General features: G+C 42.2%; 39 protein-coding genes (1 of these 39 running past the window's edge). 12 read left to right on the top strand and 27 right to left on the bottom strand.

Features of this window, described 5'->3' with window-relative positions; genetic code table 11:
• From GPM24_RS20350 to GPM24_RS20310, 9 genes are all read right to left on the bottom strand, one after another.
• A protein-coding gene (locus GPM24_RS20350) for a glycoside hydrolase family 30 protein (RefSeq protein ID WP_158829257.1) crosses the window boundary here: on the bottom strand, positions 1–921 show its 5' portion. It extends 549 nt beyond the left edge of the window; 921 of the gene's 1,470 nt are visible here — the first part of the coding sequence; its start codon is at positions 919–921; its stop codon lies off the left edge, out of view.
• Positions 922–945: 24 nt separating this feature from the next.
• Entirely contained in the window at positions 946–1,794 is an 849-nt protein-coding gene (locus GPM24_RS20345) for a glycoside hydrolase family 16 protein (RefSeq protein WP_158829255.1), read from the bottom strand.
• A gap of 73 nt (positions 1,795–1,867) precedes the next feature.
• A complete protein-coding gene (locus GPM24_RS20340) occupies positions 1,868–2,734 on the bottom strand; it encodes a PKD domain-containing protein (protein WP_158829253.1) in 867 nt (288 codons plus the stop codon).
• Positions 2,735–2,746: 12 nt separating this feature from the next.
• A complete protein-coding gene (locus GPM24_RS20335) occupies positions 2,747–4,282 on the bottom strand; it encodes a RagB/SusD family nutrient uptake outer membrane protein (protein WP_158829251.1) in 1,536 nt (511 codons plus the stop codon).
• A 16-nt stretch (positions 4,283–4,298) separates the two neighbouring features.
• Entirely contained in the window at positions 4,299–7,400 is a 3,102-nt protein-coding gene (locus GPM24_RS20330) for a SusC/RagA family TonB-linked outer membrane protein (RefSeq protein ID WP_158829249.1), read from the bottom strand.
• 460 nt (positions 7,401–7,860) lie between these two features.
• Positions 7,861–10,776 carry a triple tyrosine motif-containing protein gene (locus tag GPM24_RS20325; RefSeq protein WP_158829247.1) on the bottom strand — a complete coding sequence of 972 codons (2,916 nt, stop codon included), beginning with the start codon at positions 10,774–10,776 and terminating at the stop codon, positions 7,861–7,863.
• 196 nt (positions 10,777–10,972) lie between these two features.
• Positions 10,973–12,886: a SusD/RagB family nutrient-binding outer membrane lipoprotein gene (locus GPM24_RS20320; RefSeq protein ID WP_158829245.1), complete on the bottom strand. Its 1,914-nt coding sequence runs from the start codon at positions 12,884–12,886 to the stop codon at positions 10,973–10,975.
• Positions 12,887–12,911: 25 nt separating this feature from the next.
• Positions 12,912–16,061: a SusC/RagA family TonB-linked outer membrane protein gene (locus GPM24_RS20315; protein ID WP_158829243.1), complete on the bottom strand. Its 3,150-nt coding sequence runs from the start codon at positions 16,059–16,061 to the stop codon at positions 12,912–12,914.
• A gap of 36 nt (positions 16,062–16,097) precedes the next feature.
• Entirely contained in the window at positions 16,098–17,309 is a 1,212-nt protein-coding gene (locus GPM24_RS20310) for an ROK family protein (protein WP_158829241.1), read from the bottom strand.
• Positions 17,310–17,752: 443 nt separating this feature from the next.
• Between GPM24_RS20310 and GPM24_RS20305 the strand changes: the two genes are divergently transcribed.
• The 4 genes from GPM24_RS20305 to GPM24_RS20290 are packed head-to-tail and all read left to right on the top strand — an operon-like array spanning position 17,753 to position 22,083.
• Positions 17,753–18,505 carry a 3-keto-disaccharide hydrolase gene (locus GPM24_RS20305; RefSeq protein ID WP_158829239.1) on the top strand — a complete coding sequence of 251 codons (753 nt, stop codon included), beginning with the start codon at positions 17,753–17,755 and terminating at the stop codon, positions 18,503–18,505.
• 8 nt (positions 18,506–18,513) lie between these two features.
• On the top strand, positions 18,514–19,866 hold the full coding sequence (locus tag GPM24_RS20300; RefSeq protein WP_158829237.1) for a Gfo/Idh/MocA family protein: 1,353 nt from the start codon (positions 18,514–18,516) through the stop codon (positions 19,864–19,866).
• A gap of 2 nt (positions 19,867–19,868) precedes the next feature.
• Positions 19,869–20,873: an FAD:protein FMN transferase gene (locus GPM24_RS20295; RefSeq protein ID WP_158829235.1), complete on the top strand. Its 1,005-nt coding sequence runs from the start codon at positions 19,869–19,871 to the stop codon at positions 20,871–20,873.
• Between the two features lie 4 nt (positions 20,874–20,877).
• Positions 20,878–22,083, top strand: a complete 1,206-nt coding sequence (locus tag GPM24_RS20290; RefSeq protein WP_158829233.1) for a Gfo/Idh/MocA family protein — start codon at positions 20,878–20,880, stop codon at positions 22,081–22,083.
• Positions 22,084–22,127: 44 nt separating this feature from the next.
• Here GPM24_RS20290 and GPM24_RS20285 read toward each other — a convergent pair whose 3' ends face one another.
• From GPM24_RS20285 to GPM24_RS20260, 6 genes are all read right to left on the bottom strand, one after another.
• The gene (locus tag GPM24_RS20285; RefSeq protein ID WP_158829231.1) at positions 22,128–23,567 is read right to left on the bottom strand and encodes a TolC family protein; all 1,440 of its coding nucleotides are present in this window, start codon (positions 23,565–23,567) and stop codon (positions 22,128–22,130) included.
• Positions 23,560–26,727 carry an efflux RND transporter permease subunit gene (locus GPM24_RS20280; RefSeq protein ID WP_158829229.1) on the bottom strand — a complete coding sequence of 1,056 codons (3,168 nt, stop codon included), beginning with the start codon at positions 26,725–26,727 and terminating at the stop codon, positions 23,560–23,562. Before GPM24_RS20280 ends, GPM24_RS20285 begins: the two co-directional genes overlap by 8 nt.
• A 27-nt stretch (positions 26,728–26,754) precedes the next feature.
• Positions 26,755–27,840, bottom strand: a complete 1,086-nt coding sequence (locus GPM24_RS20275) for an efflux RND transporter periplasmic adaptor subunit (protein ID WP_158829227.1) — start codon at positions 27,838–27,840, stop codon at positions 26,755–26,757.
• Positions 27,841–28,013: 173 nt separating this feature from the next.
• Positions 28,014–28,418 (bottom strand): hypothetical protein, encoded by a 405-nt coding sequence (locus tag GPM24_RS20270; RefSeq protein ID WP_158829225.1) that lies wholly within the window; start codon positions 28,416–28,418, stop codon positions 28,014–28,016.
• A 208-nt stretch (positions 28,419–28,626) separates the two neighbouring features.
• A complete protein-coding gene (locus GPM24_RS22165; protein WP_199269817.1) occupies positions 28,627–29,025 on the bottom strand; it encodes a hypothetical protein in 399 nt (132 codons plus the stop codon).
• A 118-nt stretch (positions 29,026–29,143) separates the two neighbouring features.
• A complete protein-coding gene (locus GPM24_RS20260) occupies positions 29,144–31,864 on the bottom strand; it encodes an outer membrane beta-barrel protein (protein WP_158829223.1) in 2,721 nt (906 codons plus the stop codon).
• 251 nt (positions 31,865–32,115) lie between these two features.
• Here GPM24_RS20260 and GPM24_RS20255 point away from each other — a divergent pair, with 251 nt between their 5' ends.
• Positions 32,116–32,877, top strand: a complete 762-nt coding sequence (locus GPM24_RS20255; protein ID WP_158829221.1) for an oxygenase MpaB family protein — start codon at positions 32,116–32,118, stop codon at positions 32,875–32,877.
• Positions 32,878–32,910: 33 nt separating this feature from the next.
• Positions 32,911–33,690, top strand: a complete 780-nt coding sequence (locus GPM24_RS20250) for a DUF817 domain-containing protein (protein WP_158829219.1) — start codon at positions 32,911–32,913, stop codon at positions 33,688–33,690.
• A gap of 184 nt (positions 33,691–33,874) precedes the next feature.
• Here the strand turns inward: GPM24_RS20250 and GPM24_RS20245 are convergent, their stop codons facing one another.
• From GPM24_RS20245 to GPM24_RS20235, 3 genes are all read right to left on the bottom strand, one after another.
• Positions 33,875–35,083, bottom strand: coding sequence for a glycoside hydrolase family protein (locus GPM24_RS20245; protein ID WP_158829217.1), 1,209 nt, complete (start codon positions 35,081–35,083; stop codon positions 33,875–33,877).
• A 621-nt stretch (positions 35,084–35,704) separates the two neighbouring features.
• On the bottom strand, positions 35,705–36,229 hold the full coding sequence (locus tag GPM24_RS20240; RefSeq protein WP_158829215.1) for a hypothetical protein: 525 nt from the start codon (positions 36,227–36,229) through the stop codon (positions 35,705–35,707).
• Positions 36,229–37,206: a hypothetical protein gene (locus GPM24_RS20235; RefSeq protein ID WP_158829213.1), complete on the bottom strand. Its 978-nt coding sequence runs from the start codon at positions 37,204–37,206 to the stop codon at positions 36,229–36,231. The genes GPM24_RS20240 and GPM24_RS20235 overlap by 1 nt, the downstream gene beginning before the upstream one ends.
• Positions 37,207–37,646: 440 nt before the next feature.
• On the opposite strand from GPM24_RS20235, the gene pta reads away from it, so the two are divergent.
• Together pta and GPM24_RS20225 are read left to right on the top strand one after the other, a co-directional pair.
• Complete coding sequence (gene pta / locus GPM24_RS20230; RefSeq protein WP_158829211.1) at positions 37,647–39,743, top strand: phosphate acetyltransferase; 2,097 nt, start codon at positions 37,647–37,649, stop codon at positions 39,741–39,743.
• 86 nt (positions 39,744–39,829) lie between these two features.
• Complete coding sequence (locus GPM24_RS20225; RefSeq protein ID WP_158829209.1) at positions 39,830–41,029, top strand: acetate/propionate family kinase; 1,200 nt, start codon at positions 39,830–39,832, stop codon at positions 41,027–41,029.
• 192 nt (positions 41,030–41,221) lie between these two features.
• Here the strand turns inward: GPM24_RS20225 and GPM24_RS20220 are convergent, their stop codons facing one another.
• Together GPM24_RS20220 and GPM24_RS20215 are read right to left on the bottom strand one after the other, a co-directional pair.
• Positions 41,222–41,968: a tyrosine-protein phosphatase gene (locus GPM24_RS20220; RefSeq protein ID WP_158829207.1), complete on the bottom strand. Its 747-nt coding sequence runs from the start codon at positions 41,966–41,968 to the stop codon at positions 41,222–41,224.
• Between the two features lie 171 nt (positions 41,969–42,139).
• Positions 42,140–43,693 carry an alpha-N-arabinofuranosidase gene (locus tag GPM24_RS20215; protein WP_158829205.1) on the bottom strand — a complete coding sequence of 518 codons (1,554 nt, stop codon included), beginning with the start codon at positions 43,691–43,693 and terminating at the stop codon, positions 42,140–42,142.
• A 339-nt stretch (positions 43,694–44,032) separates the two neighbouring features.
• Here GPM24_RS20215 and GPM24_RS20210 point away from each other — a divergent pair, with 339 nt between their 5' ends.
• From GPM24_RS20210 to araA, 3 genes are read left to right on the top strand one after another with little or no spacing between them, the layout of a single operon-like run.
• Positions 44,033–45,727, top strand: a complete 1,695-nt coding sequence (locus GPM24_RS20210) for a ribulokinase (protein ID WP_233268917.1) — start codon at positions 44,033–44,035, stop codon at positions 45,725–45,727.
• Between the two features lie 55 nt (positions 45,728–45,782).
• The gene (locus GPM24_RS20205) at positions 45,783–46,484 is read left to right on the top strand and encodes an L-ribulose-5-phosphate 4-epimerase (RefSeq protein WP_158829203.1); all 702 of its coding nucleotides are present in this window, start codon (positions 45,783–45,785) and stop codon (positions 46,482–46,484) included.
• Positions 46,485–46,536: 52 nt separating this feature from the next.
• Positions 46,537–48,036, top strand: a complete 1,500-nt coding sequence (gene araA, locus GPM24_RS20200) for an L-arabinose isomerase (RefSeq protein ID WP_158829201.1) — start codon at positions 46,537–46,539, stop codon at positions 48,034–48,036.
• A gap of 62 nt (positions 48,037–48,098) precedes the next feature.
• Here araA and GPM24_RS20195 read toward each other — a convergent pair whose 3' ends face one another.
• From GPM24_RS20195 to GPM24_RS20170, 6 genes are all read right to left on the bottom strand, one after another.
• Positions 48,099–48,953, bottom strand: a complete 855-nt coding sequence (locus GPM24_RS20195; RefSeq protein WP_158829199.1) for a fumarylacetoacetate hydrolase family protein — start codon at positions 48,951–48,953, stop codon at positions 48,099–48,101.
• Positions 48,954–48,962: 9 nt separating this feature from the next.
• The gene (gene kduI / locus GPM24_RS20190; protein ID WP_158829197.1) at positions 48,963–49,793 is read right to left on the bottom strand and encodes a 5-dehydro-4-deoxy-D-glucuronate isomerase; all 831 of its coding nucleotides are present in this window, start codon (positions 49,791–49,793) and stop codon (positions 48,963–48,965) included.
• Positions 49,794–49,909: 116 nt separating this feature from the next.
• Positions 49,910–50,677: an SDR family oxidoreductase gene (locus GPM24_RS20185; protein ID WP_158829195.1), complete on the bottom strand. Its 768-nt coding sequence runs from the start codon at positions 50,675–50,677 to the stop codon at positions 49,910–49,912.
• Positions 50,678–50,701: 24 nt separating this feature from the next.
• Positions 50,702–51,169, bottom strand: coding sequence for a nuclear transport factor 2 family protein (locus GPM24_RS20180; protein ID WP_158829193.1), 468 nt, complete (start codon positions 51,167–51,169; stop codon positions 50,702–50,704).
• A 36-nt stretch (positions 51,170–51,205) separates the two neighbouring features.
• Positions 51,206–53,614 (bottom strand): glycoside hydrolase family 3 N-terminal domain-containing protein, encoded by a 2,409-nt coding sequence (locus tag GPM24_RS20175; protein WP_233268916.1) that lies wholly within the window; start codon positions 53,612–53,614, stop codon positions 51,206–51,208.
• Between the two features lie 470 nt (positions 53,615–54,084).
• Positions 54,085–55,533, bottom strand: coding sequence for a glycoside hydrolase family 43 protein (locus GPM24_RS20170; RefSeq protein WP_158829191.1), 1,449 nt, complete (start codon positions 55,531–55,533; stop codon positions 54,085–54,087).
• Positions 55,534–55,927: 394 nt separating this feature from the next.
• Here GPM24_RS20170 and GPM24_RS20165 point away from each other — a divergent pair, with 394 nt between their 5' ends.
• Complete coding sequence (locus GPM24_RS20165; RefSeq protein WP_158829189.1) at positions 55,928–56,629, top strand: Crp/Fnr family transcriptional regulator; 702 nt, start codon at positions 55,928–55,930, stop codon at positions 56,627–56,629.
• Between the two features lie 172 nt (positions 56,630–56,801).
• Here GPM24_RS20165 and idi read toward each other — a convergent pair whose 3' ends face one another.
• A complete protein-coding gene (idi, locus tag GPM24_RS20160) occupies positions 56,802–57,338 on the bottom strand; it encodes an isopentenyl-diphosphate Delta-isomerase (RefSeq protein WP_158829187.1) in 537 nt (178 codons plus the stop codon).
• Positions 57,339–57,671 lie beyond the last annotated feature (333 nt).

Here is a 57,671-nt window from a genome sequence, read left to right as displayed (position 1 = left end):
TGCATCATTCAGTACTTCAATAGGATACTCGGGACGATCGGCATTGTGGTCGTAAGTAATAATCTTGGTATTAACATTAGCCGACCTAAATGCCGGACCAAGATTATCGCGAATAAAAACGGCTTGCTCACCGGCCTGCATCACCATGCTTGGGTTATTGTCGCCATTCAATGGTTCGTTTTGCGGGGTGATAGCGTCAATGTTAATACCTTCGGCTTTCATGGCCTGAATATATTTGACCAGGTAGTTGGCATATACAGCGTAATACTCGGGCTTCAAACTTCCGCCTTTAAAGCTTCGGTTTGTTTTCATCCAGGTAGGTGCTGTCCAGGGCGAACCTAAAATTTTGATGTTAGGCGCAATACTGATTATCTTTTTTAAGATAGGAATCAGGTCCGTCTTTTCTCTATTGATGCTAAAACTGTTCAGGCTGGCATCCGTTTGTCCGTCTGCAACTTCATCATACGTAAATGTGGCATCGCTAAGGTCAGAAGCACCGATACTGATACGCAGATAGCTGACACCAATATGCGTACTGTCTGACTTAAACAGTTCCTGCAATAATGCATCTTTTTGATCGGCTGGCAGCCCGTTAATTAATGTGGCGCTACCACCTGTTAAGGTATACCCGAAGCCGTCTATAGTTTGATAAGCGGTTGTGGTATCCACCTCAATGGTTGCATACTGGGCATTAGGTGTGGTAAATACTAAACTGGCATTTTGCTTTTTGAACAGTACAGATTTATCAGCATTGGTAAGCCAAAATGCCACATCAGCTTTTACCGGAGTGTTATTTGTTGGAGGAGGTGCAGGTGCAGGATTACTGCTATCTGCCTTTTCACTTTTTGAGCATCCAGCTACGCCGCCCAGAAATGAGGCAGCTGCTAAAACACTCAAAAGAATTCGTTTTGTATAAATCATTTTCAAAATATTAATAATGAACAACTACTTTTCAATCATTTTATATACCCTTACATAATCTACTTCCATTGCATTCGGAAAAGAATTATTGTCGATGCCCTGCGCACCACCCAAGTCACCACCAACGGCCACATTGAGCAGCAAGTGAAACCGTTTATCAAATGGCCATACACGGTAGCCGGAGCCTTCGTTGGTAAATTCAAATACTTTTTGATTGTCAATATACCCTCGTATAGCAAAGGGGGTCCAATCTAAACGGTACAAATGAAAATCGGCAGTGGCTCCTTGTATTTTTTGGGTAGCGGTTTTTTGGGTATTTAACTTGAAATAATATGCCTCAGAATGGGTACTAATGTGGATAACATCAGGGTCGTATCCTACATGTTCCATAATGTCAATTTCTCCAGATTTTGGCCATTCACCGTAGCTCCAGTCTGTAGGCAACATCCATATAGCAGGCCAAGTTCCTTTACCAGCTGGCAGTTTTGCTCTTATTTCGAACCGGCCGTATAAAAAGTCTCCTTTGTTTCGGGTAACTAAACGTGCCGAGGTATACTCCTTTCCGCCAAGGGTTTCTTTTTTGGCTGTTATGGTTAGTTTGCCGTTGGCAATGCTGGCATTATTAATACTGTTTGTATAATATTCCAGCTCGTTGTTGCCCCATCCGCTTCCGCCTATATCGTAGTCCCATTTGCCAGCATTGGGCAGACCGGTATAATCAAACTCATCTGCCCAAACGGGCGTTGTTTCAAACGCCCAGTTTTTATCCTCGAGCTTTGGTATCTGGAAATATGGAATGGCTTCTTGCTTTTTTTTGGAGCAGGATAAGAGAAAAATACTTCCAAGTAATATTAAAGCTTTTTGATATTTCATTGAATTAGCTGTTTAGCACAGGAGATAAAAAAAGCTCTGCCTTTAAGTGGCAGAGCTTAAAACCCTTTTAAAATTACTCTACCGGGCGCAATTCCAAGTTGGTGACAGAGATGCCGGTTGCACCTAAGTTGCTACCGCCTGTTCTGATCACAACGTAAGCCGTACCAGCAGTTGGGAAAGACACCACACCACCACCTGAACCACCGCAGGAGATAGCAGAAAGCTTACCACTAAAGGCCGTTTTGCCGCAACCATTCCAGGTATTTAAAGCTAGTCTGGTACCGCCATCATTATAATCCTGGCCTTGCACCGGAACGGCCTGACCTACATATACCTCGAACCAGGTATCGGTGGCACCGCTGCCGGAAACAGCCATATCAACCTTATACTTTTTATTAGCCTGAACCTGCACAGCCTGGTAAATACCAGTATGGCTGCTTGCACCACCGCTAAATGTAAGCTTGTTGTTAGCATAAGTAAGGGTTAACGGTACAGCGCTTAAGTTTAAGGTGGTCCACTTTGCCTCATCGCCCGGAGCCATTTTGGCACCTTGCAGTAAATTACCGCGAACCGGATCAGATGTAGCCACAGTCAGGTCTTGCGTTGCAGTTTTTTCCACTCCTCCAATACCTACAGCTTTAAGGGTTATGGTGTATTTACCGGCATCAGGGTAAAATACAGTGTCTACTGTTTTACCTGGCGCCAAGCCACTGCCATCGCCTATATCCCATTTTACGTTGATTACTCCGGTTTCTTGTGCTTTTAACGCATACGTATTGGTTTTACCGGCAACAGGCGTTATAGTAAAACCTGCTGTCAAATTATTGGCATCTAAACCGTTATTGCCACTTCTTTCTTTGGTACAGCCAATATAACCTATGATGGTAGAAGCCATTGCTACTATAGCAATTTTGCGCTTCTGATTAAAATTTAATGTCATGTTACAATGATGTTATTTCGTTCCTCCCCATTCTTTGCTCTGCTTAATTTGAGTATTACTTAACTCATTAAGCGGAATTGGCAGTATTTCATTCTTACCCGCTACAAAGCCTTGCGAGCCTAATACAACTGGTGCATCACCCCAACGAACCAAGTCAAACCAACGCTGACCTTCGCCAGCCAGTTCCAAACGTCTTTCGCGTTTGATGTTATCCATTGTAGCAGCTACCGCACCTAAACCTACACGGGCCCTTACGGCAGTAATCAGTTCGGCCGCACGGCCTAAGTCGGCGTTACCCATTACCAAAGCTTCTGCTTCCATCAGGTAAGTATCAGCCAAACGGATGTCATACATATTCTGGCCCCAGTTCAGGTCACGGTCGCCGGCACCTGTGGGTAAATTGGCATTGCGTCCAACCCATTTTGCCATAAAGTAACCTGTGTTTTGAGCGCCCGGCGTATAGTCGGCTATGCCGTTTTGCTTTAAGCTATCCAAGTTGGCAATTGTATACTTGTAACGCGGATCGTAATGAATGGCGTCAAACAAGCTTTGTGTAACCGGGAAGTAGCTCCAACCACTATAATAATCAGGCGCGTTTGCGGTTTTTGGAGAGTAGCCACGCGGACCACTCATCACGTTCAGAATATTACCTTCGGTAGCTGCAACACCAGAACCCCAGTTACCAGCAGAAAGGGTGGTATGAACAATTTCCAATATAGATTCTGAATTGAACTTGTAAATATTACCTCCATTGAAAAGATCCCCAAAGTTTGCCATTAATTTGTAACCATACTTTGCATTCAACTGGCCAGGAGTGCCATTTACTTCTTTCAGTTCTGTAGCTGCATCTGCCCATTTCTTTTCCCACAGGTAAACCTTACCCAGCAGTGCATGAACAGTACCTTTGGTGAACCTTCCACCCTCTGAAGCTGCAGGCACAGTGTTTGGTAAGTTTGTTTCAGCAGCGGCATCCTTCAAATCAGCCTCAATTTGCTTGAACACATCAGCCGGATCGGCCTGGGTAACGTTATACATTTCGCTGGCTGTGATATTGGTAGTGTATAAAGGAATATTTTTAAACCAACGTACCAAATCGAAGTAGAAATAAGCCCTTAACGCTTTGGTTTCGGCTATATATCTCTTTTTAAGATTCTCGTCCATTTGGGTATTCGGCAGTTTCTCGAGCAATATGTTTGCACGGAATACGCCCGAATAGCCTCTTCTCCATAAATCTTCTTGCGGACCAGTGGCGGGTGTTAGTGTAAACCTGTCCATATTTACGAAGGTTAAGTCGCCAGCACCTTCACCACCACCAAAATGATCATCAGAAGCGGCCATGGCCACATTTTCTTTAGTTGTCAGCAAACCACCTTGCCAGGCAACCACATCATATACGGAAACCAACCCCTTGAATGCCTGGTCTTGGTTCTGGTAATAATTCGATTCCAGATCTGTTCCTTTAGGCTGTACTTCAAGAAACTTTTTGCAAGAGCTGAATAGCAGAGAGCTTACAGCTAATGCTGCTATACAATTGATATATCTTTTCATTTTTCTATTTCGAAAATTATAATCCAACATTAACACCTAACATAAATGAGCGGGCCAGCGGGTATACACCACGGTCGATACTGAACACGCCGCCACCAATTTCAGGGTTGTAGCCTGTGTAGCCAGTCAGTGTAAACAAGTTTTCGCTGGTTACATATATCCTCAATCTTGAAAGGTGAGCTTTTGAGATCAGGAGTTTAGGTAAAGAATAACCTATCTGCAACGTCCTTAAACGCAGGTAATCACCTTTTTGCAGGAAGAAGTCAGACGGGTTGATAAAGTTTTTATTAGGATCTGAGTCACTTAGGCGTGGATAAGTATTTGACGTACCGGCACCGGTCCAACGCCCTAAAGCCTCAGTTTGCCAGTTAGCAGCAGTAAGTGAAGATCTGCGCAATCCGCTAAACACTTGGAAACCAGCAGCACCCTGGGCAAATGCCGACAAGTCGAAACCTTTCCAGGCAACGTTGATGTTAAAGCCGAAAGTATATTTAGGTATAGGGCTACCTAACACCTCACGATCGTTTTCATCAATATCTCCGTCACCATCTACGTCTTTCCATTTAAAGTCGCCAGGTTTTGCGTTAGGCTGTATTCTGCCTTTTGCACCTCTGTATGAGTCGATCTCTTGCTGGGTTTGGAAAATGCCTTCAGTGCGGAAACCGTAATAAGAGTTATAAGGCTGGCCTACTATGGTACGGGTAACACCGTATGACATGTTTTGGAAACCAACAGAACCTTCAATAAAATCAAGGTTGTTGCCTAAGTAGGTTACTCTGTTTCTAAGCGTTGAAAAGTTTCCGCTTAAATCCAATCTTACGTCACCCAACTTTTTATTCCATCCCAGTTCAAATTCAAAACCCATATTCTCCATATCTGCAACGTTAGATGCAGGATTTGAGATTGCACCTACATAACCCGGAATGCGTGGGTTTTGTAAAATACCTGATGTTTTTTTGTTATACCAATCAAAAGTAAAACGCAAATCATTGACTAATGTAGCCTCGAAACCTAAGTTTGCAGAACGGGTTTCTTCCCAGCGCAAATCTGGGTTGGCAGGCGCGTTAGGGCTATAACCGGTATAGTAAGATCCGGTACCAATAGCGGCATTACGTCCGCTGCCAATGGTTGATACAAATTGGAACTCTCCGATATTATCGCTACCCACAACACCATACGAACCTCGAACTTTCAGGAAATTAACTACATCATTTTTTGGCCAGAATTTTTCTTGTGTAGGTACCCAGCCTAAACCAAATGATGGGAATATACCATACTGATGATTTTCACCGAACCGGCTTGATCCGTCACGACGCAATACACCTTCTATCAAATATTTTTCTTGGTAGTTATAATTTACACGGGTAAATAATGAAACCACGCGGTGTATTTGGCCATCACCAGCTCCGCTTGTTCTTTGTGTGGTAGGCACCGAGTAATTAAAAGAAGCCTGCTCAAATGTAGTTGCCGGAATACCGTCATAACGTACGTTGTTCGAAACCTCACTTCCATCCTGATAAGCTTCCTGTCCTAACAAGATAGAGAAGTTATGGTCTTTGATGCTTTTGGTATAAGAGATAGTATTAGAAAGGTTATAATCTATACGATGTCTGCTGTCTCTGTACAGCTGGGTCATGGTATTGATGTTAGATGAGTTCAGGTAAAACTCGGGCGTAAAGCTTTCTGTACCCCAGAATGCCATTTTACCACCAAATGATGACCTTACTTTTAAGCCTTTAATAATTTCTAATTCAGCAAATACATTTCCTAACAGGTTATGCGCCCAGCTATAATTACCTAAACGGGTTGAAATGTAGGCAAGTGGGTTTGTCATTTCCTGGCCCACAATTGGAGATATGCCATACGGAAAACCATTTGCATCCCTACGGGCTCTTGGGTCATATGTTGCTGCTCTTGCGGGATCAGTTTCCACTAACGGCGTAATTGGGTCCAGGTGAATGGCTGATGCTAATGGTCCGCCAAACTCACTGTTGGTATTGCCTAAACCTTGTGTCTTTTCATAAGAGTAGCCCAGGTTCTGACCGATAGTAAAGTTTTTAAATACTTTATGCGTAGAGTTAATACGGTAATTAATTCTTTTGTATTTCGAGATATCAGTAGCTACAATACCCTCTTGGGTTAAATAACCAAAAGAAGTGTAGAACGTAGATCGCTCGTTACCACCCTCCAGGCTTATTTCGTGGTTTTGTCTCTTTGCGCTGTTATTGAATATTGCATCCTGCCAGTTTGTACCGGTACCAAAAGAAGCCGGGTTGGCATATGGTAAAGCTTTTCCGTCAGCAGCAGCAGCTTCATTACGTAAAGTAGCGTACTGGGTTGCATCCAGCATGTTTAGTTTTTTGGCAGCGGCCGATGTTCCATAATAACCATTATAGTTTAAACGAATGCCACCAGCCTTACCTTTTTTAGTAGTAATTAAGATAACACCTGCAGATGCACGTGTACCATAGATGGCTTGAGAAGCAGCATCTTTAAGCACCTCCATTGATTCAATATCTGATGTATTAAGGGTACCTATACCACCATTATCTACTACAACGCCATCCACAACCCATAAAGGATTGGTAGCATTGAAACTAGTGATGCCGCGAACGCGTACAGAGGCTGCCTCTCCTGGCTGCCCGTTATTGGCGGCAACGGTTACACCAGAGGTTCTGCCTTGCAGGGCTTGTTCTACGCGGGTGATGGGTTGGTTTTCGATATCTGCTGCTTTAACGCTGGAAATAGCGCCGGTTACTACCTTCTTTTTCTGAACACCGTAACCAACCACTACAACGTCGTTAAGTGAGGCAGTCGTAGAACCTAAAGTAACAGTTAAGGGTTGTGTGCCGGTTACGACAACCGTTTCGGTAGTAAGGCCGATTTGGCTAAACTCGAGCGTACTACCCAATTTAGGAACAGAAATTCTAAAATTTCCGTTAACGTCGGTGCTTGCACCACGGGTAGTACCTCTAACAATAACCGTAACGCCGGGGATGGGTTGGTTATCATCTTTGGATATCACTTTGCCCGTAACCTGTACATCTTGTGCGAACAAAGAGAACGGCACAAGAAACAGACAAGTGATGAAAAAAAAGAACGTAAAGCTTCTTTTCATAATCATTGAATTAAGTTAAAATTGGTTAATTGAATCTGTTGGAGATAGTCTCCATTTGGATAGCCAAAACTACTGTTCCGAAAAATGATTTGATGAAAATAGCGGGCCTACTTAGTTTCTACTTTATTGTATTTTTGCACTCTTAACCCTCTACAAAAGGCCTACAATAGCTCAAAAAAAACCTCATTTTCAAATAGTTATACAGTAAAACCCCTCTTTTGAATGAAGCTCTATATTTAAACGAAAATGCAGAATTATAGAGCAGTATAGCTTAAAGAATTATGCTATTTATTTTGAAGATTATCAAATGAAAGACTGAATGAGCACCATCATATAATAACATGAGGCTTATTTGCAAACGATAATATAACGGCTTTAACAAGCTGTAATCATTAAAGCATAGTGTCTATTAAATACAAAAGAAGAAAGCTTAAAGTTTGACTATGAATGCAAATATTAACTACACCTCTGCATGGCTGGAAGCCTCTTCAAACCGGCCCAAAAATGCATATAAATTGGTATCGGGTTGTAGCATTAGTTTTTTCCGTAGGCGGTATCGTGCAATCTCAACCGCTTTTACGGTAATGTTCATCATCTGCGCAATTTCTTTAGTAGATAAGTTCATCTTGGTATAAGCACACAGCTTCAGTTCATTTAAAGTGATGTCAGGAAATGAACTTTGAAGCTTTTTAAAAAAGTGCGCGTGTACAGTATTAAAATGCTGATTAAACTGTTCCCAATCCTTTTCGCCTTTTTCTACCTCATTAATGAGTCGAAGCAAACGTTTAAAATGAGTTGAATTAGATGCCCCCTCATTTTTGCCCAGCATAGTACTTAATTCTTCTTTTATCTTATCAATAACTTTTCCTCGTTGCACCAGGTGCATCACCATGTTGGCCAGTTCACGGTTTTTATAATCAATCTCCGACTCCAGCTTTTCATTCTGTAGGCGAATGATCTCCCGTTCGTTTTTATCAAGCTCTAACTGGTTGAGATATTGCAGCTTCTCTTTTTCTTTAATATGCTGTTTACGCTGCCACCTCAACAACCAGTAAATGGCTAATACTATTAGGCCAATATATAAAACATAGCTCCACATGCTTTTATACCATACCGGCGCAATGATGAAAGTATAAGCAATAACATTAGATTCATTGCCAGTATGGCTTCTGGCCTTTATCTTGAAAGTATAGGTTCCGGCCGGTAAAGCAGTATAATCTCTGTCGCTTTTTCCACTCCAGGCAGACCATCCCCTGTCTAATCCTTCTAAATAACAGCTGTATTCAATGGTATTTTGCTCGTTGTAAAGTGTGGAAGCAAACTCAAAATGCAGGTAATTCTCATCATACTTTAATTGCGGTACAGTTTGCGATGCCTGAATCTGACTTACCTTTCCATCTTTTAAAAAATATCCGCCGTAAATAAGTTTTTCTTTTTCACCTATAACGCTTACTTTTCCCAGTACAACGTCCAGCTTTCTAGTATTTTCTTTAAAGCGCTTGTAATTAATCTGCACAATGCCCCTGGTGGAACCGATGAATATATTTTGACTATTGTAGGGATAGATAGATTCAAAACCACCTACTATCTTGCCTTTTATTTCAGGGAAATAAGTAACCTGCCCTTTTTTTTCGTCGCGCATCTCTACCACGCCAACCTCTTTCCGGTCGGTTACAAACCAGATATTGCCATCATTATCCTCTTTTAAATAGATAACCGGGATGTGGTGAAAGTAAGGCTCAAAAAATGAAGAGAATTTAAATGTACCCGCACTTTCATCATATTCATAAATACCGTTATGCGTTGCAACCACTGTTCGGTTATGCACGTGATACACATAGTTGTACAACGTTGAAGGCAGCCCCTGTTTTTGTGTGTACAAGCCTTTTTTAACTACCTGCGTCATATCTACCGACAGCTCTAGCTTATATACGCCATGATAAGGATGCGAAGCCCAAACAGTATTACGGCTATGGTCATAAACAAAAAATCGCAACGATTCATCAATCCCTTTTACAGTGCTTAGGTTTAACAACTTTCCATCTGTATCGCCAATTAGCTGTAGGCCATTATAGGTACCTGCTAAAATGCGAGCTGACGGATAAATGTTAGAAACCGGCTGAAACAACCAAGTACCGGGTTGTGCATATAACTGCCGACCCTCATCGTTAATAATTTCATACAAACCGTCTTCGTGCCCTATTACCAGATGGTTATTTAACTGCCCCAAATTCCAAACCTGTCCATCGGTATTTTTAACCTTTTTAAAAGTACCTTTACTTAAGGCAAGGTCTTTCTGTGCAACATCAAGCGGGGTATAAAACAATCCGTTTGATGTACCCATGTATAATTTATGGTCGTAAACCCGCATGCTATAAGTGATAGGATTGCTTTTATCAGGATAGATGTAGCGCACTGCGCTGTTTATGGCAATCATGTCTAACCCATTATCCTGAGCCAGCCATAAAGAACCATTTTCATCATTAAAAACAGCATGAACGCTTTCCGATTGTAATCCTTCGGCTCCGGCATATTGCTGAACAATTTGCCACCTTTTGTCTATAATAACCAGTCCGGCTCCTAACGTACCAATGGCAATACCCCCGTTATTTAACCTTACACCACTCACCAACCGGCTATCGGCCAACATTTGGTCAATTCCCGTTTTTTGCTTGATAAGTTTGCCCCCGGCTATTAAAAACAAGCCTTTTTTCAATGTGCCGGCTATAATAGTATCCTTATGATAAGGAAGCACAAAGGATATAGCTGTATTTCTTAAAACAGAATCATCAGCAAAAGGCACCCATGTACCTTTATCAAATGCAAGCAATCCCTTATTTCTGGACTGAGCCAGTATCTTGTTATTTACGCAACCTAAAAAATCCCAGGAAACATCGGGCTTATACACATTTACAGCACCGTCATCAAAATGGATTATACTACCCCACGAACGAAAGAATGCGCCATCTTTATTGACAGCAATATTCCATATATCGGCCATTTTGCGCTCATTAGGCGGCAATTTGCTTAGCAGGGAGTGATATTTTAAAACGCCTACTTCATCCGGAAAAAAGTAGCCCAGTTCATCTTGTCCGCCTACAAATACCCTGTTCTGCTCATCTACTTTTACTGAACGAACAACCGTGTAATTAGGCAAAGCGTAATGGCTCCAAAACTTGCCATTAAAAGAAAGCAGACCCTCTTTATTGCCAAAATACAGCAGTCCTCTTTTATCCTGAGCTACATCCCAGTTTTGCACGCCCCCTTTATATTGCTCTGCTTTATAATTAAAAATCAAGGGCGTGCCAATTTGCCTTTGACCAAAAGAAAGCTTAGCCAGAAGAATAAAAAGCAAAACTATTGCAATACGCTTCATCAAATCAGTATGTGGGTAACTCAAAACAACACTATTTATCAGCTGATTTAATTTCAGGTGGTTTATAACAGGGTAAAGGTAGCTAACTTGTTACAATCCTTCCAAATAATTCTAAAAACCGGGCTATCAGGCACAAAAAAAGCCGTTTCATAAATGAAACGGCTTTAGATAGATTATCGATTGTTCTAAATCTATATTAGTGTTTTGCCCACCAAAGCGGTGTTAAAACGGCGTCAGTACCACCTAATAAAGATACTGCATTATTATAGCTTTGAACACTACTGTTTCTGAAGCTGGACGGGTATCTTACACGCTGTGGTTGAAACTGAATATTACTTGTCATGTAATTGCCACTATTTAATGCTGGTAAATCTGGCATTACATCTTCAACTGCAGGATTTTCGAAGAATGGCAGGCCTGTGCGGCGATGATCGCTCCAGGTTTCTAACGGTAACCAAGGTAATTGCGCCAAGTATTTCTGCGTCATGATTTTTGTCATATGATCATTGCGTACAGAACCTGATTTATAAAAATTATTTTTGGGGTAAGCAACATCAACAGTACCTTTTGCACCTGTAATTCCATCTTCGTAATTCATGGTGCGAGTTGCAGATGGTTCAGTTGTATGATCCCAACTAACAGATGTACCTACACGGTTATAGTCAGTTGAAGCAACATAAGCAGCTAAGTTAGCTGATGTTCCAAAATACTCAAAACTTTTAGCTATACCAGTTTCATAAGCATCTTTTGCACCTATACTGGTTGACCAATTACGCTCGGCGGCTTCGGCAAGCAAAAAGTAGGTTTCCCACGGACCAAAGAATACTCTTCTGTTTGCACCACTACGATAAGTTAAGTTTAACAAAGGCTTGCAACCATTGGTTGTAATGGCTTGGTTTCTTGAAGCTTTCTCACCCCAATTACCATCAACTTTAGCGTTCCAGGTATATTTTGCATCAAGCGTTTTTACTACTGCACCTGCTGCATTTTTAAGTTGCCCTTGTGAGGTTGTATATGAACCGCCAATACCAGGATAAGTAGGATTGGTAATATCGCCCGGTATGCTAAATACTTTATATGCACGTGGATCTATTGAAAAAGGCAAGCCGTTTAACCAATAACCTGCCATAGGATCGTTAGTTTTAACTGCAAACTGATCTGTATAACGCTGGCCTAACCAATCGGCAGGTTTGATTGCCGACTGATAGCCTGCTGATAATTGCGACGCAGAAGTGATGCTACCTAAACCAACAACAAGATTGTTATAGGTGGTTGATATTGGTAAACCCATCCATGATGATTCGCGGCGGAACACACTTGCAAGCGGATCCCAACCTCTTGACTCTTGCACGCTAAACATATCAGCAGCGCTGGTGATATAATCGTTTGTTGCTACTGCTGCTTCAAACTCTGCTTTAGCTTTTGAGCCATCAACCTCTGATAATCTCATTGCCAAGCGCATACGCATGGAGTTGGCATACTTGCGCCATTTTGCATAATCATAGCCATAAGCCGGGTCTTCCCTTCTAACCTGATCGGGGTTGGTGACGGTCAAATCAAGTTTCGATACTGCATCTTTTAATTCGTCGAGTGCATAATAATAAACTGCTTTTACATCTTTAAATTCTGGATTTGTACCCTGAAAGGCATCTATAGGCATAGGCCCAAAAGTATCAGCAAACTCGCTCATTAAGTATGCTCTCCAAATTCTGGCTACCTGTATCAGGTTTTTAGTATAAGGTTTTGATGTACCTTTTGCAATTTGGTCATTTCCTATCTGAATGGCTGTTGTAACGTTATTTTGCCATTGAGAAGACTGGCCGTAGTAGGCACTAGCCCAATCATCTACAAATGAACCTTGTGAAAAGGTTTCACCATCTTCGTCCTGCAAAGCGTGTCCGGCAGGCACCCAGTACAAAATAAACATACGTTCAGACAAGCCGGGATCTTGCTGTGCGCCTATAATAGCGTTATTGATAAAGTATTCGGTTTGCACCTGATCGCCGTTGGCCGCGAACGGATTATTGTTTTTTTCATCGAACTTTTTGCATGATGCCATCATCATTGTGGCTGCAAGTACCAAGCTCGATTTTGTTAAAATTGATTTCATATCTAATGAATTTTCTTTTAATATCTTAAAAACCAAGGGTTAAATTAAATAATATAGTGCGTGTGGTTGGAGCACTACCGCTTTCAAAGCCTGTAGCATTACTGCCTGTAGCAAAAACAGACTCAGGGTCCATGCCATTCATATGGCTCTTAATCAACCATACATTGTTAGCAGATAGGCCAACCCTTGCTCTTTGTATACCAATAGTAGAAAGAACCTTTTTAGGAATATCGTAGCTTAACTGCACGTTGCGTACACGAATATTAGATGCATCATAAATATTTGCTTCAGTAATACCCAGGTTACCTCGTCCAGCTATGGCTGTCCAGTAATTTTGTGGGGATACTGCTACGGTGCTCTTCTCATATTGGTTGGTTGTAGCATTTAATACAACCCCATCAACTACAAAATTGTCGCGGTTACCATTTACTACAGTATTGCTTGATGTACCTACTGCCTGCATCCGCTGAAGTGTTCCGGAGAAAATTTTACCCCCAAATCGTGCATCAACCAAGAAAGAAAAATTGAATCCTTTGAAAGAGAATGTATTGGTAACGCCTAAAAGACTTGATGCTTGCTGCGTACCCAAGTTTGATTTCACAGCATCATCAGTTTGAGGCAAGCCAGCAGCAGTTAAAATTAACTGTCCGTTATAAGGGCTGTTTGGATCATTAACTCTTTTAAAGGTGGTACCATAAATAGCACCATAAAGCTGACCTGTTTCAGCCACAATAGCTACGTTATCGTATCCACCCAATGGGTATTGCGTAACATTAGCTGCAAGATCTTTAACTAAGTTACGGTTTATCGAGAAGTTTACAGTAGTATTCCAGTTAAATCCTCCGTTATTTCTAAATATTTTTCCATCTACCATCAGTTCCAAACCTTTGTTCTGGATATTTCCTGCGTTAATTTTTCTTGCAGTGTAACCACTCAAAGGGTCCATTGGCAAATCAAGCAATTGTCTGGTTGAATTAGATTTGTAAACCGAAAAATCAAAACCTAAACGGCTATCAAAAAAACGCATCTCTAAACCAGCTTCGTATGATTTAATTAACTCACTACGAACATTTGGGTCAAACAATACGTCGTTACGTCCGGCGTTGGTATTACCAAGCGGGTCTTTACTGATATTGTAAGTATTATAAAGTTGATATGGGCCCATATCATTACCTACTGCGGCATATGAACCTCTCAATTTACCATAAGTTATCCAAGATGGTAGTGCACCGCTCCTGTTAAGCACCTCAGAAAATACAAACGATGTACTTATGGATGGATAGAAAAAGGATCTATTTTCTTTGCTCAAGGTTGAGCTCCAGTCGTTTCTAAACGTACCATCAAAAAACAATACCTGATCATAATTAATACCCGCTGATCCGTAGACTGAGTTTATATCATGTAAGAAAAGCCCTTGGTCAAGACTTGGATTACCTACTGTGTTATTAATCGAGAATAAATTAGGCACGTTTAAAGTACCAGCATTGCCACTAAAAAAAGAAGTTTGCTGGCTCATTAGGTTGCCACCTAATGTTGCAGTACCACCCCATTTTCCAAATAGGTTATCTTTTTTAGCAGTAAATAAGGCACTGTAGTTGGTTTCAGTAAATGTAGTTCTTCTTAAACCGTATCCGCCTCCAGGATTACCTGGTGCGCCGGCGTATTGTCTGCTGTCTGAATTAGTACTGTAGGTATCTGCCCCTCCCCTGCCTTCAACACTTAACCAATTATTAATTTTGTATTTAACCGAAGCATTTAACAAAAATCTATTTCTGGTGTCTTGGTTCAGGTTATACTTTGATGCCCAATATGGGTTTAGTTCTGAACCTGCATGCCACCAACGCATATTTCCGCTCGCATCAACTGGATTACTATAATCAGTTACATCAATTGAATTAGGCAGCGTTGATAAATAGTAGAAATAGTTATTAGGATTGTAACCAGATTGAGGCCGGTTTTTTGCAGTTGAGTTAATGTACTGAACTTTAGTGTCAACTGTCCAGCGGTCATCTTTTCCAAATTTACTTACTGTACGCCCCATTAAGTTGTTACGAATCAGTTTAGCGCCTGGAATGTAGCTTTTATCATCAAGACGGTTGTATGAGGTGTACACCGAGGTTGACTTATATTGCTGTTGCAATGATATACCTTGATTTGATTGCAAGCCTGTTTCAAAGTAGTTGCTGATGTTATCATGATACATTTGCGGAAAAGTTGACCCATCAATCCTGGTTTGATTTTGCCCTTGATTTCTTTCGCCCCAGCTTAAGGTAGAGTTGTTTACAAAGCCACCACTTTGTCCCTGACCAAAATCTTTTTGCATCTTCGGTCTGGCAAATATATTTTCGATACCAATAGAAGATGTAACGGTGATGCCTAATCCATTCTGACTTTTACCTGTTTTAGTAGTAATTAATATAGCACCATTACCCGCGCGTGAACCATAAAGCGCAGCAGCTGATGGACCTTTAAGTACGCTAACGCTTTCAATGTCTTCCGCGTTGATATCCGCTAAACCGTTACCCATATCTCTGCTTGGGTTATAATAATCATTATTAGGGCGACCACTACCGTTAACTTCATTACCAATAAAGTTATCCATCGGAACACCGTCAACAACAATAAGCGGTTGGTTATTACCAGTAAGTGAGTTATTACCCCGAAGTGTAATTCTTGAAGATGCACCCGGGCCGTTGGCTGAGCGGGTAATTTGCAAACCAGCTACCTGTCCAGAAAGAGAATTAACAATGTTCGGCTCTTTTCTGTCAGATAGCGTTTCACCTTTTACTTCCTGTACAGCGTACCCCAATGATTTTTTTTCGCGGCGTATGCCCAATGCAGTTACCACAACCTCGCCTAGCGCACGGTTATCTGCTAACATGGTCACGTTAACTGTATTTTCGGAGCCAACAGTTACCTCTTGGGTTTTGTAGCCAACAAAGCTAAATACCAACACAGGATTAACGCCTTCAACCGATACCGAAAAATGTCCGTTCACATCAGTGGCACCACCGGCACCTGTAGCTTTCAATTTATATGCAGCACCAATAACAGGCTGCCCTTCTTCGTCCTTTACCGTACCGGTAATGACTCTTTTTTGTTGGGCTAACGATATAGCCGTCCAAAAGCTCAGCAAAATGCAAAGCCATAGTTGTTTAGTAAAAAAGTCCCTCATGTTTTAATTGATTTTATTGTGTGTTTTAAATTAGGGTTAGTTTAAATTCGGTTTTCTTAACTGTTTGATGTGATGATCAATACCATCATAATGTTCCATTACCAGTGCAGCTGCACCGTATAATTCAGCTTGGTAACCTAATGGCGATATCATAATTTGGGCGTGTTCGGCAATTTTTGGAATACAGTGTTCATTGATGGCTTGCTGAACAGGTGGCAACCACAACCTGCCGGCTGCTGCACCTCGGCCACTTAAAACAATTAGTTTAGGATTAAGCAAATGAATTAATATTGCAGCACCACGGCCAATATTATAACCTGCCTCAGAAAAAAGGCTTACAGCAAAACTATCTCCTTTTAAGGCTGCATCCATAATAGCATTAGCCGCCTCTTCAATAGTATCAAGCTTGTAATCTGCCAATACGGAAATACGGCCTTCTTTTAATTCACGCAGTGCTTTATCAATAATCAGAGATAAAGAAGCCTCCGTTTCCAGGCAGCCTGTTTTACCGCAGCTGCAAAGCTTATTGTTAAAAAATACAGGTATATGGCTAAACTCACCGGCTAAACCGTTATCGCCCCTAAACAGCTTACCGTTTATAAGCATGCCCAGCCCTATACCCCAACCAATGTTAATTACCATTACATTGTTGTGATTGCGTGCAAGCCCAAACTTTTGTTCGGCCAATGCAATCAAACTAGAATCATTATCAATAAATGCCGGAAAACCAACGGCGTCACTTATATATTTGGTAATACTTTTACCATCAGAATTTAAAAATGAATAGTTGACTCCCGCAGATATGTCAACAAAGCCTGGCATGCCGATACCTATACCTACAATCCGGCTTTTGTCAACGCCCGAACCGGCTATTAAATCGTTAATTGCCTGAACTAACGTTAATAATCCATTTTCATCTTGTTTTAGCGCAAGATCAATTTGTTTAACTTCAGTTAAATAATTGTTCTGACTATCCATAATAGCCATTCTGGTTACCAACTGATCCATTGCTACAGATACAACATATAATACACCGGCTTTCAAAGAATACATTTGCGGACGTCGCCCGCCTGTTGAGGGTGCATAACCTGTTTCGTATATAAAACCTTCATCAATACTGTCGCTTAAAAGCTTGGTAATAACCGGCAAACTTTTACCGGTTTTTTCGCTAAGCTCAGCACATGTTAGTGTTTGTCCGAAATAGAGTTCTTTAATAATGTTTTTAAGATAGCCCTCAATTTTATCCATTTAAAACCTTATTGTAAATTTCACGAAAGTTATCAATACTTTTATGAAAATTAAAAAAAGTATTTAAATAATTTAATATGTACTTTACATTTAATGAACTTTGCTAAAAAAGGTTGATTTTTCTTAATTCGAAAATGATATACATTTTAGGCAAGTAATTACATTTTACATTAAATACATTTCCGTTAAGTAACCCTAACATCCTTAATACGATAAAAACTGCTATTCGTACCAGCCAAGCAACTGGATTTTTGCGCAGATACCTTTACCGCTTCCCATTTAACCTGACAGATAAACAACAAGATTTCCAATACATCATCTGCTTCCACAATTACGCCTACTAAAGAACAGCTTACCGCGTAACAATAAAGAGATACTTGCTTACATATTGGATATTAACATATATTAGATACTTCTTTACCAACAGACCAATTTTAACCTTTATGAAAAATAACAAGTTAGTACTTATTACCCTGTTGCAAGTAGGATGCCTTACCATCATCACGCCTGCATTTGCACAAAAACTAAATGAACTCAATAAAAAAGAAAAAGCTGAAGGATTTGCTATGCTATGGGATGGCAAAACAAGTAATGGCTGGCGGGCTCTTTTTAAAAATAGTTTTCCTGAAAAAGGCTGGGTGATGGAAAATGGCATACTCACTATTCAAGCCTCAAACGGTAAAGAAGAAGGCTTGGGAGGTGACATTGTTACTGATAAAGAATACTCTGCCTTTATCTTGAAATTTGATTTTAAACTTACAGAAGGCGCCAACAGTGGTGTTAAATATTTTGTAACCGAAAAAGAAAAAACAGAGATGTCTGGCATCGGCTTAGAATACCAGGTACTGGATGACGAGCGGCATCCCGATGCCAAGCTTGGCCGCGATGGCGACCGTACGCTTTCGTCTCTTTATGATTTGATTACCGCTAAAAAACCCACTGCTGCTATAAAACCTATAGGTGAATGGAACAGTGGTGAAGTTAGGGTATATCCTAATAACCATGTAGAACACTGGTTGAATGGCTACAAAGTGCTGGAATACCAGCGCGGCTCAAAAGAGTTTGAAGATTTGGTAGCCATTAGTAAATACAAAAAGTGGGATAAATTTGGTGAAGCGCCTAAAGGTCATATCCTTTTACAGGATCATGGTAACACGGTATCTTATCGCAACATTAAGATTAAAGAACTTAAATAAGCAGCGCCATGGAAACCAGAAGAAACTTTGTTAAAAAAACTGCTATTGCCGCAGCAGGCACCTATTTGGGCACGATGGGCTTAACGGCAAAAAGCTACGGCAACATTATTGGCGCCAACGATAGGGTACGTGTTGCCGCCGTAGGTTTTTCTGACCGTTTTAGAGACACCCTGTTTCCTTGCTTTTTGAATCATTACAAGGATATGAATTTTGACTTGGTGGCTTTGTCGGACTTGTGGAATTACCGGCGCGACTTAGGCACAGCTCATATTAAAAGTAAAATTGGCCATGATATCACCGCCTGCCGAAATAACGATGAGCTGTACAGCCTGAAAGATATTGATGCCGTCATCATTAGTACGCCCGACTTTGCCCATGCTTTGCATGCCATTGAAGCGGTGCGCAACAAAAAGGATGTATACTGCGAAAAGCCATTTGCTGAAACTATGGACGATGCCAGGGCGGCTTTGAAAGCTGTACGTTCATCTAAACAAATATTACAGATTGGCTCGCAGCGCCGTAGCGGACAGAATTACCAGGCCGCTGCCGAATTTATAAAACAAGGCAAATTTGGCGATATTACGATGGTTGAACTTACCTGGAACGTTAACCAGCCGGGCCGGTGGAGAAGACCTGACTTAGTAGCTAAGCTACAAGAGCAGGATACTGATTGGAAGCGCTTTATTTTAAACCGCCCCTACGAGCCATTTAATCCCAGAATTTATTTGGAATACCGCCTGTTTTGGCCCTATTCATCAGGAATGCCCGGGCAGTGGATGAGCCATCAGATTGATACCGTACATTGGTTTACCGGCTTGCCGCATCCGCGTAGTGTAACAGCCAATGGCGGCATTTACCAGTGGAAAGATGGCCGTCGTAATTGGGATACTACTACGGCCGTGTTTGATTATGGTCCGCTGGATGATACAACTAAAGGTTTTCAGGTTATTTTTTCATCACGCATGCACAATGGTGAAGAAAAACCAGCCGAGATATATTATTCAAACGGCGGAGAACTGAACCTCATCACCAATACGGTATCGCCACAAGGCGGACTTACCGAAAGAGCAGCTGCTGCTATGCACATGCAACCCAACTTGTTGCCAGACGTGAAGCTTCCAAGTACACAAGCTGTAGTTGCCTCTGCCAACACCGGAGCAGATCCGCTGAGCTCTAATCATATGCGGAACTGGCTCGAGTGCATCCGAAGCCGCAAAGAGCCAAACGCACCTGTAGAGGCAGGCTATCATCATTCTATCGCCAATATCATGACCAATGCTGCTGTACATACCGGTGGCAAAGCCACTTTTGATGAAGCTAAACAGGAAGTAATGGTTAACGAAAAGGTATTTAAATATTGATAATGAAGAAGCGGTTGCTGCCGGCTATTTGCGTTGCATTAATTTTACTTTATGCATTTACCAGGCGGCAACCGCTACAACGTTTTCACTTAAACGGCTATGCTCAAGGTACCACCTATAGTATTGTTTATTATGCAGCCGATAGCCTTATCAGTTTAAAGCAAACGGATAGTTTGCTGCAACGGTTTGACGAATCGGTATCGCTGTATTTGCCCGGTTCATTGATTTGCAAATTTAACCGTTCGGTCAAGGGCATCAGGGTAGATCAGCATTTTCAGCGCCTTGTGCGTGAGGCGATAAAAATACATCGGGAAACCGACGGGCTGGTTGACCCAACCGTAAAACCACTGGTTGATGCCTGGGGATTTGGTGCAATTAAGGCCAGCCATACTCCTGACAGCAACGAGGTGAAAAAGCTGGTTAAGAACGTTGGCTTAAAATACATTAGCCTAAAAGGTAACTTTTTATACAAAACCCGCCCTAATATTCAACTAGATCTTAACGGTATCGCTCAAGGTTACGCTGTTGATTTACTAGCTAATTTATTAGAGCGGCAGCATATTAAAAGTTACCTGATAGAGCTGGGTGGTGAATTAAGAATTAAAGGAACCAAGCCGGGCAACCAGCCATTTACCGTGGGCATTGAAGGTATCAGCGGGTTTGATGCCGAGCCTATGCGTAAAGTAATTGAACCACCTGATGGTGCCATCACCACTTCAGGCAATTACCGTAAACAGCATGAAGCCGGCGGCAAACCTATATCACACCTGATGAACCCATTGACCGGCTATCCGGTAAACAATGAAATGATAAGCATCACTGTTTATGCTCAAGATGCTGTTACGGCCGATGGTTTTGACAACGGCTTTATGGCTATGGGGCTTAAACGTACATTAGCTTACCTTGCTAAACATAAAAATATGGGTGCCTACATTGTTTATAGAAAGGCAGACGGATCAATTAAAGATACAACTACAATGTCGTTCAAAAGCAAACGGCCTATTTAAACCAATGGAAAGAAAAACATTTTTAAAAAACAGCGCGTTACTGGCCGCTGGTTTATTTATAGATAACAAACTATCAGCCATGCCAACACTTGCTGCCCCGTTAAAAGTTGGCATAGTGGGATGTGGCGACCGCGGCACAGGCATTATGCATATCATAAACGGCATGACAGATATGTTTCAGATTACCGCTGTTTGCGATGTGCTTGATTTTAGACTGGCGGCTGCTCAAAAGTTAGGTAAAAGTGCCAGCTTGAAAGCTTATACCGATTACCGCAAGCTGCTTGATGATAAAGAGGTAGATACTGTTATAGTAGCTGTGCCCCTTCACATGCATTACCCGGTAGCAGCAGCAGTAATAAACTCCGGTCGGCATTTATACCTGGAAAAAACCATGACTTATACCATAGATCAGGCGCTTGATTTGGTAAAACTGATGCACAACCGTAACACCCAGGTATTACAAGTGGGGCATCAGTACCGGTACTCGCCGTTGTATTACCGGGTAAAAGAAATGATCAACAAAGGTTACTTGGGAAAGATAACCCAGATTGATTGCCGGTGGGACCGCAATGGCAGCTGGCGCCGGCCGGTGCCCGATTCGTCTTTAGAAAGAGTGATTAACTGGCGTATGTACAAAGAATATTCGGGCGGTTTGGTGGCGGAACTGCTTTCGCACCAGATTGATTTTATCAACTGGGTATTTGATACGCATCCTCAAGAGTTTTTTGCTACCGGTGGTATAGATTATTTTAAGGACGGACGTGAAACTTATGACAATGTTCAGGTAATGCTACGCTACCCTGAGCTGGGCATGATTGGTAATTTTGGCGCTACCTGTGGCAACGCACATGATGGTTATCTATTTAAGATAAAGGGTACACTAGGCACCGTATCACTGTTAACCGATCAAGGCATATTTTATCCGGAGAAAAAATTACTGGATGAAAAAGGAACAGTAGACGGTGTAACCGGCGCAACCCGCATTGTGTGGAACAAAGGTGGTGGAACGCCCATTTTACCAGAGCCTACCCGGGATGGCACCTGGTATGCATTTAAAGACTTTTACACAAAAGTTCAAAACAGACAACTGCCCGATAGTAACGTGTTTACCGGCGCGCGTACAGCCATAAGCGTACACTTGGCAAATCAAGCGCTGTACAGCAATAAAATTACGGCTTGGGATAAAAGTTACAAGATAGATTCAAAATAAAAGAGCCGGCAAAATTGCCGGCTCTTTCCTGTTTAAAGCGATATTTATTTCCAACCGCCGCCCAGTTCTTTATAAACATTTACTACAGCGTTCAACTGTTCTTTTTTGGTATCTATTAATTCCAACTTTGATTCCAGTGCATCGCGTTGCGTCATCAGCACTTCCAAATAATCAGCTCTGGCAGATTTAAATAAATCGTTAGAAATATTGATTGACTTTGTAAGCGCATCTACTTGCTTTGATTTTAAATCATAACTTTTACCAAGATTATTAATATTAGAAAGCTGATTGGCCACCTCAATATATGCGTTTAATATCGTACGCTCGTAGTTTACCATGGCCTGCACCTGCCGTGCATTGGCGCTGTTAAACTCAGCTTTAATACCATTACGGTTAACCAGCGGCCCGGCCAAATCGCCTGCTAGCGAGTACAGCAGCGATTCGGGAAATTTAACCAAGTAAGACGGCTTAAAGGCTTGGAAACCCAAGGCCGCAGATATACCAAATGATGGATAGAATTCGGCACGTGCAATTTTCACGTCTAGCTTAGCTGCAGTGAGGTCAAGTTCTGCTTGTTTAATATCTGGTCGGTTAGCCAACAATTGCGACGGTATACCGGCATTTACAGTGGCTGGCACCAAGCCCAAAAAGTTGCTTTTATCACGGGGAATCTCCTGCGGAAACCGGCCTAACAAAAAGTTAATTTTATTTTCTGTTTCCTTGATATTTTGCATAATATCAAATTCCAGACTTTGTGACTTCAGTACTTCGGCCTGGAATTTTTGAACGGCCAGTTCGGTTACCCGTGTAGCTTCTTTTTGCACTTTAACAATCTCAAGTGCATTTTTTTGTAAAGCAATGTTCTGCTTTACAATTTCATACTGGTTATCTAAGGCCAGTAACTCATAGTATGAATTGGCTACTTCGGCAACCAGATTAGTTAGCACAAAGTTTTTACCCTCTACGGTTGACAGATACCGGGTTATTGCTGCTTTTTTGGAGTTACGCAGCTTCTTCCAAATGTCAACTTCCCAGTTAGCATATAGGGCAGCTGTAATATCGGTTAACGGATCTGGCACTTCTTTTCCCGGAGCAATTTCGGTAGAAGCATCACCCGCTCCCTGACTGGTGTAGCGCCCCACTTTTTCAACACCCGCGCCTACCCGGTAACCTACTGTAGGCTGCAACGGACCTTGCCTTAAACGGATATCATTTTTGGCAATTTCAATATCCTGTAGCGTAATGGCCAGCTCCTGGTTATTTTTCAGTGCCGTATCAATCAGGCTAACCAAATTAGGGTCTGTAAAAAAGTTGCGCCATTGCATGGCCGCTACATTGGTAGTGTCCTGATTACTATTGTTGCCATAAGAACCAGGAACCGACTTGTTTTCATTTACTTGCGTTATAGCCGGGACTTTACAGCTTGCAAAGGCTACAGAAATACCCAGCAAACCTATATAGGTATTTCTTTTAAATTTAAGCATATTGATCAATTTCTTCAGTTAACGGCGTTTCTTCTTCATCTTTAACAAGCACAAAGCGCTCGGCAATACGGCCAAATATGTAATACAAACCAGGGATAACGAGCACCCCGAAAATAGTACCGAACAACATACCGCCCGCAGCAGCTGTACCAATAGTACGGTTACCATTTGCACCCGGCCCTGAAGCAAACATCAGCGGAAGCAAACCGGCGATGAACGCAAACGAGGTCATCAAGATTGGGCGGAACCTTACTACCGCACCTTCCATAGCTGCTTCAAGCACGGTATATCCTGCCTTATGTTTTTGAACGGCAAATTCAACAATCAATACCGCGTTTTTACCCAGCAAGCCGATGAGCATTACTAGAGCAACCTGCGCATAAATGTTGTTTTCCAATCCAAATAGTTTTAGCATTAGGAATGAACCGCAAATACCCGCAGGCAGGGAAAGAATTACTGCCAACGGCAGAATAAAGCTTTCGTACTGTGCTGCCAGAATAAGGTACACGAAGCCTAAACAGATCAGGAAGATGTAAATGGCTTCATTGCCACGAGCCACCTCATCGGCAGATATACCTGCCCAATCAATACCAAAACCTCTTGGCAGCACTTTTTCGGCCACTTCATTAACAGCGTTAATAGCCGCACCACTACTATATCCCGGAGCCGCCGCACCGCTAATTTCGGATGCATTGTACATGTTATGGCGGGTAATTTCAGACAGGCCGTACACCTTGTCCATTTTCATGAATGCCGAGTAAGGAACCATCTGATCCTTGTCATTCTTCACATACAACTTCAAAATATCTTCGGGCAGTGCGCGGTATTGCGGCAGGGCCTGTACCATTACTTTGTACTGGCGGTCATATTTAATAAAGTTGGTTTCATAGTTACTACCTACCAGGGTAGATAGCGTGTTCATAGCATTATCAATGGTTACGCCTTTTTGCTGGGCAATGTCATTATCTACATGCAGCATGTACTGCGGAAAGCTGGCACTATAAAAGGTAAATACCGATGCCAACTCGGGGCGTTTGCTTAACGCTGCCACAAAATCCTTACTTACGGTTTCCATTTTATGGTAATCGCCCGATCCGGCTTTGTCTAACAAACGCAACTCAAAACCACCGGCGGCACCATAGCCCGGTACGGCTGGCGGTTGGAAATACTCAATGGTAGCACCCGTAATCTCTTTAGATTTCTCTTCCAGTTCTTCAATAATTTCCTGAACAGAATGCTTACGCTCATCCCAGCTTTTTAAGTTTACCAGGCAGGTACCACTGTTAGAACCGGTACCTTCAGTCAAGATCTCGTAACCGGCCAGTGACGAAACAGATTGAACGCCATCAATACCTTCGGCTATCTTTTGCAATCTTTCGGCAACCTGATTAGTTCTTTCCAGCGATGAGCCCGGAGGGGTTTGGATAATGGCATAAAACATACCCTGATCCTCGTTAGGAATAAAGCCAGATGGCAAACTGTTGTTCAGGAAAAAGATGCCAACGCAGAAAAGAATAAGCGTTACAAAGGTTACCGATCTGCGGCTAACAATAGTGTTAAGGGCCCGCTGGTATTTACCAGACAAACGGTTAAAACCATTGTTAAAACTATCTATAAATCTATTTACAACAGATTTCTTTCTATGCTTGCCATGGTTATTTTTCAGAATCATGGCGCACAGTGCCGGTGTAAGGGTAAGTGCCACCACACCCGAAAGGATAATGGCTGTTGCCATAGTGATAGAGAACTGACGGTAAAAAATACCTACCGGCCCCGACATAAAGGCAACCGGAATAAATACCGCCGCCATCAGGAAGGTAATAGCAATAATAGCCCCGCTTATTTCGCCCATGGCCTGTTTAGTAGCCCGAAGTGGCGACAGATGCAGTTCTTCCATTTTGGCGTGCACAGCTTCAATTACTACAATCGCATCATCCACTACCACACCAATGGCCAACACCAGGGCGAACAATGTAATAAGGTTCAGCGTGATGCCAAAGAATTGCATGAATACGAACGTACCAATCAAAGATACCGGTACAGCAATGGTAGGAATGAGTGTAGAACGCAGATCACCCAAAAACAGGAATACGACTATACCTACCAGGATAAAGGCTTCTACCAATGTGTGAATAACCTTTTCGATAGAGGCATCCAAGAACTTGGAAACGTCGTAACTGATTTCATATTCCAAACCTTTAGGAAAAGAGGTTTTCTTAATCTCTTCCATTTTAGCTTTGATATCTTTAATTACCTGGCTGGCATTACTACCGTAAGATTGTTTTACGGTGATAGCAGCCGACGACCGGCCGTTCAGATTAGAATAAATATCGTACATCGAGCTGCCAAATTCTACTTCGGCTACGTCTTTCAGGCGCAGTATGTCGCCATTGGCATCTGCCTTTAAAATGATGTTTTCGTACCCTTCTTTAGTGGTAAACCTTCCGGGATATTTTAACACGTATTCGAATGACTGAGATCGCTTACCCGAACTTTCGCCGGTTTTACCGGGCGAAGCCTCTAAGCTTTGTTCATCTAGCGCTTTCATCACCTCGTCGGCCGAAATTTTATAGGCCAGCATGCGGTCGGGTTTCAGCCATATACGCATAGCGTACTCGCGGTTACCCAAAATATCAGCAAAACCCACACCGTTTACCCGCTTTAATTCAGACAGGATATTGATATCGGCAAAGTTGAACAGGAATTTCTGATCCATATGCGGATCTTTACTGTACACGTTGATGTACATCAGCATGTTCGATTCTTCGCGGGTAACTTTTACACCTTCGCGAACCACAATAGGCGGCAATTTATTCACTACTGATGCTACGCGGTTCTGAATATTTACCGATGCCTGGTTAGGGTCGGTACCCAGGTTAAACACCACTTGTATAGTGGCTTCACCATCGTTACCGGCATCCGAAGCCATATATTTTACGCCAGGTACACCATTGATAGCCCGTTCAAGCGGGATAACTACCGATTTGATGAGCAATTCACCGTTGGCACCCGGGTATTCGGCCGTAATATTCACCTTTGGTGGCGAAATGGACGGGAACTGCGTTACCGGCAGGTGAGTGATGGACAGTACCCCCAAAAACACTATAATGAGTGATATTACGATGGAAAGGACTGGCCTTTGTATAAACTTATTAAACATTGATTTTCTTGTTTAAGGGTTGAACCATTATTCTGCTTTTAATCGCAAATGGGAAATCACATCCTTAGGTTCTACGAATTCGTACTTGATTTTATCATCGTCTTTTACCTTCTGCACACCTTCAAGCAGAATTTTATCGTTTTCGGCAATGCCGCTGCTTACCATGTACAGGTCGGGCATCTCGCCACTAACGGTGATATTTCTGGAACGTACTACATTGTTTTTGTCTATTACAAAAACGTAAGTTTTTTCCTGAATTTCATAAGTGGCTTTTTGCGGAATAACCAATGCATTATGCAATGGAACCGTCATTTGTACTTTACCTGTTTCGCCGTTTCTTAACAAGCGGTTAGGGTTAGGGAATCTGGCCCGAAAAGCAATGTTGCCGGTTTCATTGTCAAACTCACTTTCAATGGTTTCTACATCGCCTTTATAAGGCAACAATTCGTTATTGGCTAAAAGCAGGCTTACCTTTTTGCTGCCACGATCTTTGGTATCCAATTCGTAGTTCAGATACTCAGGTTCGGATACGTTGAAATAAGCAAACATCTGGCTGTTGTCTGACAGGCTGGTTAATAAATCGCCTTCATCAACCAAGCTTCCTAATTTCAACTTGATACGGTCGATAGTACCGGCAAACGGCGCTCTGATTTCGGTGAAAGACAGGTGTAGTTTAGCCAAAGAAGTTTCGGCATTGGCTTGGTCAAGCTTGGCTTTGGCCATGGCCAGTTCGTTTTTAGAAACCACGTTTTTATCGGCCAGAACTTTGGTGTTCTGCAACTCTATCTGTGCAGCTTTGGTTTCGGCCTGTGCTTTCAGCAATTCGGCTTCATAAGCTTTAGGCATAATGCGGAACAACAACTGTCCGGCTTTTACAAACTGACCTTCGTCAACATAAATATTTTGCAGGTATCCTTTTTCCTGAGCCCTGATTTCGATGTTTCTGACAGATTTTATCTGCGATACATACTCCTTGGTAAAGGAGGTATCAATTTTTAAAGGACTGGTTACCGTATAATTAGTAACCTCTTCTTGTTTTTGTTCTTTTTTGGATGTACAACTCGTTTGGTACAACAGGGCAAACATGCCCGCGAGCATGACAATTTTCTTCATGATATGAAATGGATAATAAAGCGATGGGATGCTAAAAGTCAGCTATTCCTTTAAATGCAGGCTGGCGTTAGTTGCACAAGTGAAACCTATTGACTATGCAAAGGGAGTACTGTTTATATACATCCAATGGGGCATGTAAGGGCACACCTCCGGCAACTGACGTATATAAATTATCAGATACGTAGAGATCTCTGTACAAGATATTTGCAAGAGTCTATATAGGATAAGTGTATACAAAAGGGCAAGCGTTTTTTTACATAGGTGTAAAAAGTGCTTAAAACGAGTATATAAGAGAGTATAATAAAGTATTTGGCCGGCAACATAAATTTGCGGGCAAACACAGTGTTCTCATCATCATCTTCAACGCTAATGAGATAGTCATTTACTTCTTTTGAACTGGCGCTGGTAACAACCGTACCATCTTGATTTTTAACCGCGGCTTTAATCTGATTTTGTTTATCAGTATGCTGGGCAGGTGAATAGCATAGGGCATTATGATGAGCACGCGCATACGCATAGCTGTCTCCTCTTAAAAGGAGAAAACACAAGGCGATGAAAAATAGATACGCAGCTTTCATTAGGGTGCTCAAAGATAATATATTACACAAAAATCCAATACAGTCGCAAAACTTTTACCTGTCAAATTTCGGTCAACAAATTAACCCATTTAACGCTATAATTAATTTAAAGTTATATGAGGTGCTAAATATCAGGATAAACATAAAAGGCCCGGCGTTATGCCGGGCCTTTGCTTTATATAATTTCAAATCCGATTGCCTGGTTACCTTACTGAGCCGGAGGTGTGGTTGGCGGCGTTGTAGGTGTGGTTGGCCGTGTTGGCGGCGGTGTAGTTGGTGGCATTGTCGGGTTAGTTGGATTGGTTGGGTTTGTCGGATTAGTTGGATTTGTAGGTACTGGTGGCGGAGGCGTGGTTGGTACTGTAGGGTTTGTTGGATTGGTTGGGTTAGTCGGGTTGGTAGGTACAGGATTTGTTGGTGCTGTTGGACTGGTTGGCACTGTAGGATTAGAAGTTTTTGGTCTATTCTTTTTCGGAACCGTATCTGTAGCAGTCTGAGCATTAAACACACTTACCTTACGCACTACCCTACTCACCGGGTTTTTAGCTGCGGCATATTCAAATACACAGGCAGCTAAAACAGCGATCATTAAACTCAGCTTTTTCATATCATTTAATTTTTGGTTTACACTTTAAACTATAAGTATAACTCCATAAAATCACTACAGTTTCGATTATTATATAATAACTTCCTCATTTTCAAAATGAATACGTTTCAAGCAAGTGCTATTTTGTACTCAGTTTATTAAATCTGAATGTATAAGTTAACAAGAAATACCGTTTAAGACTATTGTTCTGCACATCCATTATACTGTTAACTCCGGTAAACCTGAATACATTTACATTCTGGTCAAAAAGATCATAAACCGTAAACTTAAGTTCGCCCTTGTCTTTTTTAAGCATTTGCAGCGCAATAGATGAACTAACTACATTTATACCTTTTTGAAAACCGGCACTTACCTGAGAATTGTAATTGTAATCCTGCTTGGTTTCCCATATCACTTTTTTGGGCCAGCGTACTACAAGATTGTTATTCATGCCCCAATTTCTGATGTAAACTCTTTTGTAATCGTTATAATTATATTGTGTGTAAACAGGTCTGAAACTGCCGCCGGTATTCAATTCAACTTTATCTTTCCAGTTCAAGGTAACATTGTGCGAAACTCCCCCCGAATAAGAGTTTTGCCAACCCTCTACATCATTAATAATATTAAGTCGGTGATTATAATAGACCGAAAGCGAGCTATTCATATCTATTTCCCAATCACCAAATTTTTTAAATCCTTTGTTAAAATTTAACCCACCGTTACCAGAGAGCTGCCCATTACGATTAACAAAGCTGGTTGCCTGCCCTCCATTATTATCTATATTTTGCCTGGATATGACATCGTTTTTACTGGCAGAAAAGCTACCGTAAAAATTAAATCCCATTTCACTTTCAGGTATGTATTTGTAAAAATTTACATAAACGTTATTACTGCTTGACGGCTTTAACAATGGGTTACCAGTAAACTTATATAGCTGATTATAAACAATAGTTACCGGTTGCATAGATGATACCGGCGGCTGATTCACTGATCTGCTATAGCTTACCGAAAACGCACCGGCTTCTATACGTAAAGAAGGTAGCCAATAAAAGTATTTCTGGTTCAGGTTACCAATAGTAAACTTGTTGTTTACCTGTTGCCACTCGGCAGTTGCCCCGGCAATTACAGATAAACTTTTTGCCAGTTGATAAGTTATACCCGGCTTAACGTTTTCCACCCACAAACCTCTTTTTACTTTACTGCTTTGATCTTGCAAAAAGATATCGTACTGGCCTGTAGTAAGATTTTTATCATAATTCAACACTGTTTCACCAGTGTTGCTATAACTACCTGACGACGTTAAATCAACAATCAACTTTTTAGTAAACGGATACCTGTAACTCACATTTAAATTTGCCGCCGTGTTACGGGTTGTATTCCTCACATATCGCCTTAAACTACTGGATGGCAATGTGGATGCATAAGAAACTAAATCGGTACTGTTGAAGCCATCTGATTGATTAGGGCTAATTTGCAAATTATGCCCTACGGTAAGCGACTCTCCTTTTTTATCCTTAAAACGCTTGTTAAAAGTGAAATCTTGTTGAAAAGACCAAGCCATTCTTTTTTGGCTGTTTTCGCCTGTATTGGAGTTAAGGTGATCTTTAAAGTTGTTATAATTATCTGAAAATGAGCTTTGATTGCTGCTCATATTGCTAATGTTAACTTTTGGCTGGTATCGCAAACTATGCAGTGTATCGGGCTTCCAATCTACTAAACCGGTAACAGCATGATTGTACTCATCAGAGTGCTGGGTACTGGTGGCTGAAGCCAGCAATGTAGTGTCTCGCAAAAAACGCTGCTGATAAACTGATGTTTCATAAGCATTTTGCTTTTGACTGTAAAAGTACAGCAAATTAAGCTTCAGCTTTTTACCATAATCTGTATTCAGGTTAAATCCGCCCGAGGTTATTTTTTCAATACCTCCGCCCCAGTTCTGACCACCGGTGTTTACCGAGCCATTGTACAGGTTTTCAGATCCGGCACGGTTAAACCCTCCCTGCTCATAAAGCTCCTGATTAGAAAATGCAGTACGGTTAAGGTTATTACTTAAACCAATAACACTTACCTGTAAGGTATCCCTAAACAGGTTAAACAAACCCGCAGTTTCGTACCTATCACGCGTACCGCCGCCTGCAAATACCTTTCCGAATATACTGCGCTTTATAGCCTTTTTAAGTTTAAGGTTAATAATTTTAGGAACTTTCGTTTCGCTGACGAGATGATCCGGATCATTTTCCCGATCATCATATACCTGAATTTGCGATACTATTTCGGCATCCAGATTTCGGGTTGCTACTCTAAGGTCATTTCCAAAAAACTCCTTACCATCTATCAAAACCTTACTTACCGTTTTACCATTTACGGTTATAGAGCCATCGCGGTTAACTTGCACGCCGGGCAACTTCTTGAGCAGTTCCTCAACCTCGGCATTAGGCCTTGTTTTAAAAGCTTCTGCATTAAACTCAATAGTGTCTTTTTTTACCACAATAGGTACACGCTCACCTTTTACTACTACTTCATTCAGCATCTTACTGCTCAATTCAATAGTACCAACATCTAGAATTGCGCTTCCAGACGGTTTGAGTACCTTAACATAAGTTTTATAAGTAACAAACGATACTACCAGTTTTACATTAGCTCCTACGGATAGATTACGCAATTCAAATTCTCCATTTTTTTTACTCAGCATATAAGCTATTAACGATGTGTCTTTAACATTAACAATAGCAACTGTGCTTAGCTCTAAAGGCTTCTTATCTAAAGAATCAATTACCCTGCCTTTAATAGTTATATGATTTTGGGCGAAACTAACGGACAAGCTGCATAAAAGCAGTATAAGGATACCAACGGTTTTCATGAAAGGGTTAAGTGATATTGTTTGAGGTTGTTAATAAGGTAACTGCAAGCTTGATATAAGCTCACAATAATAAACGTCAAACTAAAAGCACAAAGGCTACACCGAAAACCCTAATAATAATAACAGGACTTTTTACAGGGAGATTAAAAAGATTGATCATGTAAATAAGGTGGTTTAGTGCTTAAACGAAGCAACCTAAGATACAGTATATTGGCCAATAATTATTTATACCAAAAACCGTTTATTACTACATGGAACTTTTTGTTGCAAAACATTCTATTGTTCGCGAAATATGGGGCAAAAGTGATACAACTCTATTCATATTTGCCGGTGCTGCTGCCGAGTTTGCCTTGAATAATGCGGTAGACTGGCTATACTTTACCGGCCGTTTACCTGCCGACCCATTAGGGCGTTTGTTTTCTACAGTAACCTATGCGCAACAGATTGTTTTTTCGGAACAAGCTGCCGCATTAAAAGCTATCGACAAAATTGCTGCCATACACCAGGGTGTTGAAGCCGCACGAGGTGCACAGATACCCGATTGGGCTTACCGCGATGTATTGTTTATGCTGATTGATTATTCTATCCGCTCGTACGAAGTGCTGGAACGCAAACTGACTGATTTGGAAAAAAAAGAGGTGTTTGACGTGTTCTATCGCGTAGGCCACCGCATGGGAATTGCCGGCTTACCCACTACTTATGTCGACTGGCTAACCATGCGCGCAGATCATCTGCAACATAATATGATCAATAGCCATTTTACTATTGATTTGTTTAAGCAATATCGTAAACATTTAGGCTTGCTGCGTTACCTGTTGCTTAAACAAGTGCAAGTATTAGTAACGCCTAACAGGGTAAAGCAACTGCTTAACCTTAACCAATTGCCCTTGCTTAAGCCCGTTATTGCCTTGTATAAATTAAGCCGTAAGTTACGCTTAGATAAGTTAGTGAAAGAAGCTATATTACCTGCTCAATACAAAGCACAAATACGTGATTTAGATGTAAGTGTTTAAATTGCACATTTTAAGTTTCTCTTCAGTTCGCTTGTGAAAACCTACCTTCGTCACTTCCTTACATTTGGTATACAGCAGGCTTTATCATGCCTGTTTCCGGTAATGGTGTTTACCATGCTGGCTTTATCGCATTTATTTACCGCCATATTGCCCCGGTATGATTTTATGCTGATGACTTGCCTTGCCATACAATTCATTTTATTTTTCAGCAAAATTGAAACAAAGGATGAGGTACTGGTGATTTGCATTTTTCACTTACTGGGTTTATGCATGGAACTTTTTAAGGTGCATGTAGGCTCATGGTCGTATCCCGAATTTGCTTATACCAAATTTTTTGGCGTACCGCTATATAGTGGTTTTATGTATGCCAGCGTAGCCAGCTATATGTGCCAGGCTTGGCGCCGGTTTGATTTGCAGATGCTTAATTGGCCACCCCACTGGCCCGTGCGTATTGCAGGATTGCTTATTTACCTCAATTTTTTTACCAATCATTTTATACACGACATGCGCTACCTGATTGGCATTTTTGTGCTGATTTTGTTTCGCAAATCGGTAGTGGTATTTCATGTCGACAGAAAAGCTTACCGTATGCCGGTAGCGCTATCGTTTGTGCTTATTGGCTTTTTTATCTGGCTGGCCGAAAACATTGCCACCCGCTTTGGTGCCTGGAAATATGCTTACCAGCATAAAACCTGGGCAATGGTAGATTATCAAAAAATCAGCTCATGGGCATTTTTGGTAGTGGTAAGCTACATTATTGTAGCCGAATTGAAGATGCTGAAGGAAGTAATTGAAGAAAAGCCGGTTGTTTAAAGCGTAAACTTGTCGTGCGNCTGAAGGAAGTAATTGAAGAAAAGCCGGTTGTTTAAAGCGTAAACTTGTCGTGCGAAAATGTCATTTCGAGTGATAACGAGAAATCCTTTGAAAGCGCTGAGTTAACCTATCCGTTTCCAAACGATCTCTCACTAGCGTTCGAGATGACAGCGTTTCTATTCACCTACTTTGTTTGCAAATACCGCTTTATCGCCTCTACATAATAGTAATCAGCATAAGTTAACGGTACATCCACCTCCGACTTGGCCGGTAAATGGCCTACACTATGTTTAAGGATAAAACCACCATTCGTACCAATGGCCGCTTTGTAAGTATCTGACGACAAGCTGCGCAGCATCGTTTCGGCCAAGGTAAAATAGGTTTTGCCTTTAGCGCCGTTTGTGTATTTACAAAGCTCCAGCAAAGCCGAAGCCGTTACACTGGCAGCCGAAGCATCACGGTAAGCATTAGGAATATTAGGCGCATTGAAATCCCAATAAGGTACTTTGTCTTTAGGCAGATTGGGATTATTCAGAATGAAATCGGCAATGTGCTGCGCCTGCTCCAGGTACTTTTTGTTTTTGGTTTCGCGATACATCACGGTATAGCCATAAAGGCCCCAAGCCTGCCCACGCGCCCAGGCCGATTCGTTGGCATAACCTTGTGCAGTTTTACGCTCTTGCACAGCACCGGTTTCAGGGTTATAGTTTACAACATGGTAAGAACTATAGTTGGGCCTGAAATGATTTTTTATGGTATTATTAGCATGGGTTACTGCTATTTTATAAAAACTGGAATCGCCGGTAACTTTGGTGGCCCAAAACAGCAGTTCCAAATTCATCATATTATCAATAATAACGATATAATCACTTTTCTTGGAATTCCAGGAACGAATCAGACCTACTTTCGGATCAAAACGTGTAGATAACGATTTAGCACTGTTGATCAACACCTGTTTGTAATTGGCCGACGGGTGCAAACGGTTGGCATTACCAAAACTACAATACATCATAAAGCCTAAATCGTGTGTGCCTTTGTTGTATTGTTCTTTGCTTAACAAGCCTAACATGCGGTTAGCCTCTGTTAACAATGTTGCATCCTTAGTTTGCTCGTATAGATATAACAATGTGCCGGGGTAAAAGCCACTGCACCACCAATCTGACCCGCTGGTGCCTAAGCTGTCATTAGCGGCATAGTAATTTCTTGGAAACATACCCGCAGGCAACTTCTTCATCAGCACATGATACTGCTTATTGGCATCCTGAAGATCAGATTTCAACACGCTGGCTAAGCCTTTACTGGTTTTATAGTGTGATTGGGCTTGCGCCGGGTTGTATCCCGACAATAGACCTACCAGCGCCAGTGCCGAAATTTTAGATAAAAAGCTTTTCATAGTGTAAACAGGTTCAAATTGGAGAGGTAAAATAAAGTAAAAGTTTGTGGATTGTGTTATATAATGAACTTTACCTTGTGTTATGTTACTAGTGTTGTGCTGCTATGTTGAATTTGTACTTGGAGTTTAACGTTCTTCAGTGGTCATTTACTTACTTCGTCTGCTCATTGCCGCAGGGGCTAGATACTTTTGTCATAGCCACAAAAGTATCCAAAAAGGCCTAGCTCTCGCGATCCCCTGTCTGCCCGCAAGACCTTCGCTGGCCCGGGCGCGATAGCGGGCCTCTGTGCTTCTTTTTGTTTTTTCACTTTTGTTATTTAACGTAAAGCACTGTCAGAACAACTTAGACAAAAAAGAATCGGCATTCAGCTTCTTTCGGTAGCTACTGACTTAAGTACAAGAACTGTCTTGAGTAGAAAGAAGGTGCGGCCGAGAGCCTTTTTCTTTTGGTTACTTTTCTTTTTTGTGGTAAAAAAGAAAAGTAACTTCCACAGGCGGTGGTCAAAGTACTTTACCTATCCTAACAAGGCACTAAAATAACACACAGCACTAACAAATAAACCAAAACAAAAAAGCCTGCACGCAACATACGTACAGGCTCAGAAATATATATTGGGTTGCTTATTTTAAGCTTACGTTCAACCCTTGCTTGGCAGTACGCAAAGGCGGATTAATTTGCCAGGTCTCGCCGGTAAACTGATCGCCGCCGATGCTGGGTTTGGTAATGGTTTTTAAAAACGCTTCCCTTTCTTTTATTTGTTGCGCTATTTCGGCTTGCAGGTCATGCAGTTCGTTCCAGGTCACGTCGTGGCATACGCTGTAATCATAACTTACGCCGGTTTCTTTTTCAATAATCTCGGCATCATACATACGCAGCTTGTCGTGCTTGGGTACGCGGGCATGCTCTTCGGCATAGCGTCTTACTCTTTTCTCTAAATTATTAAACAGCTCCTGCCCTTTTTTAGCAAGCACCAGCATTTTCACGCTGTCCAGCTCGCCATCGGCAACCATTTGTTCGGTGTCATACACAATCTTGTTAATGGTAGCCCGGTCAAGCTTAATTAAGCTTTCGGGCTCCATGTCAAAACCGGTAAACAAGGTTACCGCTTCGCAGGCAGGAATTTGCATGGCTAATTCCCTTCTCATTAGGCAGCTATTCCTTTCTTTAGTTCTGCTTTTTTAGTAGATAAGAGTTTAATAAACTGCTCATCCTGTTGCAGGTCAACATTATTTTTGTGGATCAGATATAAAGCGGCAACACTGGTAGCATGCGCAATGGCTTCACGAGTAGGCGCCGGAATGACTGATTCTACTGTTTCTGTTTTAGCCTGAGCTTTAGCTTTGCTTACTTTAGGCTCAGCTACCTTAACTTCGGCTGCTTTCACCTCCGCAGGTTTTACTTCCTCTGCTTTTGGTGCAGCTGCCTTAGCTTCGGCCGGTGTAGCCGATTCGCGTTGCTGTACAGTACCTTTTACTTCTTTAGCTTTCATATTATTTTTAGGTTCTTCAATTACAGTACCTTCAATATCAATAAAGCCCATATCTTCCACGTCTTGAGTAAAGAACTCTGATGCATTAGTAGCTAACAGCATTGCACCCACAAAGGCACGTTTTTGCGCCATTTTTTGCATGGTGTTTTGCAAGCCAATCAAATCCGGGTTTTCGGTACGCTCTACCCAAATCCAGCTACCGCCCGATTTACGGAACTTACCGTTGCCCTCAGCTTTCATCAAATCCTGAGTAGCCTGGTTAGGCTTTGGTTTTTCCATCCAAATGTAACGGTACTTAGGCTCGTAGCTATTAACTGAACCTTCACACTGTGTTACAATGCGGCCATCTTTATTACGGGCAGTAGCTTTATAAGTGTAGGCAATAAATTTAGACTGTAAGTCCAGCACTCTATCCGTACACTCAAATTCTACCGACATGCCAAACAGGTTCATCAGCTTTTCGGCACCGGGTTTTAAAAGCGTTGGCTTTTGCACGCCTGGTACCACGCCGTAGTCCTGATCTTTAACCAGCACCTCTTTGGTGAAAGCAATCAATGCGTTGCGCATTTGTGCCATATGGGTAATGGATGATTGCATCTCATCAGTAATTGTTGTTAATTCAAACGTTTCCATCTAATTTCTTCTATAATTTAAGTTCAACAATTAGCAGTGCTTGCGGCAACTGCCTGTAACTGGTAAGGTTTCGCCGGGTTAAGTAAGCCGCTTGTTTAACCCGTCTGTTTCCATCACTAACTGGCTGAAAGTCAGTAATTATATATTATATAAGCAAAGCTCATGCCCTGCTTAATTTTAAGTTAAAAAGGCAGCCTTTTAAAGCAAAAACAAGTAAGTATGTCATGCTTTTGGCAGCCTTAAAAACATTATAAATTTAGCTAATATTTTTAGCAAATTCAAAATTATTTTCAATGTTTTTTATCCGTTTACTTTAGGCTGACACACTAAAAATGGAATTGTATCACAACTATTAACCAATATATTTGTCGTAATTATTAATACTAAAAAAGGCAAAATTCAAAACCGCCTTTTTTACATCATTACAGATACGCTACCCCATGATTAAAACCGTTTTTGTTACCAGTACCGAGCCATACAGCGGCAAATCCATTGTATCGCTTGGGTTGATTGATATGCTATTGGGCAAAGCACAAAAAATAGGCTACTTTAAGCCTATTGTAAGCCGCAATGTTCAGGAACGCAAGAGCGACCACATCCAAACAGTACTTAGCTATTTTGACCTGCCCATCAGCTATGAAGACGCCAACGCCTTTAGCTGGCAGGAAGCCATGCGCCTGTCGGAAACCGAAAGCCAGGGCGAGATGATCGATATCATCATCCGCAAGTACAAACAACTGGAAGACAAGTATGATTTTACTGTTATAGAGGGCAGTGACTACGCAGGTGAAGGTACCGCCTTTGAGTTTGAGGTGAATGTATCTATCGCTAAAAACCTGGGTGCGCCCGCCATTGTAGTGGTATCGGGCGAAAATAAAACTACACCACAGATCGTAAACGCTGCTATGACGGCGGTGCGCAATTTTGAATCGCGCGAGATACAAGTACTGGCTTTGGTAATCAACAAAGTAAGTACACCCCAGGTGGATGATATTCGCGAGTTGCTGGCAACACAGCTGCCGCCCGAAATTATCTTGACCATTATTCCGGCTATGCGTGGTTTGCAGGCACCTACGATGAAAGAAATTTTTGAAGAACTACCTGGCAGCAAACTGTTGTTTGGCAAAGAACGCCTGGATAACCAAGTAGATAACTTTGTGACCGGGGCTATGCAGGTGCCCAACTTTTTAAACTTTATTAAAGAAAACGTACTGATTATTACGCCCGGCGACCGCGGCGACATCATCATCGCTGCCCTGCAAGCTAACTTATCTACCAGCTACCCGCCTATTGCAGGCATTGTGCTTACAGCTGGCACCGAACCCGAAGAGCCAATTATCAGGCTAATTGAAGGTTTGCAAACGGTAGTACCCATTATCTCGGTAAAATCTGGCACTTTCGAAACTACCACTCGTATTGGTAATATTCGTTCTCGCATTACGGCTGATAATACCAAGAAAATACAGTTGGCTATTGATGTATTTAACAAATATGTTGATGTAGCTAAGCTTGACGAGCGTATTGTGACTTTTAAGCATAGCGGCGGTATCACGCCACGTATGTTCCAGTATCAGCTTACCAACTGGGCTAAAAGCCAGAAAAAGCACATTGTACTGCCTGAAGGTAATGATGAACGTATTCTGAAAGCTGCTGCACGTTTAATCAGCCAGGAGATTGTAAACCTAACCATTCTGGGTAACCCTGATGATATCACGGCCAATATCAAACGTTTAGGCCTTAACCTGGATCTGAGCAAAATAAACATTGTAAATCCTGCCAATTCTGAGTACTATCAAGATTATGTAAATACGTTGTATGAACTGCGTAAAAACAAAAACGTGAACTTGGAAATGGCGACCGATATGATGACCGACGTATCATACTTTGGCACCATGATGGTATACAAGGGCCATGCCGATGGTATGGTATCGGGTGCGGTGCATACTACGCAGCATACTATCCGTCCGGCTTTACAGTTTGTTAAAACCAAGCCTGGTATATCGGTGGTATCATCCGTGTTTTTTATGTGTTTACCGGATAGGGTATCCGTGTTTGGCGATTGTGCCGTAAACCCTAATCCTACAGCCGAACAACTGGCTGAGATTGCCATATCATCAGCCGAAAGCAGTCAGCGTTTTGGCATTGAGCCGCGTATTGCCATGCTTTCTTATTCATCCGGCACTTCGGGCGAGGGCGAGGACGTAGAGAAAGTGCGCCGCGCTACCGAGATTGTAAAAACCAAGCGCCCCGATTTGAAAGTTGAAGGCCCTATCCAATACGATGCGGCAGTTGACCCGATTGTGGGTAGGAGCAAATTACCGGGATCGGAAGTTGCCGGTCAAGCCAGTGTGCTCATTTTCCCTGATTTAAATACTGGTAACAACACCTATAAAGCGGTGCAACGCGAAACCGGGGCACTGGCTATTGGCCCGATGTTGCAAGGTTTAAATAAGCCTGTTAATGATTTAAGCCGAGGTTGTACAGTGGACGACATTTTTAATACGGTAATTATTACGGCCATTCAGTGCCAAGAGTAAATGAAGACATAACCCGTCATTGCTTCGCTATTGCTCGCAATGACGGGTTAGAAATACAAAATTGATAATTAGAATTTCCCTAACTCATGAACATATTCGTTGTAAACTCGGGCAGTAGCTCTATCAAATATCAGTTATTTAAAATGCCGGCTAAAAATCCGGTTTGTAGTGGCCTTGTAGAACGTATTGGTTTGGATAAGCCAGCCATTACACACAAAGTTTATATCAATGGTGAAGAGAAAGTTATTAAACTTAATCCGGAAGAACTGCCCGATCATGAGGCGGGCATCAAAGAGGTGAACAATTTGCTAACCACCGGGGAGTATGCCGTGATTAAAAATCCTGCCGACATACAGGTTGTGGGACACCGCATTGTACATGGTGGCGAAACTTTTACCACCACCACCGTAATTGATGCCACGGTAAAAGAAGATTTAAAAAAGACATTTCAATTAGCACCCTTACATAATCCGGCCAGCTATTTAGGCATAGAGGTTGCCGAAAAGATTTTCACCAACGCTACCCAGATTGGTGTATTTGACACGGCATTTCATCAAACGCTTCCGCCCAAAGCTTATCGCTTTGCTATTCCAAATCAGTATTATACCGATTTTAATATTCGTACTTACGGTTTTCATGGCACCAGCCACAAATATGTAACCGAACAGGCAGCCGCTTATTTAGACAAAGCCAATAGTAAGTTTATCAGTATACACTTGGGTAATGGTTGTAGTATGGCAGCTGTTAGTAACGGACAATCGGTAGATACTACGATGGGCTTTGGCCCGCTGAGCGGACTAATTATGGGTACCCGCTCGGGTGATATTGACCCAACGGTTATCTTTTACCTGGTAAACCAGCTGGGCTATGATATAGAGCAAGTGAGCAACCTGCTTAACAAACGCAGCGGCATGCTGGGTTTAACCGGCCAAAGTGATATGCGTGACATTACCCAGGCTATTGAACAAGGCGATGAAAATGCAAAGCTGGCTTACGACCTGTATGCTTACCGCATTAAAAAGTATATCGGCGCCTATACCGCTGTTTTGAATGGCTTGGATGCTATTATTTTCACTGCCGGTGTAGGTGAAAACGATGCGAAGGTACGCGAAATGGTTTGTGCTGATTTAAGTTATCTGGGCATTGAACTGGATGCAGCCAAAAATCAAACCCGCTCAAAAGAGATTAATGAGATCAGTACTGCATCATCCCGCGTAAAAGTGTTAGTGGTGCCTACCAATGAGGAATTGGAGATTGCCAGACAATGCTACGAGCTGATGGGATAAATACTTTCTCACTGAAATTGTATTAACCTAACCTGTTGCAGCCGACAGGTTTGTTTTGACTATCAACTAAAAAGCGTGCGATTTTAGAATCGCACGCTTTTTAGTTAAATCACGTAATTTACCTTATTAACAAGTGCTCACTATATTAACATTAGGCTAGTCGCAAATGATGCAGGGATATGCAGAACCGACTCAAGTGGTTAGCAGCAAGTTGTTTTGCAGCACTCCTGTGTTAATCAGGTTTATCAAAATGGGTTCGGCCAAAGCCTGTTTTAAAGCTTCGGCGTGCCGTGCATGGTGCATGTCGCTCGAAATAAAATCAATAACGCCTGCATCGATTAGCCTTTCGGCACTTTGCTTTACTTCTTTACCATAATATCCGCAGGCCGAAAGAATATTCATTTGTATCATACATCCCCATGATCGCATATCAATTACTTCCTGCACAGACAAATATGGATAACGCTCGGGATGAGCCAGAATGGGCACAAGTCCTTTTTGGGTTAACTGCTGAATAGTTGGGATCACGTTAAAAGGTCTGCTGGTAAACGACAGTTCAAACAGCACGTATTTTCCATTAATCAACATTAACCGGTCGGTATTAATCAGCTCCAAAAAATACTCGTCAAAGTAGTGCTCGGCTGCGGCTTCAATCTCAACTTCTAATTGTATTTCGGCCAGATGCTGTTTTAATTGCTGTAGCGCCCCACCAATCGTTTCGGCAGTGTTCTTGTAATAATCGGCCATGATGTGCGGTGTGGTGATAATTTTTTTGATGCCCGCATCCATCAAACTACGAATTAACAGCACCGAATCTTCAACTGTTTTTGCACCATCATCAATACCTGGCAGTATATGAGAGTGCATATCAACGCCTACACTGGCTAAACTTACTGCTACTTGCGGCTCTTTTTTATTTTTACGAAACAGTCCAAACATACTTCAAGGTTGCGATTAACAAACCGGATAGCTTAATTAAGGTTTGTATTACCTGCTAAAGTTACGTTTTTTTAATAAGTAGCACTGTTCCTCCATCGAGCACATTATGTAATATATTAAAAAAGCCCACAGCTTATATCTGCGGGCTGAAAAGTTATATGAAGCAATAGCTTAATTCAATTCAAGTGATACAATTGATTTAGACGGTAAATTAACAACTAGCTTATCCCCGTTTTTACGAGCGCCGGTAAATCTTTTATTGATAATAGTGTTAGGCTTTTCGAACGTGTTGATATCAGCCACAGACGCCGAGGTAAGCACTTGTCCGGTTACCGTATTCCATTGTAAGCCTTTAAACTCGGTGCTTACGTTAACAGAATTCCGGGCATCCAAATTTACCAAGGTTATATGAATTTTACCTGCGGCATCACGTGAAGCAGAGGCATTTACGGCCGGCAACTTCTTACCATCAAACTCATAATCAGGCGTATTTAATTTGATAGGTAAATATTGCGCATCTTGATGCACCTTGTACATGTCAAACACATAATAAGTAGGCGTTAGAAGCATCTTTTCTTTATCGGTCAAAATGAGTGCCTGCAACACATTGATGCATTGTGCCAGTGCGGCCATTTTAACGCGGTCGCAGTGGTTGTTGAAAATGTTAAGGTTGGTACCGGCCACCAACGCATCGCGCAGACTGTTTTGCTGGAACAAAAAGCCTGGATTAGTACCGGGTTCTACGTTAGTCCATACGCCCCATTCATCCACTACTAAAGCCACTTTTTTGTTGGGATCGTATTTATCCATAATGGCCGAGTGCTTGGTAATAAACTCGTCCATACGCAGGGTGTTACTGATAGTATTGAAATATTCTTTTTCGCCAAAGCCGGTGGCAGGGCCTTTATCATTCCAATTACCGGTTGGCAGGGTATAGTAATGTAACGAAATTCCCCACATATTTCTGGAGCCTATATTTTTCATACAGGTTTCCATCCAGTTATAATCTTGATCACTTGGGCCGCAGGCAATCTTTTTGAGTTTGGCGTTGTTATAGTCTTTTGCAAATACGGCATACCTACGGTATTCATCAGAGTAATGTTCGGCCGTCATGTTACCGCCACAACCCCAGCTTTCATTACCCACACCCCAAAAGTGTACGTTAAAGGGTTTAGGATGGCCATTCTTAGTCCGAAGGTTAGTCAGCGGACTTTCACCGTCAAAATTTAAATACTCTACCCAGTTCGACATTTCTTGAACCGTGCCACTGCCTACGTTGCCCGATACATAAGGCTCGCAACCCAAAAGCTGACAAAGCTCCAAAAACTCGTGCGTACCAAAGCTATTATCTTCTACTACCCCACCCCAGTTGGTGTTAATCATTTTAGGGCGTTGCGAGCGGTCGCCAATACCATCGCGCCAGTGATACTCGTCGGCAAAGCAGCCGCCGGGCCAGCGCAGGTTCGGAATTTTGATTTTTTTAAGAGCGTTTACCACATCCAGCCTAATGCGGTCCTGCTTTTTTACCGGCAAACTAGGGTCAACCCAAAAACCGCCGTAAATACCGCGCCCTAAATGCTCGGCAAACTGCCCGTAAATATGCCGGCTAATGGTGTCTTTAGCTCCGTTGCTTACCGTAATACTGGCGCTGCTTTGGCTAAAGCCGCTGAAGCTTAATCCCACCGTTAATAAGGGCAACAGAAATAATAATGTAAACTTTCTCATAATGGTATAGTTGGATAGTTGAATGCTCATATATAAGCGTACTTACTACACTTAAATAATATTTTTAGGCTATTGATTATATGCCGTTGCTAGTAACAACTTCATGAGCTTAGTGGCATATTAACTAAGTATTCATAAAAATCTTATTGAGCAAGGTAGCCAAACATAAGAATAAGTTTATATTTTATACAATCGATTTCATTAATTGATAAGCACATGCACTATTTGTTTGTATGAATATCGCTTTTATAATAAATTTTACCTTTAAACTTTTACTTCTCAGTTTTAAGTATAATTTTACGTTCAATTAAGTGTACAATTAACATTTAATATAAAACCATGATAAACCAATCTAATTATGTTATAGGAGTAGATTACGGGTCAGATTCGGTACGTTCCGTAATTGTAGATGCAGCCAATGGTAAAGAATTGGCAACGTCTGTATTTTACTACCCACGATGGCAACAGCAACTTTATTGCGATGCCGCCGAAAACCAGTTTCGCCAGCACCCTTTAGATTATTTGGAGGGGTTAGAAGCTACCGTTAAAGCCTGCCTTGCTAAAGCAGGCCCGGAGGTTGCTGCACAAATTCGCGGCCTTTCGGTAGACACTACCGGTTCTACGCCTGCGGCCGTTAACCAAGCAGGTATACCGTTGGCACTATTGCCCGAGTTTGCAGAAAATCCTAACGCCATGTTTGTGCTTTGGAAAGACCATACCTCGGTTACAGAGGCGGCACAGATTAACGCACATGCTGAAAAATTTGATACTAATTATTTACAATATGTTGGCGGCATATACTCATCAGAGTGGTTTTGGGCAAAACTGCTACACATACTGCGTGTAGACGACGCGGTACGAGCAGCCACTTATTCTTGGGTGGAGCATTGCGACTGGCTACCTTTTGTGCTGACCGGTGGCACTGATGCTTTAGCTATTAAACGTAGCCGCTGTGCAGCCGGCCATAAAGCCTTATGGGCAGAAGATTTTGGCGGACTGCCACCCAATGCTTTCTTCTCATCATTAGACCCGCTGCTGGATGGTTATACAGACAGGCTATTCAAAGATACTTATACATCTGATGTAGCCGCTGGTAACCTGAGTGCCGAGTGGGCTGCCCGTTTGGGCCTTTCTACCGATGTAGTGGTAGGTGTGGGCGCTTTTGATGCCCATATGGGTGCCGTTGGCGGCCAGATTGAGCCTTATCACTTAAGTAAAGTAATGGGAACTTCTACCTGCGACATATTGGTAGCACCCAACCGCGACATGGAAGGCAAGTTGGTGAAAGGCATTTGCGGACAGGTTGACGGTTCGGTTATACCGGGCATGGCAGGTTTGGAGGCAGGTCAATCTGCCTTTGGCGATACTTATGCCTGGTTCAAAAATTTAATTGCCTGGCCAATTGAAAAGCTATTAAATAATTCAACAATAGTTGATGCACAAACAGCTGCTGCCTTGAAAGAGGAGATGATAGGCAAAATCATTCCTGAATTAAGTAACGCTGCCCAAGCTTTACCGCTGGAAGAAGATGCAGAACTGGCGGTTGACTGGTTTAACGGCCGCCGTACACCCGATGCCAACCAACTGCTTACCGGCGCTATTACAGGTTTAAGTTTAGGTTCGGATGCGCCACGTGTATTCCGTGCTTTAGCCGAAGCTACCTGCTTTGGCGCCCGCAGCATTGTGGAGCGTTTCCGTAGTGAGCAGGTTCTTGTTGAGGGATTAATCGGCATTGGTGGGGTAGCTAAAAAATCACCTTACATTATGCAGATGATGGCTGATGTATTGCAGATGCCTATCCGCATTCACCCGTTTGAGCATACTTGTGCTTTAGGCGCAGCCATGTTTGCAGCTACCGTTGCAGGCGTGTACGAAAAAGTGGAAGATGCCATGACAGCCATGGGTGGCGAGTTTGATAAAATATATACACCTAACGAAGCAAATGCCCAGTTTTACAACAAACGCTACCAGCGCTATAATGATTTGGGCGGCTTTGTAGCCTGGCAGACAGCAGGCTTGGCTGGCGGGTGGTAACAGGAGCTATCTCCCACAACAGACAACACATAACTGACAACTAAATACTCACCACATGAGTCAATACGAACACTTGCAGCAGGCAGCTTATGAAGCCAATATGCAACTGCCCAAACTTGGGCTGGTTATATTTACCTTCGGTAACGTAAGTGCGGCCGACCATAATTTAGGCGTTTTTGCGATAAAACCCAGCGGTGTACCTTATGAGAATTTGACACCCGAAAAAATGGTAATTGTAGATTTTGAAGGCAAAACCGTGCAAGGCACATTACGCCCTTCTTCAGATACTTTAACACATGCCGTACTATATGCCCATTGGCCCGAAATAGGCGGCGTATGCCATACCCACTCTATGTATGGCACAGCTTGGGCACAAGCTCAACGCGACATTCCTATTTTTGGAACAACTCATGCTGATTATACTACCGTAGACATTCCTTGCGCCCCCCCCATGAGTGATGCTTACATTGAAGGCGATTATGAATACCAAACCGGTTTTCAGATTATGGACTGCTTTAAAGATAAAAGCTTGGATTATAAAGAAACCGAAATGGTGTTGGTAGGTAACCATGCACCGTTTAGCTGGGGCAAAACCGCTGCCAAAGCTGTTCACAATAGTGCCGTGTTGGAGGCTATAGCCCAAATGGCCTTATTAACCGAACAAATTAACCCACAGGCCCCACGCCTTAAGAATGCGCTTATTCGCAAGCATTTTGAACGTAAGCATGGGCCTAACTCTTATTATGGTCAAAGCTAGGGTTCATCATCACTCAAAACAACGAATAACGCAACAATAAAAATACCATTCCATGATAAACTTAAAGACATTAGAAGTATGGTTTGTAACCGGCAGTCAGCACTTATATGGTGAAGAAACGCTGCAACAGGTAGCAGACCACTCTCAGCAAATTGCAGCCGGTTTAAATGCCGCATCAGATATTCCTGTTTCTGTAGTTTTTAAACCAACCGTTAAATCTACCGACGAGATTTATACCCTTATACAGCAAGCCAACGTAGCCGAAAACTGTATTGGCCTAATTACCTGGATGCATACCTTCTCGCCAGCCAAAATGTGGATTCGCGGTTTGAGCATTTTAAAAAAACCGGTTCTGCACCTGCATACGCAGTTCAACAGCCAAATTCCATGGTCGAGCATTGACATGGATTTTATGAACCTGAACCAAAGTGCCCATGGCGACCGCGAGTTTGGGTTCATCATGTCGCGCCTGCGCTTGCGCCGCAAGGTAGTAGTTGGCCACTGGCAGGAAGCTGAAGTGGCGCGCGAGATAGGCGTATGGACCCGTGCCGCTGCTGGCTGGCATGACTGGCAAGGCGCTAAATTTGCCCGCTTTGGCGATAACATGCGCTTTGTAGCCGTAACCGAAGGCGACAAGGTAGAAGCAGAATTACAATTTGGGTTTTCGGTAAACACCTACGGTATAGGCGATCTGGTAGCCGTAATTAACAGCTTGGATCCGGCAGTAGTTGACCGCCAGATAACCGAATACCTGGATATTTATGATGTAGCAGCCGGTTTGCAAAAAGGTGGCGAACAGCATCAATCGCTCATTGAAGCCGCTAAAATTGAAGTAGGCTTACGCAACTTTTTACAAGATGGCGGCTTTAAAGGCTTTAGCGATACATTTGAAGATTTGCATGGCATGGTGCAACTGCCGGGCATTGGCGTGCAACGCTTGATGGCCGAAGGTTACGGTTTTGCCGGCGAAGGCGACTGGAAAACCGCTGCTTTGGTACGCGCCATGAAGGTAATGGGTTCGGGTTTACCTGGTGGTAATGCCTTTATGGAAGATTATACTTATCACTTCGATGCACAAAACTCACTGGTACTGGGTTCGCATATGCTGGAGGTAGATCCTATCTTAGCTTCGGGCAAACCTAAAGTAGAAGTACACCCGCTGGGTATCGGCGGCAAGGCCGACCCGGTAAGACTGGTATTCAACGTATCTGGTGGAGCAGCGCTGAACGCTTCGATTGTAGATATGGGCAACCGTTTCCGCATGATTGTTAATGAAGTTGAAGGCGTAGAACCAGTTAACGATTTGCCTAAATTACCAGTGGCCCGCGTGCTGTGGAAACCATACCCGGATATGAAAACCGGTTGTGCGGCCTGGATACAAGCCGGTGGTGCACACCACACCTGCTACAGCCAAAACCTTACCGACGAGCATTTACATGCCTTTGCTGAAATGGCCGGTATTGAATACCTGCTTATTGGCAAAGAAACCAAACTGCGTGAGTTCCAGAAAGAAATTGCCTGGAACGACGCTTATTACAAGATTAGTAAATAACCAATAATAAGAAAGGCTGATGTGAACATCAGCCTTTCTTATTTATAATAGCATAACGATGCTTATTTGCTGTAAGCTTTTACCGTTTGCTTTTGCGTGCCTAAGCCATCAATGCCCAACTCTACTACATCGCCAGCTTTTAGATAAACCGGCGGATTCATCCCTAAACCTACGCCTGCCGGTGTGCCGGTTGATATCACATCGCCAGGTAACAAAGTCATAAACTGACTTACGTAAGATATCAGGAAAGGAATTTTAAAGATTAAATTAGCCGTAGTACCATCTTGCATGGTTTTGCCATTTACGGTAAGCCATAAACGCAGGTTATCTATATCGCCTAATTCATCAGGCGTTGCCAAGAAAGGGCCTAACGGTGCAAAGGTATCACAACCTTTACCTTTATCCCAGGTACCATTACGCTCTAGTTGAAATGCGCGCTCAGATACATCATTATGCAATACATAACCTGCAATGTATTCGTTAGCTTCGGCTTCTTCAACATAACTTGCTTTTTTGCCAATCACTACGGCCAGCTCTACTTCCCAGTCTGTTTTTTCGGATCCTTTAGGAATAATTACATCATCAAAAGGACCGGTAAGCGATGTGGTGCTTTTGAAAAAGATAACCGGCTCAGGTGGCAATGCGGCGCCTGTTTCTTTCGCATGATCGGCATAGTTAAGGCCGATGCATACAATTTTAGATGGACGTGCAACCGGGCTGCCTATATGTACATTATCTGGTATCTGCTCCAGTTCGTTTTTATGAGCTTCTACATAAGCAGCTAAAGTTTCCATGCCACCACGTTCAAAGAACTGCTCGTTGTAATCGCTGCCGTAGCCTGATGTATCGTAGTTTACACCATCAATCTGTACACCGGTACGCTCTTGCCCCGGCTCTCCGTATCGTATTAATTTCATAACTATTTCTTATTTTAAATCGGTTACCGCTAAAGCATCCATATCAGAATAAACTTGATTCTCGCCACCCATACCCCAAATGAAGGCGTAGTTGCTGGTTCCACAACCAAAATGTACCGACCATGGCGGCGATACCACGGCATCATGATTTTGCATCACAATGCTTTTAGTTTGTTGCGGCTCGCCCATAAAATGGAATAACCGTTGGTTTTCGGGCAGATCAAAGTAAAAATACACCTCGGTACGGCGGGTATGTGTATGCGGTGGTACAGAGTTCCACACGCTGCCGGGCTCCAGCACGGTAAGTCCCATTACCAGCTGGCAGCTGCGAATGCCGTCCAGGTGAATGTATTTGTAAATGGTACGCTTGTTCGAAGTTAGCGCATCGCCCAGGGTTACCGGCGATGCTTCTTCTTTAGGCATTAAGCGGTTAGGATATTGCGCATGCGCAGGGTAAGACAGCAGGTAGTATACAGCAGGCACTTCAGGATCGGTGCTTTTAAAAGTCACATCTCTCGTCCCCTTGCCTACATACAAACAGCTCAGTTTGTCCATCTCATATGTCTGCCCATCGGCTACTACCACACCGTTGCCGCCTACATTGATGATACCCAGCTCGCGGCGCTCTAAGAAATACTCGGCCCGCAGCTCGGGATGATTGTCTAAGGTGACAGTACCGTTTACCGGTTTTACACCGCCCACAATGGTACGGTCGTAATGCGAGTATACGGTGGTTAATTTATCTTCCTGCATCAGGCTTTCCACCAAAAAAGCTTCTCTAAGCTCCTCGGTCGTCATGCGCGATACTTCTTTTTGGCTATGCTCAAATCTGATTTCCATAGTTGTAGTTGTCTGTTGTGAGTTGTCAGTTATCTGTGACCGGAGGTTGATCATTGATAACTGCCGGATAATTTATTTTTGCCTTGGCTCTCGATTCTTGTCTCTTGCTTTTAGTGCTATCTTCCCATCCAGCCGCCATCAACGGTTAACAGGTGCCCGCTTACATAATCGCCGGCTTTAGAGGCCAGAAATACCGCTGGTCCCTTAAAATCTTCAGCTTCGCCCCAACGGCCCGCGGGGATCCTGTCTAGAATACTTTTGCTACGGTCTGGGTCGTTCCTTAGCGCTTTGGTATTATCGGTAGCAATGTAACCTGGTGCAATACCGTTTACATTGATGCCTTTTGATGCCCACTCGTTTGCCAAAGCTTTTACCAAACTGGCCAATGCGCCTTTGCTGGCTGCATAGCCCGGCACATTGATGCCGCCTTGAAAGCTAAGCAGTGAACAAGTGAATATTATCTTGCCCGACCCCTTTTCAATCATATGCTTGCCCAGTTCGCGCGCCAAAATGAAAGGTGCATCCAGGTTAAGTGACAATACATTATCCCAATACTCATCAGGATGCTCGGCAGCCGGTTTACGCATAATGGTGCCGGCGTTGTTAATCAAAATATCAATACGCGGATTTTCGGCCAGCAACTGCTCTACAAAAGCGTATAAGCCTTCGCGGCTTGATAAGTTGGCTTGATACGCTTTAAAATTACGGCCCAGTGCTTTTACTTCCTTTTCTATATCACTTCCCTCAAGGGCAACCGAACCGGATACCACAATAATATCAGCGCCAGCTTCGGCAAGCCCTAGGGCCATGCCCTTGCCTATACCTTTATTACCACCTGTTACCAGGGCCACTTTTCCGGAAAGATCAAATAATTTGTTATCCATTAAAATATAGTTGATGTAGATGAATTAACTGGCAGCAGGCACTTTAAAAGCTTGACGGGCCAGCAACTGCCAACTGCCTTTTACCTTTTGCCATACCATTAAAATATTAATTTTAACATTACCGGGTTTCCCACCGTCGTTAGTTGTGCCGCTTAAAACATGCCTTACAACAGCTGCTCTACCGGTTACCTGTATGGTTTGATTGCTCAGCTCAATAGTCACAAAATCAGACGAGCCACTGGTAAGCGCATGAATAAAGGTTTGCTTATCCTGTACCACGCCGCTGGAGTGCCCATAACTTAAATGAGGTGACACCATTTGCAATAAGGTCACGCTGTCGGCATCTACCATCGCTTTTCGCAAGGTTTCTACCGCTGCTGCTACCGCTTCGGCTGATGTGCTTTTCTTGGCTTGGGCCATTACATCAGCTTTATGTATGATTAGCAATAGCACCACAACAATTAACTGTTTAATAACATTTTGTAATTTCATTTTATTATCGTTTATGTGTATAGGTAACTAATAACATTACTTCACTTCAAAATCCTGTTTTAACTTAATATCTTCGGATGAACTGCCAATCATCACGCTGAATTTTCCGGGCTCTACTGTCCAGTTCATATTTTTGTCTAATATGGCTAAATCATCCGGATGCAGTGTAAACTGTACCGTCCTTTTCTCTCCTGCTTGTAAAGTGATACGGTCAAAGCCCCGCAAAACCGACTCATAGGTGGTTACACTGCTTACCCAGTCTTTCAGGTACAATTGCACTATTTCATCGCCTTTTACTTTACCGGTATTGGTGATGTCAACCGTTACGGTAATATCATTTTGGCTGTTAGGGGTTGACTGCTTAACTACCAAATTGCTATAAGCAAAAGTGGTATAGCTTAGGCCATACCCAAACGGATATAATGCTTTGTTCACACTGGTTTTGCCATAGCCATTGGGCCCACTGGTAGGCTGATCGGCCTGTGAAGCAGGTTTGAATGGAAAGTTCAGCTCAATTTGTCCTGTAGTTTTAGGAAAAGTAATGCTGAGTTTACCGCCGGGGTTATTATCTCCAAACAAGGTTTCGGCTATTACTTTGCCAGCCTGTGCACCCGGAAACCAGGCTTCTAAAATGGCCGGTATATATTTATTCTCCCAGTTGATGGTTAAGGGCTGTCCGTTAATCATTACCATTACCACAGGTTTGCCGGTAGCATGCAAGGCTTGAAGTAATTGCAACTGTCTTCCCGGTAAGTTTAGTCCGGTGCGCGAAAGGCTTTCACCTACACGCTGCTCATCTTCGCCTACAACCGCAATAATTACATCGGCTTGCTTAGCCTGCACTACTGCACTGTCAATACCGGCTTGTTCGGCCGCAGTAAGCGGGGTAGGTATAATCTCGCTTTCGGGCCAGGTCACATCTACCACATCGCAGCCTTTGGCATAATTTACTTTTACCCCTGAGCCTACATAATTGCGAACCCCTTCCAGTACCGAGGTAACCGTGTTATGCGATGGACCATAACGACTGATAGCGTAACTTTTAGTTGCAGCCAGCGGACCAGTCACCAATATATTTTTAAGACTTGCCTTGTTAAGCGGTAATAAATGATTTTCATTTTTAAGCAGCACCATCGATTCGCGATTAATCTGCATCGCAAAATCTTCGTCGGCTTTGGTATGTACTTTCTGATCTGAAGCTTTGGGATTGCTTACATATGGCTGATCAAATAAACCCAATCTGAACTTTACACGAAGCACATCAGCTACACGGGCATCCAGCGTTTTCATACTTACCTGACCTTCTTTTACCAGCTCGCGCAAAGGCAGTATAAATGTTTGAGGCATGGTAAAATTAGTACGCACATTCAGGCCAGCGTCTATGGCTTGCTTCACCGCACCTTTATAATCGGCGGCGGTATGGTGTTTGGTGAATAGGAACTCTACCGCTTCGCTATCAGATACCACATAGCCGTTAAAACCAAATTTTTGGCGCAGCAGTTCAGTCAGAAAAAAATAGCTGCCAGTAATCGGTTCACCATCCCAGTCGTTATAACTGCTCATTACGCCCATAGGCTGCGCATCCTGAATTACTTTTTGGAAAGGATAGAGATAAATCTGGTACATTTCGCGCGGTGCCACATGCGGATCGGTACGTGCATTACCATCGCGCCCGCCTTTGGGCACGCTGTAAACGGCATAATGTTTTAAAGTTGATGCTACCCCTTGTTCCTGTATGCCTTTTACCATCTGAGTGCCTAGAGCACCTATTAAAAACGGATCTTCGCCATAACATTCTACCACACGGCCCCAGCGTTGATCACGTGCCGGATCAAGTATAGGTGCATATACATTGGTATAACCTAAAGCTTTTGCCTCGCGGCCCACAATGCTACCAGCCTGATAAACCAACTTTTTGTTCCAGGTACTGCCAATACCAATAGGTGCCGGCAATGGGGTAGCACGGTCATGGCAAAGGCCATGAATGCCTTCGTTAGTAAAATCAACCGGGATGCCCAATCGGGTTTCTTCTACAAACCATTTTTGTATGGTGTTGATAGCCGAGGCATGTTTACTATAAGGGTAACTGTACGGTGTTGGGGCATCGTCAGTATGAGAAGTTAGATTATTAAGCTCCTCATCAATATTGGCAATGCCGTCTTTCCAAATTTCCTGTTTCCAACCAACGGTGGGCATCTCGTCTTTCAATACTCGTTTGTAACCGTATAAAGTTGCCGTTTGACAGGTTTTTTCATCCAGCGTCATTTGCGAAAGCAAATCGGCAACACGCTTCGCAATTACTTGCTGAGAATCTTCAAAAATGTCTTTACGCCCATTTTTATTGAAATCAATCCAACCCTGATGATAAATACTTTTGTTTTGAGCAGCTGCAGATGACGCCAAAAATGTACTGATGGCAATTACAGGGAACCATTTCTTTCTCACTGTTATAATATAGGTTAGATGCTTGTAAATATAACCGTATTACTTTTTGCACGAACCAACATTTACCAATTTCGTATAAAATAATTACGGAAACGTTTCCGTTAAATAAGGGTATAGCGCCGTTTCGCTATTTACAATTACATAACAAATGCATCATATTGTTATGAACATGGCAAGAAAAAATATTTTTTTATAAAAATATTTGATTTTTTAAATTGAAGTATTACATTTGTATCAAGATAACGCACTGTAGGATGGTGAAATTTGGCAGACACACCTCCTTGTCCCGGTGGCAGAGAATAATGGGAAACCCGCAAGGGCTAACCACTCTATGAAGGTTCGACTCCTTCTCCTACAGCTCTTCTCATAATTTAGGTTTATAATTGGTTAGTAAAGGCCTCCTGCCCATCAGGAGGCTTTACTTTTTTAAAGAAATTTGATGAGTAGGCTACCAAATAAAAACTTTTGTCTTACACCCACAACACCCTGTCTTTTTCAAACTTAAGCCCAACAGCCAACAATGCTCTAAACTGCTTATAACCGGCTTGCCCCGGATAGTAAGCATGTAAAAACATTACAGGCTTACCATCTGGCGATGTAGTTACGGATGGATGCCCAGGTGCAGTCCAGCGAGCAGTAGACTGCAAAAATGGTTCGGGCATTTTACGGTATGGACCCAATGGATGATCGGCAATGGCTACGCCGATACCATATTGATCTGTAGAAAAATCATTTCCGGCATAAAATAAATAATACCTGTTGTGCTGCTGGGTAACCCACATGCCTTCTATTAAGTGAGCTTCCCAAGCTAAATCATTCTCCAAAATTTTTGTACGCTCACCAACCAGTACTTGGCCATTGGCCGATAACTGCTGTGCGTATATAGGCGTTTTCATATAATGAAGTACGCTACGTATATCATCAGCTATTGCTGCATGACTTTCAGTTAATTGTTCCAGTGAACGATAGATATCTAAAAACCGGCTGATAACCGCTTCAATAAATACCTGAATAAACATAAACCGCACCATTGGAGCCAGGTGTTGTAACCAAGGCCAGACACTCACCATAAAAGACGCTGTCGCTTGGTCTTGCGGATTGTTCAGTAAATAGGTAATAAGCGAAGGATTATTATATAACAGTTTTATTAAGGCACTTGGCCAAACATCATTGTTATCTTCTTTCCAAAATAAGTAAACAGTTTGTTTGTCTTGTATATAAATATGCGGATCGATAACATTGCCTTTAAGCACCGGTTCATTATTTGGCACAAAGTCCAGTTCGGGATGCTTAGAGGTTGCCATGCCTATACAAAGTTCTTTGCTTTCTTTATCCCGTGCTACAAAATAAAGGCGGTATTCATCGCCTATCTGGTGTAATTCGGGTGCCCAATAATCACTTCCCACTTCAACCTGGGTAGCCCAAGCCGGCTTCTGGCCTTGTGCGAATACATAGTTCAAAAACGTCCAGTCGGCAAGATTTTCAGAGCTTAATAAAGGGAAAGAATCGGGTGCGTCATTAGAAGTAGCAACCAGATAGTAAACAGGTTTATCGTTTTGATTAGTACGCAATACGGCAGGATCACCATAACCGTAAAGCATGCCTTTGTGCTTATTCTCAAGTAAAATCTCTTGATAATTTATTTTTTTTGTAGAAGGTACAACATGTTTTCTGTTTTGTGGTGGACGTAAGCCAAAATCGTTTGAAAGTTGCTCGAAGGCATTCAAGTAATAGTCATGCGATGATAAATCAATCAAATACTGTGCAGATAATACTTCGTTTGACTGGATCTTCCGGCCAACTATATTGAGCTGCACAACATCATTCTGATTTGCCAAGGTAATGTCATAGCTAAAAGGAGCACCGTCAGGCGTTACAAATTTCAAATGGTCGGATGATAAATTTTCTTTTAATTCCATAAGCCAAAGCCTTATCTTACAAAGTGCAGGCCAACGATTATACAATAGTCTACCATGAAATTGATGACATTATAGTTTATATAAACTTTTATTCAAATATGAAAATTTAGTAAAAACCTTAGATGACATTAATTTATCGCCAACCAATTATCAATATGTAAAATGTCACGAGCTAAAAGCGAAACAGAAGCAGCAAAACGAAAATACAAAATATATACTTCACATTTTTTTAACATAGTTTTAGATTTAAGCCAGTTTATAACGTTAGAATACGCTTAAACAACGCCCAACATTTCAGTTTTGCTAATTATTTCTCGAAATTTCATATGTTTACTTCACAAACGCTAAAAATTACGGTTTAAAATACTTTGGTGCAGATAGTGAAAGATTAATTATGAAAGAAAGCAAGCGCTGTTGCGATTTAAAAAGCTGTTTTTTATGCAAAACTTGTTTACCAGAATGGATTCCGGCAGTAGGAAGCCAACGAAAAAACTACATTGTAAAGAAAGGCGAAACAATTTTTAACGAAGGCGATCAGGTTACAGGCATTTATTTTATGTTCAATGGGTTAGCCAAAGTGCACAAAAAATGGGGGCCAGATAAAGAACTTATCATACGTTTCGCGCAAAACGGCAATATTATAGGTCATCGTGGTTTAGGGGGAGACGCACGTTATCCCGTTTCGGCTACTGCGTTAGAAAATAGTATTGTTTGCTATATAGACTTACCGTTTTTCTTAGCAAGCTTAAAGGTAAACAACGAGCTTACCTATCAACTATTGCTATTTTTTGCTGAAGAGCTTCAGACCTCCGAACATAAAATGCGAAACCTGGCGCACATGACGGTTAAAGGTCGCATAGCGCAGGCATTATTAAACTTATCAAACCAATTTGGTACAGATACAAACGGTTGTGTTGGTATAAATCTGTCCCGGCAAGACCTAGCTGCTTACGTAGGCGCTACTTACGAAAGTGTGTTTAGAAACATGAACGAACTTATACAAGACAAACTAATCACTGTTAACGGTAAAAATATATCAGTTCATAATCACTCGTTACTAGAAGCACTTACACGAGAAAACTATACAAGTTTATAGTAACTGATAAATTTTAATCTTAAATAACTATCTCCAGGACCTCTTCATTGAGCGCATCTTGAAAATGTAATTAAGTATATAAGGTTAAACCAACTTAGACGTTGAAACATACTTTAGGAAACACTGGCAGTAACTTGAATAGATACTGGCGGAAGAATCAATATTCTACTTACTAAGATAATAATAACGCCTCGACATTTATAACTGATAACTTCTGCATTAATATGTGAAACCAGAATGTATAACGCTCGGGATGAAGGTCCATATCGATTCGTACAGCATCAAAGTCCATAAATTTCCAAGCAGCTACCTCATCATGATTTATGTTTGGATTACCCGAAAACTGCCCCAAAAATACATGATCAAATTCATGCTCATACAAATCTTGGCCGAATTCTACTTTATAGGTGAATGAAAATATGTTTCTAAACTCACATTGTAGTCCCATCTCTTCTTCCAGCCGCCTGGCTGCCGCCGCTTCAATAGCTTCTCCCGGACGAGGATGGCTGCAACACGTATTAGACCACAAACTAGGTGAATGGTATTTGGTATGAGCACGCTGTTGCAGTAGAATCTCATTACGATTGTTTAATAGTACAATTGAAAATGCTCGGTGCAACAAACCAAGCCGATGCGCCTGCATTTTTTCCATAACGCCAATCTCACGATCATCTGCATCAACAAGAACCACTTCTTCTACGCTTATCATTAATTTACTAACTCCAAATTACCTTATATTCATAAGCGCATCGGCTCACTTGCAATAAAGAAAGAAATCATCTACTTTGTTTATAGAACCGCAAACAACCTTAAACAAAATTCTACTAAACCCAGACTTGCCAGAACAATGTGGCTAACACAGCATATAAATAATTAAGATATTGAATTAATTGCTGTAATGATTAATGTTTGTGCTAACTCTAATGTTGGATCCAACATATCAGCAGTCACAAATAATAGCGGTATTATTAGAAGTCGGATGGGATAAAAGATAATCCTTTGGACAGCTCCTTACCCATCCCCAACTTTATAGAAACGCAAA

This window comes from Mucilaginibacter lacusdianchii (assembly GCF_009770985.1).
In the GTDB taxonomy this organism is placed as follows: Bacteria; Bacteroidota; Bacteroidia; order Sphingobacteriales; family Sphingobacteriaceae; genus Mucilaginibacter; species Mucilaginibacter lacusdianchii.
The sequence above is the reverse complement of the archived record's forward strand: the minus strand, read 5'-3'. Positions and strand labels throughout refer to the sequence as shown.

Coding starts and splice junctions, on each gene's coding strand:
- GPM24_RS20340 (WP_158829253.1), bottom strand. CDS start 2,734: ATGACATTAAATTTTAATCAGAAGCGCAAAATTGCTATAGTAGCAATG.
- GPM24_RS20260 (WP_158829223.1), bottom strand. CDS start 31,864: ATGAAAACCGTTGGTATCCTTATACTGCTTTTATGCAGCTTGTCCGTT.
- GPM24_RS20205 (WP_158829203.1), top strand. CDS start 45,783: ATGAGTCAATACGAACACTTGCAGCAGGCAGCTTATGAAGCCAATATG.
- GPM24_RS22165 (WP_199269817.1), bottom strand. CDS start 29,025: ATGAAAAAGCTGAGTTTAATGATCGCTGTTTTAGCTGCCTGTGTATTT.
- GPM24_RS20290 (WP_158829233.1), top strand. CDS start 20,878: ATGGAAAGAAAAACATTTTTAAAAAACAGCGCGTTACTGGCCGCTGGT.
- GPM24_RS20215 (WP_158829205.1), bottom strand. CDS start 43,693: ATGAGAAAGTTTACATTATTATTTCTGTTGCCCTTATTAACGGTGGGA.
- pta (WP_158829211.1), top strand. CDS start 37,647: ATGATTAAAACCGTTTTTGTTACCAGTACCGAGCCATACAGCGGCAAA.
- GPM24_RS20285 (WP_158829231.1), bottom strand. CDS start 23,567: ATGCTTAAATTTAAAAGAAATACCTATATAGGTTTGCTGGGTATTTCT.
- GPM24_RS20325 (WP_158829247.1), bottom strand. CDS start 10,776: ATGAAGCGTATTGCAATAGTTTTGCTTTTTATTCTTCTGGCTAAGCTT.
- GPM24_RS20295 (WP_158829235.1), top strand. CDS start 19,869: ATGAAGAAGCGGTTGCTGCCGGCTATTTGCGTTGCATTAATTTTACTT.
- GPM24_RS20170 (WP_158829191.1), bottom strand. CDS start 55,533: ATGGAATTAAAAGAAAATTTATCATCCGACCATTTGAAATTTGTAACG.
- GPM24_RS20310 (WP_158829241.1), bottom strand. CDS start 17,309: ATGGATAAAATTGAGGGCTATCTTAAAAACATTATTAAAGAACTCTAT.
- GPM24_RS20210 (WP_233268917.1), top strand. CDS start 44,033: ATGATAAACCAATCTAATTATGTTATAGGAGTAGATTACGGGTCAGAT.
- idi (WP_158829187.1), bottom strand. CDS start 57,338: ATGATAAGCGTAGAAGAAGTGGTTCTTGTTGATGCAGATGATCGTGAG.
- GPM24_RS20300 (WP_158829237.1), top strand. CDS start 18,514: ATGGAAACCAGAAGAAACTTTGTTAAAAAAACTGCTATTGCCGCAGCA.
- GPM24_RS20315 (WP_158829243.1), bottom strand. CDS start 16,061: ATGAGGGACTTTTTTACTAAACAACTATGGCTTTGCATTTTGCTGAGC.
- GPM24_RS20270 (WP_158829225.1), bottom strand. CDS start 28,418: ATGAAAGCTGCGTATCTATTTTTCATCGCCTTGTGTTTTCTCCTTTTA.
- GPM24_RS20345 (WP_158829255.1), bottom strand. CDS start 1,794: ATGAAATATCAAAAAGCTTTAATATTACTTGGAAGTATTTTTCTCTTA.
- GPM24_RS20280 (WP_158829229.1), bottom strand. CDS start 26,727: ATGTTTAATAAGTTTATACAAAGGCCAGTCCTTTCCATCGTAATATCA.
- GPM24_RS20275 (WP_158829227.1), bottom strand. CDS start 27,840: ATGAAGAAAATTGTCATGCTCGCGGGCATGTTTGCCCTGTTGTACCAA.
- araA (WP_158829201.1), top strand. CDS start 46,537: ATGATAAACTTAAAGACATTAGAAGTATGGTTTGTAACCGGCAGTCAG.
- GPM24_RS20165 (WP_158829189.1), top strand. CDS start 55,928: ATGAAAGAAAGCAAGCGCTGTTGCGATTTAAAAAGCTGTTTTTTATGC.
- GPM24_RS20225 (WP_158829209.1), top strand. CDS start 39,830: ATGAACATATTCGTTGTAAACTCGGGCAGTAGCTCTATCAAATATCAG.
- GPM24_RS20245 (WP_158829217.1), bottom strand. CDS start 35,083: ATGAAAAGCTTTTTATCTAAAATTTCGGCACTGGCGCTGGTAGGTCTA.
- GPM24_RS20305 (WP_158829239.1), top strand. CDS start 17,753: ATGAAAAATAACAAGTTAGTACTTATTACCCTGTTGCAAGTAGGATGC.
- GPM24_RS20220 (WP_158829207.1), bottom strand. CDS start 41,968: ATGTTTGGACTGTTTCGTAAAAATAAAAAAGAGCCGCAAGTAGCAGTA.
- GPM24_RS20180 (WP_158829193.1), bottom strand. CDS start 51,169: ATGAAATTACAAAATGTTATTAAACAGTTAATTGTTGTGGTGCTATTG.
- GPM24_RS20330 (WP_158829249.1), bottom strand. CDS start 7,400: ATGAAAAGAAGCTTTACGTTCTTTTTTTTCATCACTTGTCTGTTTCTT.
- kduI (WP_158829197.1), bottom strand. CDS start 49,793: ATGGAAATCAGATTTGAGCATAGCCAAAAAGAAGTATCGCGCATGACG.
- GPM24_RS20235 (WP_158829213.1), bottom strand. CDS start 37,206: ATGGAAACGTTTGAATTAACAACAATTACTGATGAGATGCAATCATCC.
- GPM24_RS20195 (WP_158829199.1), bottom strand. CDS start 48,953: ATGAAATTAATACGATACGGAGAGCCGGGGCAAGAGCGTACCGGTGTA.
- GPM24_RS20185 (WP_158829195.1), bottom strand. CDS start 50,677: ATGGATAACAAATTATTTGATCTTTCCGGAAAAGTGGCCCTGGTAACA.
- GPM24_RS20320 (WP_158829245.1), bottom strand. CDS start 12,886: ATGAAATCAATTTTAACAAAATCGAGCTTGGTACTTGCAGCCACAATG.
- GPM24_RS20335 (WP_158829251.1), bottom strand. CDS start 4,282: ATGAAAAGATATATCAATTGTATAGCAGCATTAGCTGTAAGCTCTCTG.
- GPM24_RS20240 (WP_158829215.1), bottom strand. CDS start 36,229: ATGAGAAGGGAATTAGCCATGCAAATTCCTGCCTGCGAAGCGGTAACC.
- GPM24_RS20255 (WP_158829221.1), top strand. CDS start 32,116: ATGGAACTTTTTGTTGCAAAACATTCTATTGTTCGCGAAATATGGGGC.